52 protein-coding genes and 1 tRNA gene (1 of these 53 running past the window's edge) are annotated in these 56,636 nt (G+C 70.4%); 21 read left to right on the top strand and 32 right to left on the bottom strand.

The genetic code is table 11. The features are described from left to right. The 3 genes from HALOF300_RS00465 to HALOF300_RS00455 form a co-directional block, all read left to right on the top strand. Window positions 1-909, top strand: the 3' portion of a protein-coding gene (locus tag HALOF300_RS00465) for a carbohydrate ABC transporter permease (RefSeq protein ID WP_156738687.1). The gene continues 33 nt to the left of window position 1, outside the view; 909 of the gene's 942 nt are visible here — the last part of the coding sequence; its start codon lies off the left edge, out of view; the stop codon is at window positions 907-909. Between the two features lie 39 nt (window positions 910-948). Then, window positions 949-2,205 (top strand): Gfo/Idh/MocA family protein, encoded by a 1,257-nt coding sequence (locus tag HALOF300_RS00460; RefSeq protein WP_156738686.1) that lies wholly within the window; start codon window positions 949-951, stop codon window positions 2,203-2,205. A 148-nt stretch (window positions 2,206-2,353) separates the two neighbouring features. Further along, window positions 2,354-4,957, top strand: a complete 2,604-nt coding sequence (locus HALOF300_RS00455; RefSeq protein ID WP_156738685.1) for a hypothetical protein — start codon at window positions 2,354-2,356, stop codon at window positions 4,955-4,957. Between the two features lie 55 nt (window positions 4,958-5,012). Here the strand turns inward: HALOF300_RS00455 and HALOF300_RS00450 are convergent, their stop codons facing one another. Next, complete coding sequence (locus tag HALOF300_RS00450) at window positions 5,013-5,771, bottom strand: class I SAM-dependent methyltransferase (RefSeq protein ID WP_231954936.1); 759 nt, start codon at window positions 5,769-5,771, stop codon at window positions 5,013-5,015. A 20-nt stretch (window positions 5,772-5,791) separates the two neighbouring features. After that, on the bottom strand, window positions 5,792-6,631 hold the full coding sequence (locus HALOF300_RS00445) for a 2,3-bisphosphoglycerate-dependent phosphoglycerate mutase (protein WP_156738684.1): 840 nt from the start codon (window positions 6,629-6,631) through the stop codon (window positions 5,792-5,794). Between the two features lie 89 nt (window positions 6,632-6,720). On the opposite strand from HALOF300_RS00445, the gene HALOF300_RS00440 reads away from it, so the two are divergent. Further along, window positions 6,721-6,936, top strand: coding sequence for a hypothetical protein (locus tag HALOF300_RS00440; RefSeq protein WP_154792016.1), 216 nt, complete (start codon window positions 6,721-6,723; stop codon window positions 6,934-6,936). A 33-nt stretch (window positions 6,937-6,969) separates the two neighbouring features. Here HALOF300_RS00440 and HALOF300_RS00435 read toward each other — a convergent pair whose 3' ends face one another. The 11 genes from HALOF300_RS00435 to HALOF300_RS00385 all read right to left on the bottom strand — a co-directional run bounded on the left by HALOF300_RS00435 (window position 6,970) and on the right by HALOF300_RS00385 (window position 17,919). Continuing rightward, complete coding sequence (locus HALOF300_RS00435) at window positions 6,970-8,652, bottom strand: FAD-binding oxidoreductase (protein ID WP_156738683.1); 1,683 nt, start codon at window positions 8,650-8,652, stop codon at window positions 6,970-6,972. Then, the gene (locus HALOF300_RS00430) at window positions 8,649-9,401 is read right to left on the bottom strand and encodes a lysophospholipid acyltransferase family protein (protein WP_156738682.1); all 753 of its coding nucleotides are present in this window, start codon (window positions 9,399-9,401) and stop codon (window positions 8,649-8,651) included. The genes HALOF300_RS00435 and HALOF300_RS00430 overlap by 4 nt, the downstream gene beginning before the upstream one ends. Then, complete coding sequence (locus HALOF300_RS00425) at window positions 9,398-10,198, bottom strand: SDR family NAD(P)-dependent oxidoreductase (protein WP_231954935.1); 801 nt, start codon at window positions 10,196-10,198, stop codon at window positions 9,398-9,400. The genes HALOF300_RS00430 and HALOF300_RS00425 overlap by 4 nt, the downstream gene beginning before the upstream one ends. Next, window positions 10,195-12,462 carry an HAD-IB family hydrolase gene (locus HALOF300_RS00420; protein ID WP_231954934.1) on the bottom strand — a complete coding sequence of 756 codons (2,268 nt, stop codon included), beginning with the start codon at window positions 12,460-12,462 and terminating at the stop codon, window positions 10,195-10,197. Before HALOF300_RS00420 ends, HALOF300_RS00425 begins: the two co-directional genes overlap by 4 nt. Before the next feature lie 23 nt (window positions 12,463-12,485). Then, the gene (locus HALOF300_RS00415) at window positions 12,486-13,406 is read right to left on the bottom strand and encodes a hypothetical protein (RefSeq protein WP_156738680.1); all 921 of its coding nucleotides are present in this window, start codon (window positions 13,404-13,406) and stop codon (window positions 12,486-12,488) included. Continuing rightward, a complete protein-coding gene (locus HALOF300_RS00410) occupies window positions 13,403-14,197 on the bottom strand; it encodes a ferritin family protein (protein ID WP_156738679.1) in 795 nt (264 codons plus the stop codon). The genes HALOF300_RS00415 and HALOF300_RS00410 overlap by 4 nt, the downstream gene beginning before the upstream one ends. A gap of 128 nt (window positions 14,198-14,325) precedes the next feature. After that, the gene (locus HALOF300_RS00405) at window positions 14,326-14,895 is read right to left on the bottom strand and encodes a TetR/AcrR family transcriptional regulator (protein ID WP_156738678.1); all 570 of its coding nucleotides are present in this window, start codon (window positions 14,893-14,895) and stop codon (window positions 14,326-14,328) included. A 6-nt stretch (window positions 14,896-14,901) separates the two neighbouring features. Next, on the bottom strand, window positions 14,902-15,168 hold the full coding sequence (locus HALOF300_RS00400) for an HPr family phosphocarrier protein (protein WP_156738677.1): 267 nt from the start codon (window positions 15,166-15,168) through the stop codon (window positions 14,902-14,904). Between the two features lie 40 nt (window positions 15,169-15,208). Then, window positions 15,209-16,225, bottom strand: coding sequence for a PHP domain-containing protein (locus tag HALOF300_RS00395; protein ID WP_156738676.1), 1,017 nt, complete (start codon window positions 16,223-16,225; stop codon window positions 15,209-15,211). A 9-nt stretch (window positions 16,226-16,234) separates the two neighbouring features. Further along, window positions 16,235-16,921 carry an N-acetylmannosamine-6-phosphate 2-epimerase gene (locus HALOF300_RS00390; protein ID WP_156738841.1) on the bottom strand — a complete coding sequence of 229 codons (687 nt, stop codon included), beginning with the start codon at window positions 16,919-16,921 and terminating at the stop codon, window positions 16,235-16,237. 14 nt (window positions 16,922-16,935) lie between these two features. Further along, entirely contained in the window at window positions 16,936-17,919 is a 984-nt protein-coding gene (locus HALOF300_RS00385) for an ROK family protein (protein ID WP_156738675.1), read from the bottom strand. Between the two features lie 97 nt (window positions 17,920-18,016). Between HALOF300_RS00385 and HALOF300_RS00380 the strand changes: the two genes are divergently transcribed. Genes HALOF300_RS00380 through HALOF300_RS00370 form a run of 3 tightly spaced genes read left to right on the top strand, consistent with a single transcriptional unit; the run spans window position 18,017 to window position 19,963 of the window. Then, window positions 18,017-18,583, top strand: coding sequence for a phosphoribosyltransferase (locus HALOF300_RS00380; RefSeq protein WP_156738674.1), 567 nt, complete (start codon window positions 18,017-18,019; stop codon window positions 18,581-18,583). A gap of 9 nt (window positions 18,584-18,592) precedes the next feature. Next, window positions 18,593-19,498: an aminoglycoside phosphotransferase family protein gene (locus tag HALOF300_RS00375; protein WP_156738673.1), complete on the top strand. Its 906-nt coding sequence runs from the start codon at window positions 18,593-18,595 to the stop codon at window positions 19,496-19,498. Between the two features lie 36 nt (window positions 19,499-19,534). After that, window positions 19,535-19,963: an EF-Tu/IF-2/RF-3 family GTPase gene (locus HALOF300_RS00370; RefSeq protein WP_156738672.1), complete on the top strand. Its 429-nt coding sequence runs from the start codon at window positions 19,535-19,537 to the stop codon at window positions 19,961-19,963. A 10-nt stretch (window positions 19,964-19,973) separates the two neighbouring features. Here the strand turns inward: HALOF300_RS00370 and HALOF300_RS00365 are convergent, their stop codons facing one another. Both HALOF300_RS00365 and HALOF300_RS00360 read right to left on the bottom strand, forming a co-directional pair. Continuing rightward, window positions 19,974-20,729, bottom strand: coding sequence for an SDR family oxidoreductase (locus HALOF300_RS00365; RefSeq protein WP_156738671.1), 756 nt, complete (start codon window positions 20,727-20,729; stop codon window positions 19,974-19,976). 91 nt (window positions 20,730-20,820) lie between these two features. Continuing rightward, window positions 20,821-22,359 carry a threonine/serine exporter family protein gene (locus HALOF300_RS00360; RefSeq protein WP_197522191.1) on the bottom strand — a complete coding sequence of 513 codons (1,539 nt, stop codon included), beginning with the start codon at window positions 22,357-22,359 and terminating at the stop codon, window positions 20,821-20,823. Between the two features lie 168 nt (window positions 22,360-22,527). Between HALOF300_RS00360 and HALOF300_RS00355 the strand changes: the two genes are divergently transcribed. Together HALOF300_RS00355 and HALOF300_RS00350 are read left to right on the top strand one after the other, a co-directional pair. Next, window positions 22,528-22,968, top strand: coding sequence for a hypothetical protein (locus tag HALOF300_RS00355; protein WP_156738670.1), 441 nt, complete (start codon window positions 22,528-22,530; stop codon window positions 22,966-22,968). A gap of 51 nt (window positions 22,969-23,019) precedes the next feature. Then, window positions 23,020-23,436, top strand: a complete 417-nt coding sequence (locus tag HALOF300_RS00350) for a hypothetical protein (protein ID WP_156738669.1) — start codon at window positions 23,020-23,022, stop codon at window positions 23,434-23,436. Window positions 23,437-23,494: 58 nt separating this feature from the next. Here the strand turns inward: HALOF300_RS00350 and HALOF300_RS00345 are convergent, their stop codons facing one another. The 4 genes from HALOF300_RS00345 to HALOF300_RS00330 all read right to left on the bottom strand — a co-directional run bounded on the left by HALOF300_RS00345 (window position 23,495) and on the right by HALOF300_RS00330 (window position 30,492). Beyond that, window positions 23,495-24,460 (bottom strand): acetylxylan esterase, encoded by a 966-nt coding sequence (locus HALOF300_RS00345; protein ID WP_156738668.1) that lies wholly within the window; start codon window positions 24,458-24,460, stop codon window positions 23,495-23,497. Window positions 24,461-24,553: 93 nt separating this feature from the next. Beyond that, window positions 24,554-27,754, bottom strand: a complete 3,201-nt coding sequence (locus HALOF300_RS00340) for a sugar-binding protein (protein WP_197522190.1) — start codon at window positions 27,752-27,754, stop codon at window positions 24,554-24,556. A 305-nt stretch (window positions 27,755-28,059) separates the two neighbouring features. After that, entirely contained in the window at window positions 28,060-29,211 is a 1,152-nt protein-coding gene (locus tag HALOF300_RS00335) for a substrate-binding domain-containing protein (RefSeq protein WP_197522189.1), read from the bottom strand. A gap of 105 nt (window positions 29,212-29,316) precedes the next feature. Next, window positions 29,317-30,492, bottom strand: a complete 1,176-nt coding sequence (locus tag HALOF300_RS00330) for an FAD-dependent monooxygenase (protein ID WP_156738665.1) — start codon at window positions 30,490-30,492, stop codon at window positions 29,317-29,319. A gap of 61 nt (window positions 30,493-30,553) precedes the next feature. On the opposite strand from HALOF300_RS00330, the gene HALOF300_RS00325 reads away from it, so the two are divergent. From HALOF300_RS00325 to HALOF300_RS00315, 3 genes are all read left to right on the top strand, one after another. Continuing rightward, window positions 30,554-31,099 (top strand): TetR/AcrR family transcriptional regulator, encoded by a 546-nt coding sequence (locus HALOF300_RS00325; RefSeq protein ID WP_156738664.1) that lies wholly within the window; start codon window positions 30,554-30,556, stop codon window positions 31,097-31,099. Between the two features lie 221 nt (window positions 31,100-31,320). Then, on the top strand, window positions 31,321-33,690 hold the full coding sequence (locus HALOF300_RS00320; RefSeq protein ID WP_156738663.1) for an Ig-like domain-containing protein: 2,370 nt from the start codon (window positions 31,321-31,323) through the stop codon (window positions 33,688-33,690). Between the two features lie 145 nt (window positions 33,691-33,835). Then, on the top strand, window positions 33,836-34,396 hold the full coding sequence (locus HALOF300_RS00315; protein WP_156738662.1) for an AAA family ATPase: 561 nt from the start codon (window positions 33,836-33,838) through the stop codon (window positions 34,394-34,396). Between the two features lie 4 nt (window positions 34,397-34,400). Here the strand turns inward: HALOF300_RS00315 and HALOF300_RS00310 are convergent, their stop codons facing one another. The 8 genes from HALOF300_RS00310 to HALOF300_RS00275 form a co-directional block, all read right to left on the bottom strand. After that, complete coding sequence (locus HALOF300_RS00310; protein ID WP_156738661.1) at window positions 34,401-34,736, bottom strand: YciI family protein; 336 nt, start codon at window positions 34,734-34,736, stop codon at window positions 34,401-34,403. A gap of 101 nt (window positions 34,737-34,837) precedes the next feature. Then, a complete protein-coding gene (locus tag HALOF300_RS00305; RefSeq protein ID WP_197522188.1) occupies window positions 34,838-36,040 on the bottom strand; it encodes an ROK family protein in 1,203 nt (400 codons plus the stop codon). A 109-nt stretch (window positions 36,041-36,149) separates the two neighbouring features. Further along, window positions 36,150-37,160 (bottom strand): Gfo/Idh/MocA family protein, encoded by a 1,011-nt coding sequence (locus tag HALOF300_RS00300; RefSeq protein ID WP_156738659.1) that lies wholly within the window; start codon window positions 37,158-37,160, stop codon window positions 36,150-36,152. 70 nt (window positions 37,161-37,230) lie between these two features. Further along, complete coding sequence (locus HALOF300_RS00295; protein ID WP_156738658.1) at window positions 37,231-38,514, bottom strand: sulfatase family protein; 1,284 nt, start codon at window positions 38,512-38,514, stop codon at window positions 37,231-37,233. A 221-nt stretch (window positions 38,515-38,735) separates the two neighbouring features. Continuing rightward, a complete protein-coding gene (locus tag HALOF300_RS00290) occupies window positions 38,736-40,361 on the bottom strand; it encodes an extracellular solute-binding protein (protein ID WP_156738657.1) in 1,626 nt (541 codons plus the stop codon). Window positions 40,362-40,421: 60 nt separating this feature from the next. Further along, on the bottom strand, window positions 40,422-41,372 hold the full coding sequence (locus tag HALOF300_RS00285; RefSeq protein WP_156738656.1) for a carbohydrate ABC transporter permease: 951 nt from the start codon (window positions 41,370-41,372) through the stop codon (window positions 40,422-40,424). Then, window positions 41,369-42,352 carry an ABC transporter permease gene (locus HALOF300_RS00280; RefSeq protein WP_231954933.1) on the bottom strand — a complete coding sequence of 328 codons (984 nt, stop codon included), beginning with the start codon at window positions 42,350-42,352 and terminating at the stop codon, window positions 41,369-41,371. Before HALOF300_RS00280 ends, HALOF300_RS00285 begins: the two co-directional genes overlap by 4 nt. Before the next feature lie 320 nt (window positions 42,353-42,672). After that, window positions 42,673-43,635 carry a CPBP family intramembrane glutamic endopeptidase gene (locus HALOF300_RS00275; protein WP_156738655.1) on the bottom strand — a complete coding sequence of 321 codons (963 nt, stop codon included), beginning with the start codon at window positions 43,633-43,635 and terminating at the stop codon, window positions 42,673-42,675. Between the two features lie 124 nt (window positions 43,636-43,759). Between HALOF300_RS00275 and HALOF300_RS00270 the strand changes: the two genes are divergently transcribed. After that, window positions 43,760-44,392: a TetR/AcrR family transcriptional regulator gene (locus HALOF300_RS00270; RefSeq protein WP_156738654.1), complete on the top strand. Its 633-nt coding sequence runs from the start codon at window positions 43,760-43,762 to the stop codon at window positions 44,390-44,392. Window positions 44,393-44,552: 160 nt separating this feature from the next. Here the strand turns inward: HALOF300_RS00270 and HALOF300_RS00265 are convergent. Then, window positions 44,553-44,636, bottom strand: a tRNA-Leu gene (locus HALOF300_RS00265). 255 nt (window positions 44,637-44,891) lie between these two features. On the opposite strand from HALOF300_RS00265, the gene HALOF300_RS00260 reads away from it, so the two are divergent. The 7 genes from HALOF300_RS00260 to pknB are packed head-to-tail and all read left to right on the top strand — an operon-like array spanning window position 44,892 to window position 53,652. Next, complete coding sequence (locus HALOF300_RS00260; RefSeq protein ID WP_156738653.1) at window positions 44,892-45,596, top strand: FhaA domain-containing protein; 705 nt, start codon at window positions 44,892-44,894, stop codon at window positions 45,594-45,596. Between the two features lie 9 nt (window positions 45,597-45,605). Beyond that, window positions 45,606-46,094 carry an FHA domain-containing protein FhaB/FipA gene (locus HALOF300_RS00255; protein ID WP_156738652.1) on the top strand — a complete coding sequence of 163 codons (489 nt, stop codon included), beginning with the start codon at window positions 45,606-45,608 and terminating at the stop codon, window positions 46,092-46,094. A gap of 5 nt (window positions 46,095-46,099) precedes the next feature. After that, the gene (locus tag HALOF300_RS00250) at window positions 46,100-47,386 is read left to right on the top strand and encodes a PP2C family protein-serine/threonine phosphatase (protein ID WP_156738651.1); all 1,287 of its coding nucleotides are present in this window, start codon (window positions 46,100-46,102) and stop codon (window positions 47,384-47,386) included. Then, complete coding sequence (locus HALOF300_RS00245) at window positions 47,386-48,870, top strand: FtsW/RodA/SpoVE family cell cycle protein (protein WP_156738650.1); 1,485 nt, start codon at window positions 47,386-47,388, stop codon at window positions 48,868-48,870. The genes HALOF300_RS00250 and HALOF300_RS00245 overlap by 1 nt, the downstream gene beginning before the upstream one ends. Further along, window positions 48,867-50,327 (top strand): peptidoglycan D,D-transpeptidase FtsI family protein, encoded by a 1,461-nt coding sequence (locus HALOF300_RS00240; protein ID WP_156738649.1) that lies wholly within the window; start codon window positions 48,867-48,869, stop codon window positions 50,325-50,327. Before HALOF300_RS00245 ends, HALOF300_RS00240 begins: the two co-directional genes overlap by 4 nt. Then, on the top strand, window positions 50,324-51,817 hold the full coding sequence (locus HALOF300_RS00235) for a serine/threonine-protein kinase (protein WP_156738648.1): 1,494 nt from the start codon (window positions 50,324-50,326) through the stop codon (window positions 51,815-51,817). Before HALOF300_RS00240 ends, HALOF300_RS00235 begins: the two co-directional genes overlap by 4 nt. A gap of 11 nt (window positions 51,818-51,828) precedes the next feature. Next, complete coding sequence (pknB, locus tag HALOF300_RS00230) at window positions 51,829-53,652, top strand: Stk1 family PASTA domain-containing Ser/Thr kinase (protein WP_156738647.1); 1,824 nt, start codon at window positions 51,829-51,831, stop codon at window positions 53,650-53,652. Window positions 53,653-53,693: 41 nt separating this feature from the next. Here the strand turns inward: pknB and HALOF300_RS00225 are convergent, their stop codons facing one another. The 4 genes from HALOF300_RS00225 to HALOF300_RS00215 are packed head-to-tail and all read right to left on the bottom strand — an operon-like array spanning window position 53,694 to window position 56,045. Next, entirely contained in the window at window positions 53,694-54,329 is a 636-nt protein-coding gene (locus HALOF300_RS00225) for an aminodeoxychorismate/anthranilate synthase component II (protein ID WP_156738646.1), read from the bottom strand. Beyond that, window positions 54,326-54,490, bottom strand: coding sequence for a hypothetical protein (locus tag HALOF300_RS26820; protein WP_197522187.1), 165 nt, complete (start codon window positions 54,488-54,490; stop codon window positions 54,326-54,328). Before HALOF300_RS26820 ends, HALOF300_RS00225 begins: the two co-directional genes overlap by 4 nt. Beyond that, entirely contained in the window at window positions 54,490-55,263 is a 774-nt protein-coding gene (locus tag HALOF300_RS00220) for a class E sortase (protein ID WP_156738645.1), read from the bottom strand. Before HALOF300_RS00220 ends, HALOF300_RS26820 begins: the two co-directional genes overlap by 1 nt. After that, entirely contained in the window at window positions 55,260-56,045 is a 786-nt protein-coding gene (locus HALOF300_RS00215; protein ID WP_156738644.1) for a DUF881 domain-containing protein, read from the bottom strand. Before HALOF300_RS00215 ends, HALOF300_RS00220 begins: the two co-directional genes overlap by 4 nt. Window positions 56,046-56,109: 64 nt before the next feature. On the opposite strand from HALOF300_RS00215, the gene HALOF300_RS00210 reads away from it, so the two are divergent. Beyond that, window positions 56,110-56,355, top strand: coding sequence for a cell division protein CrgA (locus tag HALOF300_RS00210; RefSeq protein WP_154791983.1), 246 nt, complete (start codon window positions 56,110-56,112; stop codon window positions 56,353-56,355). Window positions 56,356-56,636 lie beyond the last annotated feature (281 nt).

Below are 56,636 nucleotides of genomic sequence, written 5' to 3'. Positions count from 1 at the left end.
GGTGCTGCCGGCGATGTGACAGGAGGCTCCGAACCGGTCCGGAGCAAACGCACGCCGGACTCGGCGCATGCCCGCCGGCGCCGGCTGTGGTCGAAGATCGTGCTGTACACGCTGCTGTGCGTGCTCTCGATCCCGTTCATCTATCCGACGATCTGGATGATCTTCGCCGCCTTCAAGCCGACGGACGAGTTCTTCCAGATCCCACCGACGCTGTTCCCGGAGAACTGGACCCTGGACGGCGTCTCGAAGATCTTCACCGTCACGCCGTTCGCGCAGCAGTACCTGAACTCGCTCTACCTGGCCGCGGTGATCACGATCGGCTCGATCATCGTCTGCTCGCTCGCCGGGTACGCGTTCGCCCGGGTCCGGTTCCCGTTCGCCGGCAAGCTCTTCCTGGTGCTGATGTCCGGGATGATGATCCCGGGCGAGGTGACGATCATCCCGATCTTCCGCTGGGTGGCCGACCTCGGCCTGATGAACACGCACATCCCACTGATCGTGCTGCCGATCTTCGGACCCGGTTGCATCGTCGGCGTCTTCATCTTCCGGCAGTTCTACCTCTCGCTACCCGTCGAGCTCGAGGAGGCCGGCCGCCTCGACGGGCTCGGCCGGCTCGGGCTGTTCTGGCGGATCGCGCTGCCGCTGTCCGGCCCGGCGATCGCCGCCGTCGCGATCATGAAGTTCCTGTCGTCGTTCAACATGTACTTCGAGCCGCTGATCTTCCTACGCAGCGAGGAGCTGTTCCCGGTCGGGCTCGGACTCACCCGCTACCAGGACGGGTACGGCGAGCCGCTCTACAACACCCAGATCGGGGCGACCGCGCTCACCGTCATCCCTGTCCTGATCGTCTTCCTGTTCGCCCAACGGCAGTTCGTGGAGGGCCTGTCCAGGACCGGCCTGAAGGGCTGACGGACCGCCGACAACACCTTCGCAGTCACGGAGAAACTCATGATCACCATCGGCATCAGCGGCGCGGGCCTGTTCGCGGAGTCGTTCATCCCGCTGTTCGCCAAGCACCCGCTCGTGGAGCGGGTGGTCCTGGCCGACCTCATCCCCGACCGACTCGCCGAGGTGGCGGCCCGGCACGGCATCACCGAGACGGCCGCCTCCCACGCGGACCTGTGCGCGAGCGACGTGGACGCCGTCGCCATCTTCGCGCAGCGGCACCTGCACGGACCACTCACCCTGGAAGCTCTCGAGGCCGGCAAGCACGTCTACTGCGCGGTGCCGATCGCGTCGAGCCCGTCCGACGTCGAGCAGATCGTCGGCACGGTGGAGCGCACGGGGCTCGTCTACGCCAGCGGGGAGACCTCCTACTACTACCCGCACACCATCTACTGCCGGGACCGGTACGCGGCCGGCGACTTCGGTGCGTTCGTCTACGGCGAGGGCAACTACCTCCACGACATGACGCACGGCTTCTACACGGCGTTCCAGCACAGCGGCGGCGAGCAGTGGCGCCGGGTGGCGGGCTTCCCGCCGATGTTCTACCCGACGCACTCGACCGGTGCCGTGCTCGGTGTGACCGGTGCCCGGGTGACCGAGGTCAGCTGCCTGGGCTACACCGACACCGAGGACGACGGCGTGTTCGGCGTTGGTCGCAACGAGTGGGACAACCCGTTCTCGAACCAGACCGCGCTGATGCGCACCGACGACGGGGGGATGATGCGCATCAACGAGTTCCGCCGGTCGGGCTGGCGCGGCCGGCACGGCAGCAACCCGCTCACCATCTACGGCACGCTCGCCTCGTACGAGGAGAACGCCGGCAGTCAGCTGTGGGTCGACCGTCAGGACGGGCCCACCGACGTGTCGGAGATCCTCGCGTGCGCCGCACACACCCGGGACACCGAGGCAGCCGACGCCGCCGATCGGGCCGGCCTGCACGAGGTGCTCCGCGAGGACTTCAACAGCCGGTATGCCTCGGTGCACCCCACCGACCGACTGCCGCAGGTCTACGCCGGGCTGCGCAACGGGCACCTCGGCTCCCACCATTTCCTCGCCGACGACTTCGTGCGCGCCGCTCAAACCCGGTCGGTGCCACCGGTCAACGTGTGGGAAGCGGCGAAGTTCGCCCTGCCGGGCCTGCTCGCACACGCCTCCAGCCTGGCCGGTGGGAAGCAGCTCGAGGTGCCCGACCTCGGCGATGCACCGCCGGACCTGCCGCGCCTGGACCTGAGCATCCCCGTGGAGGAGCTCATCGACTGATCCGGGCCATGTTCCTCGCTGAGGCGGGGCGGACCGGCACTGCCCAGAGAGAACTGCATGTTGGACCGGTCCTGCGCATCGCGGGATCGCGCCACCTGGGGCCCGCCGCGGGCGCCCGGGCGCACGGAACCCAATGGAGGGACTGCAGATGCACGCTCAGAACCAGGTCGACTCCGACCCCGAACCTCGGAGCCCACAACACACCGACCCGATCCGCGCCGGGGTCTCCCGGCGCGCGATCCTCCTCGGCACCGCCGGGTTGGCGGGTGCGCTGGCGCTCGGCGCCGCCCCTGCCTCCCGGGTCTGGGCGACCTCGGAGGGGACCGTGCTCCCGCTCGTCGACCCGCTCGACGCGCCGCCGGACCGAACCGCGTTCGAGGACTCCGAGCAGGTCCTCTCCGGCTACCTGACGGTGGTCGCCCCGATGGCGAACAGCGTCCGCGACGTGGAGCCGAACTACGGGTGGATGGAGGACGGCTGGTGGCGTTCACCCGAGCAGCCGTACAACGCCCGGGAGATGGAGCAGGTCGCCACCCTGACCTGGTTCCTCACGCACGAGCGCTCCTGGAACCCGTACTTCGGCGACGCCAGACTGCGCGACCGTCTTGAGGCCGCGCTCACCTACTACCTCGGCATCCAGCTGCCGAGCGGAGCGTGGTCGGAGTACGCCTACGACGTCCCACATCTGTCACCGACCGGTTTCGGTTCCGTCGCCCTGTCCCTGACCTACACCTACCTCTCCGAGGCCGGCGAACTCCCCGGGATGCTGCCACGCATCGAGGCGGCGCTACGGGCCGCCGCGGTCTGGCTGACCGACCGGTCGAAGCCGCACTGGACCCGACCGGTCCCCTACACGAACCAGGTCGTCGCCGGCCTCGTCGGCGTCGCCAACGCCGCCGAGGCACTCGGCGACCCCTCCATCGCCGCCTCCGCCGACGCGTGCTGGACCGAGTTGCTCGAGCACAGCATCACGCCCGCCGGCCACTCCATGGAGCCGGCCGGCTACGACAACGGCTACTCGTTCACAGTCGCCCTGCCGGACATCGCCGACGCGGCGCAGACCGGTGTGCCTCAGGCGGTCGAGATGGCGCGCTCGATGATGGGGTTCATCAGCCTGGCGGCAGTCTGGGAGCCGGACCGGGCCGGGTGGATCCACTGGGCGGCCATCTGCGTCCGGAACACGGCGTTCGCGAGCTCGGTGCAGCCGAGCGAGGTCAACGACCGATCGGCTCTGGGTCGGGCGCTGCTCGGCGAGCTGCCGGAGATCGGCGCGTTCCACGCGACCGACGTCGAGATCCTCGCAGCCCGCGAAGCGTGGGCGGCGGACCCCACCCCGGTTGCACCGCTGGAGAAGAAGGGCACCTCGCCGCGGACCTGGATGCATGGCAGCCGTGCACCCCTCGGCCTCACGGTCGCTCAGCGCGAGGCCGCGATCGAGGCGCTGCCGTACCACGCGAGCGAGCGGTTCACGCAGGTGCGCCAGGCGGGCAGCTTCGACCTGGACTACCTGTTCGTCCGCCGACCCTCCTACTACCTGACCGCGGCGCTCGGGCACCGGGACGGGCACGGCGGGCCGTACCGCCGGCTCCGGATGGGCCCCGGGCTGCTCTGGCACCCGACGATGGGCACGCTGGCGCTCGTCCTGAACAACTACACCGACGACGGTTGGGGCCACTTCCCCGATGCGTCGGAGATCGCGGTCGTGGAGGTGGACCCGACCTACTACAGCGCTCCCGAACGCGGCGGCACCGTGCTCCTCGCGACCGACGTCAATACGGTGACCGGCGACTTCAGTGTCGCCTACCTCGATGCCGCGCTCGGCACCGATACCGACATGAGCTTCCGGGACCATGCGTTCACCCAGCGGATCCGCACCCCCGAGCCTGGCCGGGCGCTCGTGCCCCTGCTCGTGCAGCCCGAGGACGTGCTGACGTTCTCCGACGGCACCGTCGCCCGGTCCGGCGACGCCGTCGCCCTGACCGGCGTCACCGGCCTGACCCTCGCCCGCAACGGGGCAACGTTCCAGATCAGCTTCGACGGCGTCCGGGACGTGAGCTTCGCCGGGACGGACCGCTCCGCGTTGGGTGGGACCCGTCGCCAGCACCTGCTCTGGATCCCGCACGACGGTGCGCTGGATATCACCTACACGTTCGCGACACCGGCGGAGCTGGCCACCCGGCCGCCGGCAAGCACGGCCGCGCTGTCCACCGACAGCGGGCACAGCGGCGTCACGGACGGTACCTTCGCGGTCACGCTGAACCTGTGGTGGGGCGTCAACGCGACCGTGTTCCGCCTGTACGAGAACGGCAACCTCGTGGCGACCCGCACGCTGGCGCCGGCCTCTCCGGGTGCCCAGCGCGTCCAGATCCCCCTGACCGGTCGGGTGAACGGCGACTACGTGTACACCGGCACGCTGAGCAACGCGGCCGGGACCGCTCCGACGGGCTCGGCGACCGTCCGGGTACGCGACGCGAAGCCGGCGGTCCCGGTGCTGTCCCACGACAACCACGTCGCCGAGCCGGACTACACGGTGACGGCCGACCTGTGGTGGGGCACGAACGCGACCCAGTACCGGCTCTACGAGGACGGTGTGCTCATCGACACCCAGGAGCTGATCGCGGCCACCCCGGCCGCTCAGCAGGCGTCGACGGCCGTTGCGGGCCGGCCCGCGGGTGCATACCGGTACCACGCGGAGTTCTCGAACGCGGCCGGGACGTCCGCCTCGGAGCCGATCACGGTCCGGGTCGGCTGACACCGGTGCCGGTCCTGCCCCGCGACGGCAGGACCGGCGTCGGCCGTCGGGTCCGTCAGATCGCGCGGAGCGCGATCAGCGGCGTGACGTAGTGCTCCCGGACGGTGCCGCCGAGATCCCGGGCAGCGGCACCGGCAGCGGCGACCTCGGCCTCGCTCCAGTCGCTGAACGTCGCGAACAACGCCCGCACGCCGGCCTCGTCGAGGTCCACGCTCCAGCGGGTGACGTCGATCTCCTCGACCGCGAACAGGCCACCCGCCGTCAGCGCCCGGGCGAGCTCCGCCGTCCCACCACGACGACGCACATCGACCACGGGCGCACGACGCGCCACGATCTCACCGACGCGTTCCCGGAACGGCGTGAGCGACGCCGTCGGGTCCCCGAACTCGGTGCGCCAGACGAGGAACCGGCCGTCGGAGGTCAGCGCCTCGCGCACGCGGGCCAGCACCACGTCGAGGTCCATCCAGTGGATCGACGTGGCGGCCACGGCGACGTCGTACCCGGCCCGGGACAACTCGACGTCCTCTGCACGGGCCACCAGGACGCGGGCGGCTGGGAACCGCTCGGCCAGGCGCCGCGCCAACCGTTCGCCCGGCTCGACCGCGGTCACGCTCAGCCCGGCCGTCAGGAGCGGCCCGGTCGCCTGGCCGGTGCCGGCGCCGAGGTCGAGCGCATGCAGCCCGGGTCGCAGCACGCCGAGGGCGCGCAGCCGCGCCCAGAGCGCGTCCGGATACGGCGGGCGGCCCGCCTCGTAGCCGGACGGGTCGGCATCGAAGTGCCCGGGGTGGGGCACTCGTGCCGCTGAGGGGTCCACCGCCGCACGGTAGCACCGGTCTAGGTGCCACCCTCGGCCGCGATCGCCGCTGCTTCCGCCCGGGCGGCGCCCGGGTCCAGGTACTCGCCGCCGCGGACCGCGGGCACCGGGGCGGTCGCGTTCTGCGCGCTCAGCCGGTAGGCGAGGGGTCGCGCGTTCGGGAGGTTGAGCGCCGCGAGCTCGTCGCCGTCGAGCCGGTCCAGGACGCCGCAGACGGCCCGCAGGGAGTTGCCGTGCGCGACCAACAGGACCCGCCGGCCGGCGGCGACATGCGCGCCGAGCACGTCCGCGACCCAGGGCCGGACCCGCGACACGACGTCAGCGAGGGACTCGGTCGCCGTCAGCGCCTCCGGTGGGAGGACGTCGAACGGGGGCAGCACCCGCCAGAGTGCGAGCACCTCCGGCGCGAGCGGTGGCGGGCGGCCCTCCAGGGAGCGCCGCCAGTACAGGAACCGGTCCCGGCCGAACCGCTCGGCGATCTCGGACTTCAGGTACCCGGACAGAGCGCCGTAGTTGCGTTCGTTGAGCCGCCAGTCCCGCTCCACGGGGACGAGCTCCGGCCACGCCGTGCGCATCAGCTCCGCCGTGCGCCAGCCGCGCACGAGCTCGGAGGTGCAGATCACGTCCGGCACCCAGCCCGCGCCGGCCAAGCGTTGACCGGCGAGCACGCACTCGGCCTCGCCGGCCGGGGTGAGTCCGACGTCGATCACGCCGGTGAACAGGTGCCGGGCGTTCGCGACGGACTCGCCGTGGCGCACGAGCACCACATTCGCCGGCGACCACGTGGCCCGCTCGGCCTCGACCGTCGCCGTCCGCCCGTGCGGATCTGGCTGCTCACCTGGGCTCGGGACGTGGCTCATCGCCCCCAGCCTAGGATCTGCGGACCGGTCGGGTCGGGCGCGTTCGAAGCCGAACGTGACATTCGGCCAGAAGAGAGGATGCTTGAGGGATGGCCACCCCCCGTTCGCTCGCGTCCAGCCCGTTCAACAACCTCCGCCTACCGCCCCCGCCGCCGGTGCTTTTCGAGGTGGGACAGCGGGTCACCCACGACCGTCACGGGCTCGGCCGGGTGGTCGGCGTGGAAGGTGAGATCGCCACCTTGGTGGACTTCGGCGACCGGGTGGTCCGGGTGGCCGTGGGTTCGGGCCGGCTGCACCCGCTCTGAGCCGCGGCCCTCACCCGGCGCGCGCCGGCGTACTCACCACTCCCGGTGGTCGGGGATCAGCGTGCCCGGGTTCAGGTTGCGTCCCGGGTCTGCCGCCCGCAGCAGGCCCACCATCAGGTCCGTCCCCGCCTCGGAGATGTCCTGCTCCAGCCACGGTGCATGATCCGTGCCCACTCCGTGGTGGTGCGACAGCGTGGCGCCGGAGTCGATGAACGACTGCTGGATCACGGTCTTCACCGCGTCGTACTGACCGAGGAAGTCATCGTCGGCGTTCGGCGGGAACGCGAACGTGAAGTACAGGCACGCACCCGAGTGATACGAGTGCGACAGGTGGCACATGATGAACCCTGTGACACCCAGTTCGGCGAACTTCGCTCGCGCCGCCCGCACCGTGGTGGTGTAGACCTGACCCAACTTCGACCACGGTGCGGCGGTCTCGGAGACGTCGCCGATCGCGCCCCGGTCGAGGAGGAAGTCACGGATGTAGGGGGTGTCGAACTTCTTCTGGTCGTACAGCGCCCCGGGGCCGCGGCCGAGCCGGATGCCGCCGTGCTTGCCGATGATCTTGCCGACGATGGACTTCTCGGCACGGATCTTCGCGGTGCCGCCCTCATACCCGATGTAGGACAAGCAGACCTTCTCGAGGTCCCAGCCCCGCCGGCGCAGCACCTCGAAGAGGCCCTCGCCGACCTTGCCGGAGATGCCCTTCGAGGCCTTGCGGGTGGCAAGCGAGAACGAGGTCTCGTTGGCGTCGGAGACCCTGGTGATCGTGGGTGAGGCATCGGAGGTGGAGATCTCCGCCATGGCCGCGAGCCCGGCCGCCCAGTTCGGGAACAGGTAGGCGATGACATCGCGATTCTCGGGGACCCGGTGAACGTTGACCCAGGCCTCGGTGACCACGCCGAGGCGTCCCTCGCTGCCGATGATCATCTCGCGCACGCTCGGCCCGGTGGAGGTCGACGGCAGCGGCCGTAGTTCCACGACCTTGCCCGGCAGCACTACCCGAAAACCACGGGTGATGTCCGCGATGTCGCCGTACTTGTCCGACTGCATCCCCGAGGAGCGGGTCGCGATCCAGCCGCCGAGGGTGGAGTGCTTGAACGAGTCGGGCTGGTGGCCCATCGTCCAGCCCCGCGTGGTGAGCTGCTCCTCGATGTCCGGCCCGAGGCCGCCGGCCTGGATCCGGGCGAGCCCGGAGCTCTCGTCGATCTCGAGCACCCGGTTCATCCGGCCGAGGTCTAGGGAGATGACCGTGCGCTCCTCGTGCGGCTGCGGGGTCAGGCTGCCCGAGATGTTCGAACCGCCTCCGAACGGGATCAGGACGGCGTCCGCGGCCACTACCGCGTCGACGACGGCGCGCACCTCGTCCTCGTTCGCGGGATAGACCACCGCGTCCGGGACCCGGGGCAGATCACCGGCCCGTACCCGGACCAGGTCGCGCATGCCCTTGCCGTAGGTGTGCACGACGCGCAGCATGTCGTCGGTGCTGACCTGGTGGTCGCCGACGGCGGCCCGCAATTGGGCGCCGAGGTCATCGCCCAGCCGGCTGGCCGGCACCTCGATCTCGTCGAATGTCGGCGGTTCGCCGCCGGGCTGGGTCAGGTCGATTCCGACCTTGTCCAGGACGAAGCCCGCGAACGCCGGCTTGTCCTCGTGGTGGAAGGCGATGCCCTCCACGCCCCAACCCCACCATTTCTGGTGTTCGACGTCGGTCATGAAACATCCTCCTGTGCCTGGCCGAGGTCGGCCTCCGGCGCTCTGGTGGCTCGGTCGTCATCGGTGACGAGGACGTACGAGGTCTGCATGGTGTGCATGGCGCGCACCCGCGCCGTCAGGCGTGCGTTCAGGTCCGGCAGGCTCTCGCCGGCGCGGGCCCGGACGGGCTTTCCGACGATCACCTTGACGGGCATCCGGCCCGGCTTTGGCCACGCGGCGCCCACCGGCATCGCGTCGTACGCGCCGACCAGCGCCACCGGGATCAGTGGCACCCGAAGGGACCGGGCGAGCGCGGCGGCGCCGGGCTTGAACGCGGCCATCTCACCGGTCCGGGACCGGGTGCCTTCCGGAAATATCATCAGCGGCACGCCCTGGCGCAGCAGGGACACGGACATCCCGGCGCCCTTGCCGCGGTTGCCGCCCCGTTCGACCGGGTAGGAGTTGAAGAAGAAGGACGTCAGAGTGCTGCGCCACTTCTGCTTGTAGAAATAGTCCGCCGCAGTCGCCGTGGCGAGGTTCTTCGTGACCCGGTACGGCAGCGCGGTGATGCACAGCGGTGCGTCCAGGTGGCTGGAGTGGTTGGCGACCAGGATGAACGGTCCGTCGATGCCGGCGAGGTGCCGCTCCCCCTCGACGGTCACCCGGGTGTTGGCGAAGATCACGGGCCGCAGGATCAGCCGCTGCGCGACGTAGCGCAGCCAGCGGTGCCACGCGCGGTGATACCGGGCGGTCCTACGCTGTGCGCTCATCTGCGTCCCTTCTTGATCAGGGCGGTGGCCCTGTTCACCAACGGCCGCGGCGCGTGCCGGGCTCCCCAGGCGAGAGCCTTGAACCGCCGCGACGGCACCGACCTGGTCCGCCCCCGGTCCACATCGGCGAGGCAGTCGGAGACCAGTCGATCCGCATCAAGCCACAGTACCGAGGGGATCGAGTTCGTGCGGATCGCGGCGCGCTCATGGAACTCGGTGCGAACCCATCCGGGCAGCAGGGTCATCACCCGGACACCGGTGCCGGAGAGCTCGATGCCGAGGCCCTCGGAGTAGGCGTTCACCCAGGCCTTGATCGCCGAGTAGGAGCCCATCGGGATCAGGCCGGCCACGGAGGCCACGTTGATGATGAGGCCGCTACCACGCTCGGACATCGCACGTCCGGCGGCTCCGCCGAGGACGAGCACCCCGCTGACCATGAGGTCGATCGCCTGCAGGTGCGGGCTGGGGTCCTCGCTGATCAGCGGCGTGTGCACGCCGTGCCCGGCGTTGTTGACCAGCACGGTCACCGGAGTCTGGGGGCGCGTCAGCCGGGCCACCGCCACCGCGACGCCGTCGGGCTCGGCGAGGTCCGCCGTCAGGGTCTCGACCGCGACGCCGAACTCGTGCCGCAGGTCGGCCGCGGTGGACTCGAGCCGAGCCGCATCACGGGCGACGAGGACCAGGTCCAGTCCCCTGCCCGCGAGAGCGCGGGCGAACGCGAGGCCGATACCGGACGTGCCGCCGGTGACCATGGCGATCCCGGTCAGCGGCGACCGCTCGGCGGCCGCGGACGTCACCGACGCCCCGATCCGTTGAGGCTGCGAAGGACCGGGGAGAACCGCCCCTCGGCGGTGGTGGTCCAGCTGTGCACCGGCCAGCGCTTCTCCTTGGCGTACCGGTACAGCGAGGAGTCGGGGTTGACGACGTTCGGGTGGCCGACCACCTCGAGCCAGGGCCGGTCCGAGTAGGTGTCGCCGTAGGCGTAGGAGCCGGCGAGGTCGACGCCGGAGTCCCGGGCGTACCGGGTCAGCCACGTGGCGCGGGCCTCGTCCACGAGCGGGGACGTGGCCAGGTGGCCGGTCCAGCGTCCGTCCGCGTCCTTCTCCATCCGACCGGCCACGATCACGTCGAACATGTCCGCCAGCGGTTCCACGAAGACGTCGATCTGCCCGGTGACCAGGACGGTGCGGTGGCCGGCGGCGCGGTGCTCCGCGATCCGTTCGGTGGCCTCCGCGAGGACCCGGGCGCGCAGGGACGGGGTCACCTTGCGCGCGATGACATCCCGCAACGCGTCCTCGTTGACCCCCTCGTACCGGCGCATGAAACTGCGGATGAAGTCGCCACGGTCGCGCCACTCGGCCTGCAGGTAGGTGCCGGAGTTGGCCACCATGCCACCGAGTTCACGCAACGCCCGGCCGGACCCCTTGGCGGCGAGCTCCACCCACACGTAGTGCTCGATCAGGCTGGCCGCGGCGACCGTGCCGTGCAGGTCGAATACGGCGAGCACGTCGGTGCGCTGCGGCAGGGCGCGCTTGGTGGAGGTCCCGGAGGCGCCGCGCCGGCCGCGGGCCCGCATCAGGCCGGGGACCTTGGGGACGTGCACCTCCATCATGTAGTAGTCCCAGTCGATCGCCGTGACGTCGAAGCCGTGGGAGTCCCACCGCTGTGCGGGCAGGGACTCGTGCAGCGCGCGGGTGTTCGCGTCGTCGAAGACCACCTCGGTCTGCGTGTACGGCTTGTACAGGTCCGTGAACTTCCGCAGGGTCCCGAGGTCACGCTTCGCCTTGAAGACCGCGGAGATCCAGCCGCGGGTGCGGTCGTTCGCGGGCAGCCGGCCGACGGCGCGGTCAGCGAGGTCGACGGCGAGCTCGCGGCGGCGCAGGCTTCGCTCGACGGCGGGTCCGTTCGGGAACGTCCAGTTCGGCACCTGCACCGTGGTGCCCTCGTCGTCCAGCAGCGGGTGGGCGCTGAAGTACTCGCGGATCATCGCGACCATCCGCCCGAACCGCAGCGGGTTCCGGATGCCGGAGGCCACCTGGTAGTACCGCGGCTCACCCACCGGCGACGGCGCGGCGGCCGCGGCCAGGATCGCATTGACGACGTGGTCGACCGGGATCACATCGAGGATCGTGTCCGCGAGCGCGGGGAACTCGGGCAGCATGCCGCGCCCGTACGCCGCGATGAGCGGGTCGGCCACCTTGAAACCGTCGATCCAACCCGGGTAGGGGTGGCTCAGCGAGCTCTCGATGATCGTGGGCCGCACCACGGACAGCCGGTGCTCGCGCCCCCACAGCTCCTCCGCGACGCGCTCCCCGAGCGCCTTGGTGAAGGTGTACACGTCGGGCCAGCCGAGGGACTGGGCGCGGGTCCGTCCGGCGTCCTGCAGCCGTTCGGTCACCCAGGCGGCGCGGGCCTCCTCGGCGGCCTGGGACACGGCCTGGGCGCCCGCGCGGCGGTGCACGGACCGGGCCCGCTCGAGCAGCTTGCCGAGCACCTCGGGGCGCCTGGAGGCGGCCTCGGCCTCGGCCCGTGCCGCCAGCGCGCGGGTCGTCTCCTCCGTGCGGTCGACGGCGTGGTCCAGGGATCGCTCCTCGGCGACGCCCTTGCGCAGCCCGGCGACGTAGCAGGTGGAGACGTGCACCACGTGCGGGTCCGAGCCGGACTCCAGCAGCGCGGTGTAGAGGGAGACCGGGCCGCCCACGTTGTCGCGGAAGGCGTCGTCGATCGGCATGTCGAAGGAGACGCTCGATGCGGAGTGGATGACGACGTCGATGCCGTCCGAGAGCGGCGGTACGTCCCCGAGGTCACCGGCCAGAACGGTGACGCGACCCGCGGCGGCGGCTACGCCGTCGTCCCCTACCCGCTCGCGCCACGCGGAGAACACGGGCTTCTTCAGCAGCTTGTCCACGCGCATCTGCGCGGTCAGCGCGCCGCGCGGCCGGACCAGCAGGCTGATCCGGGTGGTGGGGTAGGTCGAGAGCAACTTCTCCAGGACGGCCTGGCCGACGAAGCCGGTGGCGCCCGTGATGAGGACGTGGGCGTTGTTCAAAGGGTCGGACACCCCGGATACTGTACGCGGCGTCGTCACTGCCGTGCTCCTCGGGACGCGAACCGTCCGAGGGCCCGCCGGATCGGGTGCTGATCGGCCATCCCGGGCAGGGCGGCGACCCGGGCGTCGGCGGCATCGATGTCCACGCGAACGGACGGATCCGCGAAGAGGTAGCGCAGCACCGGCTGGACGTAGCCGGGGTCGCCGTAGCGTGATCCGGGCCAGCGCCAGGACCGCACCGCCTGTTGCCCGAGGCGGCGGGCGCCCACGGAGGCGGCGAGCCGGTCCGCCGCCTCGTCGGTGTAGAACTCCACGTGCCGGTCCTTGATCGTCACGATCGGGTCGATCAGGCTCGCCAGGCGGGGCTCCAGCACCCCGACGCGGGCGTAGCTCGCGCGGGCCACGAGGCTGTCCAGGAGGCCGACGGCCATGTGTCCGGCGACGATGTCGCTGCCGAGCAGGTTCGTCCGGATCGCGTCCACGGTGGGGATGATCCGGTCGTCCCAGCCTCGGCGCATCCGCCCGAGCCTGGTGCTGTGCGCGACCTCGGTGTGGTTGTTGTCCTCCAGCACCGCCTCGAGGGCGTCGGCGATCCAGTACTCCTCGTACGCCCAGGTGGTCAGGAACGCCGTGACCCGTGACTCGGCGTGCGTCGGTGTGACCAGCAGGTCCCGCATCAGGCGCAGGGTGCCGCGTTCGACCTGCTGCAGGTGCCGCAGGGTGAGCAGGGTGTTCGTGGGCAGTCCCTGCATGGCACCAAGGTCGAGGTCGCCCCGGCGCAGCGACCGTGGATCACGTGTGTAGGCGCGCACGTCGAAGCCGTCCGAGTCGGACATGAACGGCAGCTGCGCGCCGTCGTCGGTCGCGCCCGGTTCCTCGCGGGCCCCCGGTCGAGCCTGGTCGTCCGGACCCGCCTGGCGTCCCGGGCCTACGGTCCTACGGGTCTCGCCGCTCACGCCGCGACGCCGCGCGCGTCGAGGGCGTCCGCGAAGATGGTCAGGCCCTCCATGCCGGGCAGTCGGCCGATGTGGCGGTCGATCGCGTTGATCTCCTTGCGACCCTCCGTGCCGCCGAACAGATGACCCATCACATGGGTCACCTCGTCGTCGGTCATGATTCCCGAGCCCACCGGCGCCCAGGCGTTCTTCAGGGCGAACCGGGCCAGCTTCTGCGCCTTGGGGTTGCCGGCGAGCCGGGCCTTCGCCTGGGTGGCGTAGAAGGCCACGTGCTTGGACTCCTGAGCGGCGATCCGCCGGAGCAGCTCGGCCAGGGACGGGTGCCCCTCGAGCACGCCGAGGCGCTTGTACGCGGCTGCGGCGGACCATTCGTTGGCGGCGCCCCAGAGCATGTGCACGGCCACGAAGTCCTTGCCGACGATGTTGCTGAGCAGGGATTGCTTCACCGGGGCGAGCCGGTCCCGCCAGCCCAGCTTCTTGCGGCGGTCCTTGAGCTGATCGTAGTTGACCGTCACGCCATGCAGCGAGAGAACGTGCGCGAGCGCCTCCCCGTGCCAGAACTCCTCACGGTTCCACATCGTCATGAAGGCGTTCACCTCGCCCTCCCCGTGGGAGCGGGTGACCAGCATGTCCCGCAGGTAGCACACCGTGTGGTACTCGACGTCGCACATGTACCGCAGCGTCCGCACCGATTCCGGCGGCAGCGGGTTCTCGCGGAAGTTGTCGAGGTCGAGGTCCTCCCAGTTGACCCGCACCGAGTCCTGGGTGAACCGTTCGATATCGAATGCCATGAGGTGTGCCCTTCACTCCCGGTGCTGCGCTGGCGGCCAGGCGCCGTCGGCCCGGAGCGGGTGAGCGCTACACACCGTGTAGCGCCTAACGGTCCGAGCCTACGGCCTTACCCGGAGTTCGTGCCACATCATCCTTCGGATGGGTCGCAGTCCGCCTGCAGTGCGACCCGCAGGGTCGACACGACCGAGCCGGCCCAGCCCGGCGGAAATGTTCCCGAGTGGGCGAACCGGGCCGCCACGGCGCCGAGGAGCAGGTCGACGGCGACCTCGATGTCCGCGTCGGGGCGCACCTGCCCGGTCGCGACGCCGTCCCGCAGCCGCTCCACCGCGAGCGCGATCCGCGGCCGCAGCAGCTTGTCCCGGATGAGTTCCACCTGGTCCCGGTCCCCGCTCTGCACCAGTCCGAGGAACACGCCGGACCCGGGGCCGCCCTCCAGGGTGGCGATCAGGGACTCGACCGCGGCGCGCATGTCCCGCCAGACGTCATCGCCCGGTTCGACGACCCGGCTCGCCATGTGGTCGCCGAGCGCCGCCGCGAGGACCGCGTCCCGGTCCTTGTGGCGCCGGTAGATCGTGGTCCGGGCGACCCCGGACTCGGCGGCGACCGCCTCGACCGTCACGGCCAGCGGGCCATGGGTGCGGAGCAGGTTCATCGCCGCCGCGTAGATACGGCGGTCGACATCCTCGCGGCGCGACATCCGCGGTCAGGCGTCGAGGTCGCGGGAGAGGAGTTCGGCCAGTTCCTCGAGGACCCGCGCGGCCCGCGCGCCCTCGGCGTGCAGGGTGACGGTGTCCCCGTACTTCGCGCCGATCGTCATCACGCCGAGGATGCTCGCCGCGTCCTGGGGCACCGATCCGTTCTTGGAGATCCGCACCTGGATGCCGGAGTCCTCGGCGGCGCGGGTGAAGATCGCCGCCGGGCGGGCGTGCAACCCCACCGGCGAGCCAATCGTCGCCGTGCGCTCAGCCATCGTCGGATCCTTCGTGGTGGTCGGTCTTCAGGTCCCCAATCTACCCGTTCACGCGGGTCCATTCGAGCAGCGTCGGGGCGGCCCAGGAGTTCACGATCCGGTCCGGTGTGAGGCCGGCGGCAGCGGCGCGTGCGCACCCGTGGTCGAGCAGGTCGAGCTGGCCGGGGGCGTGCGCGTCGGAGTCGATCGCGAACACGCAGTCCATCTCGACGGCGAGGCGGAGCAACCGGGTGGGCGGGTCCCGTCGCTCGGGGCGTGAGTTGATCTCCACGGCGACGCCGAACCGGCGGCACGCCTCGAACACGATCTCCGCGTCGAACTCGGACTCCGGCCGGGTGCCACGTCCGCCCATGACCCGGCGACCGGTGCAGTGTCCGAGCACGTCCACGCGCGGGTTCGCGATCGCGGTGACCATCCGCAGCGTCATCTGCTCGGCCGGCATCCGTAGCGCCGAGTGCACGCTCGCGACCACGATGTCGACCTCGTCGAGGAGGTCGGGCTCGCCGTCGAGCATGCCGTTCTCGAGAATGTCCGCCTCCACGCCGGTGAGGATCCGGAACGGCGCGAGCTCGGCGTTCAGCGCGGCGACCTGTGCGATCTGGGCGCGCAGCCGCTCCGGGGACAACCCGCGCGCCACGGTCAGGCGCGGCGAGTGGTCGGTCAGCGCGACGTACTCATGCCCTAGGTCGATCGCGGTCGCGGCCATCTCGCCGACCGGGCTGCCGCCGTCGGAGGCGTCCGAGTGGGTGTGCAGGTCGCCGCGCAGCCAGCCGCGCACCTCGGCGGCCCCGTCGACGAGCGGACCGGCGGCTGACTCCAGGTCCGCCAGGTAGTCCGGCAGTTCCCCGCGTGCGACCGCCATGGCAACGCCCGCGGTGCGCGGTCCGACGTCGGGGAGTTCCGTGAGCGTGCCGGCGGCGAGCCGCGACGCGAGTTCGTCCGGCCCGAGCCCGCGCAGCCGGCGTGCGGCCCGGCGGAACGCCTGGATCCGGTGGGTGTCGGCGAGGTCGCGCTCGAGCAGGAACGCCACCCGCTCCAGCGCGTCGATCGGATCCACGACTCGACGCTACCCGTCGGCGGCGATGGCGTCGACGAACCAGCCGGTGATGGTGCTCGGGTGCGTGATCGCGGTGCCGACGCAGACGGCGAACGCCCCGGCCCGGCGCGCCTGCGCGGCAGCGGCGGGAGTGTGGATGCGGCCCTCGGCGATCACCGGCACCTCGCATGTGACCGCGATCAGGGCGATCAGGTCGAGGTCCGGGCCGTCCGTCCGCGGACGTTCGCCGGTGTACCCGGCCAAGGTGGTGCCGAGCAGGTCCGCGCCCGCCTCCTGCGCGGCCACGGCGTCCTCGAGGGAGCCGCAGTCAGCCATGACGAGCACGTCGTGGGTGTCGCGGAGGCCGGCAACGGTCTGCGCGAGCGTGAGGCCGTCCGGTCGGGGGCGGCGGGTGCCGTCCACGGCGACGATCTGCGCGCCGGCGTCCGCCACGGCACGCGCGTGCTCGAGGGTCGGGGTGATGAACACGCCGTCCGGCCCGTCCTTCCACAGGCCGACCACCGGCACGTCGACGGCAGCGACGGTCGCGCGGATGTCCGCGAGTCCTTGCACCCGCACCGCGGCCGCGCCACCGATCACGGCGGCCCGGGCGACCCTGGACATGACGTCCGGGTCCCGCATCGGCTCCCCGGGATAGGCCTGGCAGGACACGATGAGGGTGTCGCGCAGGGTCTCGAGCAGGCCGGCGAGGTCCATCCCGGATCCGCTCGTCACGCGTCCGCGTCCACGGCCGCACCGATCCAGGGACGGCCCAGGCGCAGCCACCGGGCCGCGCCGGCGATCGCCGCACCGGGACCGAGCCGGGCCGGCCGCAGCTCGATGCCGGCCAACGGCGGGATGAGTTCGCGGCGCAGTTCGTCCTCCATGGGCCGCCACCAGAGTTCGCCGGCACCGGCGGCGCCACCGCCGACGACCACGACGTCCGGGTCCAGCATCGTCACGATCCCGGCGATGCCCCGGCCGAGCGCGCGGCCGGTGTCCGTCAGCGCCCGGACGGCCAGCTCCTCCCCGGCGGCTGCGCGGCGGGCCACGTCGCGCGTGTCCGCGCTGGCGGGATCGCCCCCGAGGGCGAGGTACCGGCGGTGGATCGCCGGCCCGGCGGCAATGGCCTCCAGATGGCCGTCCCGCCCGCAGGTGCAGGTGAGTCCGACGGCGTCCGGCGACGGCAGGTGGCCGAGCTCGCCGGCGCTGTGGTGGGCTCCGCGCCACGGCAGGCCACCGGCGACCAGACCGGCGCCGATCCCGGTGCCCGCGGCCACCATGAGGACGACCTCACGCCCTGCGCCGGCCCCGATCCACGCCTCTCCCACGGCATGGGCGTCCACGTCGTTGAGCACCCCGACTACCGCGTCCGGGGCGAACACGTCGGTGAGTCGGGCCCGCAGGCCACCGGCGACGTCCGTCCCGGCCCACGCCGTGATCGCGTCGGTCGCGGAGATGATCCGGCCGCTCTGCGCCTCGACCACCCCGGCACTGGCGACGCCGAGGCCGACGGGCGATCCGCCGTCGCCGGCTTGCGTACCCAGGTCGGCGGCGACCTGCCGCACCACGCCGGCCACGGCGTCGAGCACCGCGTCCGGGCCTGCCGTCGCGGGCGTGGGCACCTCACGCAACCCGCGCAGGTTGCCGTCGGCGGCGACGAGTGCGGCGGCCGTCTTGGTGCCGCCGAGGTCGACGCCGATGACAGTGTCCATCCCGGTTCTGCTCCGTTCAGGGTCGGAAGATCCGGCCCAATTCCACCACGGCCGGACGTGCCGACGGCACGCGCGCCACCTCCATTACATTTGGCCCATGTCCGAGTCCCCGCGCACCCCTGCCCTGGAAGTCCTGCCCTGGAACAGGTTCGGTGAGGCGGCCCGTGAACTGGCGCGCGAGGTGGTCGCGAGTGGGTGGATGCCAGACCTGGTGATCGCAGTGGCCCGCGGCGGGCTGGTGCCGGCGGGTGCGATCGCGTACGCGCTCGGGGTGAAGGCGATGGGCACGATGAACGTCGAGTTCTACACGGACGTCGCCGAGACGCTGCCCGAACCGGTGGTGCTGCCCCCGTTGCTCGACACCACCGTGCTTGCCGACGCCAAGGTCCTCGTCGTCGACGACGTCGCGGACTCCGGGCACACGCTCCGGGTGGTCATGGACCTGCTACAGCGCGGCCTGCCGATCGACCTCGACGGCGACGGCCGGATCGAGGCCGGCGAGCACCTGCCCGTGGAAGCCCGCAGCGCCGTGCTCTACACGAAGCCGCGGTCGGTGATCGAGCCGGACTACACGTGGCGCCGGACCGACCGGTGGATCTCGTTCCCGTGGTCCGCCCAGCCGCCGGTCACCGGCTCCTCCGATGCGCCCGGCGAGAACGGCTGAGCTCGGCCGATGCCCGACATGCCCCCGGCCGAGGTGGAGATCACCACCGACCTCGCCCGCCGCCTCCTCACCGACCAGTTCCCCGAGCTCGCGACGGCGTTCCTGCACACGGTCGCGAACGGCTGGGACAACGTCATGATCCGCGCGGGCGAACACTTCGTGCTGCGCCTGCCCCGGCGTGCGGCCGCCGTTGACCTGGTGCGCCACGAGCAGCTGAGCCTGCCGGCGATCCGCCGGCTGGTCCGGGTGCCCGTCCCGAGCCCGCGCCTGGCCGGCGAACCGACCGACTACTACCCCTGGCCCTGGTCCGTGCTGCGCTGGCTGCCGGGGCACCCGGCCATCGGCCAGGCGGTCGCGGCCCGCTGGTTCTGGGCCGCCGGCCTCGCCGACTTCCTCGCGGACCTGCACGTACCCGCGCCCGACTGGGCGCCGCCCAATCCCGTGCGGGGCGTGCCGCTGGCGGCCAGGGACGCCGCGGTCACCCGACGGCTCGCGTCCGGTCACGTGCCGCGCAGCGACGAGCTCTCCGCGCTGTGGCGCACGCTGCTGGCGGCCCCCGTGCACGCGGGGCCGCCGGTGTGGCTGCACGGTGACCTCCATCCGCTGAACCTGCTTGTGGAGCGCGGCCGGCTGAGCGCCGTCGTCGACTTCGGCGACGTCACCTCCGGCGACCCGGCCACGGACCTGGCGACGGCGTGGCTCACCTTCGACGGTGCCGGCCGGGCCGAGTTCGTGGTGCGGTACTCGCTGCGCACCGGCGTCGACGACGCCGTCTGGGCCCGGGCCCGCGGGTGGGCGCTGGTGCTGGCCACCGCCCTCGCGGAACACTCCGACGACAACGCCGAGCTCGCGGCGATCGGAACGCACGCGATCACCGAACTGCTCGACGCCCCGGACGCCAACCTCGCCCGGTGAGGGGCGGATGCGGCGTCGCTTGTCAGCCTCGAGCGGGTGTTCTGGAAGAAGAAGGACCGCGACAGCGCCTCGACCGTCGACACCTACCTGCGCGAGGTGAACGGACCCCCGGCGCCGGCGACGGGCCCACCCGCCGTTGCTCCGCCGTCGGACTTCGGTCCGCCGGTGGCGGCGACGCCGCCCCGGGCGGTCCCGGGCGCCTTCAGCCTGGTCGTGGAGGATGCCTTCACCATCACCGGCCGCGGCACGGTCGTGACCGGGACGCTGGCCGACGGTGTGGCGCGGACCGGACAGCAGGTCGCGATCATCCGCGACGGCGTCCACGTCGTCTCCAGCGAAGTCACCGGCGTCGAGTCCGCACGGCGCCTGCGCCGAGAGGCCGGCCCGGGCGACCGGGTCGGTCTGCTCATGGAAGGGCTCGGCAAGGATCAGGTGCAGCGGGGAGACATCGTCGCCGGCCGGTGACCCGCCCGGATCAGCGCCTGATCGGCAGCGGCTGCTGCCCGAGCCAGTCACGGAACGAGGCCCCGCCGAGCAGGGCGCCGGGACCCGGCAGGTCCGCGACCGTGGCGAAGGCCCGGGCCGGGCCCCCGAGCCCGGGTAGCCGCAGGAACCGGTGTGGCCGGCCGTCGTGGGCGAGCACCGCGTCGGCCAGCTGGTCGGTCGTCAGCATCTCCGGCCCGGCGAGGTCCGGCGCGTGCATGCAGCCGTCCGGGCGCCCGCCGAGGACGTACTCCACGAGTTCGGCGGCGACCCAGGCCGGGTCGACCGGACGTGCCGGCGCCGGCGACACGTCACGGTGCGCGCGGGCCGTGGCCCGAGCCAGGAACGCGGCCGAGGGGTGGAACCGGGTGGACCGGACGATGGTCGCCGACAGGCCGCTGTCCTCGATGAGGGTCTCGACGGCGCGCTTCGTGCGGGCGTAGGGCGCGGTGGAGGTCGAGCAGCCCACGAGGGAGGCGTAGACCAGGTGCGGCGGGCTGGCCATGGTCGCGATCGCGGCGAGCAGCTGAACGGTGCCGTCGACGTCGACCAGCCGGGCGCGGCGCGGGTTGCAGGCGGTGTGGACCACGGCGTCGGCTCCGGCCAGCACCGCCGCGAGCCCTTCTCCCGTGGACAGGTCGACGCCCCAGCGCCGGCTCGCAGGAACCACGTGATGACCGAGTTCGCGGGCGCGGTGGACCACCTGCGTGCCGAGCACCCCCGAGGCCCCCGTGACGACGATCCGCATTGCTGCCCTCCCTGGTCGCCTCCAACCATGATGGGCGCCTCCCGCGCTACTCGCCACCGCACACGCGGTCGGCGAAGGTCACGTTCCGATGTCAGATCCGGGTGCCGCGGGCCCTGGCCTGCACCTTGCGCTGCCAGCGGTCGGCGTTGCGACCGAGTGGGGTGCCGATGAACTCCCCGAGCGTGACCCCGGCCGCGAGCGCGAGCCCGATCGAGAGCGCCGCGATCAGCCGCACCGCGCCGGTGATGACATCCCCGGAATCGACGAACTCGAACATCGCGGCATAGATCGCCAGGCCGGGCAGCAGCGGGGTGATGCCACAGACGGCGATCACCATCGACGGCGTCCGCATGCTGCGCTGGACCAGGGCGGAGAGCAACCCGACCACCAGGGCGGCGCCGAAGGAACTGCCGGCCGGCCCCATGCCGAGGGCGAGGAACACCGCGTAGGAGGCCGAGGCCAGCGCGCCGACGCCCATCACCACCGGCACGGTGCGCATCCGCGTGTACGAGGCGACCGACCACGCTCCGGCGATCACCGCGCCGCACGCGATCTGCAGTGGTAGCGCGGTGGCGACGCCGGTCACGTCGCTGATGCTCAGGGGCACCCCGAACCGCCGTCCCACATCGAGGACGAACCCGATGCCGATGACGATCCCGACCGTGTACAGCACCACCTCGTAGGACCGGGCCGCGGCGGTGAGCGGGAACCCGGAGATCGCGTCCTGCGCCGCACCCACGAGCGACAGGCCCGCCAGCAGCACCACGATCCCGGACGCCACGACCAGGGACGGCGGCAGCATCTGGTCGGAAATGTCGAGATAGGGCTTGCCCCACAGCATCAGCAGCGCGACCAGTGTCGCGATGCCTGCCCCGAGCGCCTGCTGGAACAGGTACGGCAGGCCGCGGTTGCGCAGGAACCGCAGGGACCGGTCGATGACCATCGTGGTGGCCGCGGCGACCGCCGCCACCGGGAGGCCGCCGCCGAGGAGCACGGCGACACCGGCCGCCATCATGCCGAGGGCGACCGTGACCACCGAGCGCCGGTAGGGGTGCGGCGAGGTCAGGATGACGTTCATCCGCTCGTGCGCGGCCTCGAGGGACAAATTACCGGCGCCGGCCTCGTCGACGAGCTGGGTCACATCGGTGAGCCGGCTGTAGTCCGAGGTGCGCACGTTGATGACGCGGACCTTCGTGACCGGGTCGTCGTCCCGGTCGATCGAGGCCGTGATCGAGATGAACGTGATGTCCACCTGGCAGTTCGTGACGCCGTACGCCGCGGCCAGCCGCAGCATCACCGCAGTCGTGTCCGCGACCGGCGCGCCGGTGGCGATCATGACCTCCCCGGTGCGCAGCACCAGGTCGAGGACGGACCGCTCCACCTCCGCCGTCAGGCCTGACTCCTTGCGGACCATCGCGAACGTCACGGTCGGCGGCCCGTCCCCGGCCATCGCCCGGCGAGCCCGCGCCCGCAGGGTGCGCTGCGGCACGCTCCACACCGTGGGGGTGCGGGCCGACTTGCGCACCGGACCGGTCGCGGGACCAGCGGCTGGGATCTGTCCCGTCAGCGGCTCGCCGAGCGCACCGGTCGGCGTCGGCGACGCGTCGTCTCCTGGGGTCTGATCGGCCACGACTCGACGGTACGCGATCGCGGCTGACCAGGGCGGCTCTGGACGGCGCCGGGCCACCGGCGGGCCGGCGCTCCCCGCGATGGGCACTCCTGCCCACCGAGGTCCTCGACAGATCGACGCCGGGTTGGTTCCCTGTCGGGGAAACGGGCCGACGACGAAGGAGTCCATGTGAGTGACCCGACAGGTTCTGCACAGCCCCTGGGCTGGCGCCCCGGCGACCCACCACCCGATCCCACGTCCCCGTACGCGCAGGCCGCGTCCCCGTACGCACCGGTGTCCCTCGGCGGCTCGGCGGCCACGTCGAACCCCGCCGGGCGGACCGCCCTCGTGCTCGGGTTCGTCGCGCTGGTCGGTTGGATCGCCTACGAGGTCGCGGAGAACGTCGCCTTCAGCACCGGCTCCTACAGCCGGGCCGTCTTCCAGGTACTCCGCGTCGGCGGCTGGTTCCAGCTGATCCTCGCGTTCGGTGCCCTGGGCACCGGGATCTACGCACTGCGTCGGGGTGGCCCCCGCGGCGCGGCCGGCATCGGGACCGGGATCGGGCTGACTCTTGTGGTGCTCTGGCTGGTCCCGCGCGTGACCACCTCGCTGGCGCTTTCCCTGTGGTGAGCGGCCGGCGGCCCTGCTGGACACCCATCCACGACGACGAAGGAACCCCACATGAGCACGAACGCCCCCGGGCCCACCCCACCCGGGAACTGGCGCCCCGGTGACTATCCGGCCGCGGGATCGCCGTACGCTCCGGACTCGATCCTGAACCCTGGCTCGACGAACAACCCCCAGGGCCGGATCTCGCTGATCCTCGGGGTCGTGGCCGTTGTCCTGTCGCTCGTCGGGACGATCATCCAGTCGATCCTGATCCGTCAGGGCTGGAGCCCCGGCACCGTCGGCCTCGGAGGTGGAATCCCCAACCTCGCGGGCACGGCTGCCGCCATCGGGGCCGTCATCCTCGGCATCATCGGGCTCCGCAACCCCGGCCCCAAGGCGGCGGCCGGTGCCGGCACGGGCATCGGTGCGAGCCACCTCGTCGGGAGTCTGGCAACGACGCTCGTCTGGGGTCTCGGCAGCTACTTCTGAAGCGACGGCCCGGGCCGCTGGGTGCCGCCCCTCGACACGACCCGAGTTCGCGCTCGGCTCAGCGCTCCCGGGCGAACCGGTACATCTCGGCCCGTTGCTGGGCCTGCCCGCCCTCGTGTCCGCTGTAGGCCCAGACGACCATCTCCTTGTCCTGCGCCCCGTAGTGGTTGTAGGCGGCGAACACGGTCGACGGCGGAGAGGTCGCGTCCATGAGCCCGACCGAGAACAGCGCGGGTGCACTCGCTCGCGCCGCCAGGTTGACGCCGTCGAAGTAGCTCAGCGTGTGGAAGACCTGCTCGACGTCGGCGCGGTGCGTCTGGAGGTAGGACGTGATCTCCGAGTAGGGCGAGGCGTCGGTGATCTCGGTGGCGCGGCGGATGTGGCACAGGAACGGCACGTTGATCATGACCCCGGCCAGCCCGGGCTCGAGGCCCGCGACGGCGAGCGCAACGCCGCCGCCCTGACTGCCGCCGGCCACGAAGACCCGTTGCGGATCGATGCCTGGATGGGCGCGCGTGACGTCCACGGCGCGCACCGCGTCGGTGTAGAGCCGCCGGTAGTAGTAGGTGGCCGGGTCGGTGATGCCACGGGTCAGGAACCCGCCCACCTGCGGTGCGCCGACCGGGTCGGGATCCGCCGTGGCGCCGACGAGCCCGGACTTGCTGCCCTGGCCGCGCACGTCCATGACCAGGTTGGCGTAGCCGGCGGCGCTCCAGGCCAGCCAGTCATGGGGCAGGCTCCGGCCGCCGTTGTAGCCGATGTGGTCGATGACGCACGGCAGTGGGCCGTCGAGGTGGCGCGGGATGAGCAGCCAGCCCTTGACCGGTTGGCCGGCGTATCCGCTGAAGGTGACGTCGAAGACGTCCACGGTGACCAGTTCGGAGTCGAGTCGGGCGAAGGCGGGCTCGGTCGCAGCGGCCCGTGCCTGTGTCAGCGTCGCGTCCCAGAACGCGTCGAAGTCGCTGGGCTCGTCGCGATCGGGCCGGTAGGCACGCAGGCGGTCCAGTGGCATGTCGACGAGCATGGGTTCTCCTTCGAAGGGGGTCGGAGCGAGGATGCCAGGGCCGGCATGCGATGGGTGGGGCAACCCTCCGGATGCCCCACCCGTCGCGTGGTGTTACGGGTCGAGCCGGGTGCTCGGGAACAGCGCGGGGTTCTTGCCCATCCCGATCCCGGAGCCCCATTCCAACCATCCTCGGCGGATGGCACCGTCGTTCTCGTTGACGAGGAACGACAGCGCCAGCAGCCGGTCGGCGGGGTCGAACGGCGCGAGTTCGCTCCACGGCATCGCCATCTCGTAGACCGTGGTCTGCGTGGCCTCGTCGCGGCTGACCGCGAGGTCGACGGCGTCCACCGGCCCGTTGGGCAGGATGCCGCCGCCGCCGTTCCACCGGAACACCTGCGGACCCTGAGTGGTCAGCGCGAGGCCGTACTCGTAGTAGCCGGTCAGGTCCTCCCCGGGCGCACCGGCGACGGCACCGAACTGGATGCTGTCACCGGTCCAGATCGTGTCGTTGAGGCCCGGCTGGGCGTGCACGTTGTCGGTGATGGCCGCCGTCAGGTAGAGATTGTCCTGGTCCCAGGTCCACCAGACGTCGCCGCCCAGATCTGCGGCGCCACCCCAGTCGGGGATCTGGCGCACCTCGCCGTCGGCGTCCAGATCGATCGGTGTGATCCCGCTCAGATCGTCGGGGACGCCGTCCACGGTGATCGTCTGCTGGTGCAGTGCGGTCACCGCCGCCGGGTCGACCAGGACCAGTGAACCGTTCTCGGTGATCGCGTCGGCGTCCGGCATGGCCAGGTTCAGCGACCACGGGTGGGTGCCCGGCGAGGTGAGCCCGGTGGTCGGGATGTCGAGCGTGACGGTCTGTCCGGCGGCCAGCGTCCCGATCGTCTCCGTTCCGCTGCCTGCACCGAGCTGCCACGCCAGGTCGCCGACCGGTTGGTCGGTCGCGACCTGGTTGGTCACCGAGACCGACAGCACGTCCGCGTCCTCCCGCAGCGCATGCCCGGCGGACACGGTGATCGGTGTGGAGAGCACCTCGATCTCGGCGGTCAGCCGGGCGACCGGCGTCCCGTTGTTCGTGACGAGAGCGACCAGGCCACGGGTGCCGAGCAGACCGGTGTCCCGGATGCTGATCGGGATCTGCACCGACGCCTGCCCGGAGGTGACCTGCACCGGGACGGTGCGCTCGTTGACGGTGACGGCCAGTTCCATTCGCGGTCCGCCGATCTTGTCCACGTCCAGAGTGAGCTGGATGGCGTCGCCGGCGAGCGTGGGGCCGGCCGCGGTCAGGGTGAACTGGCCGCCGTCGGTCACGTCGGAGGCGTCCGCGGAGCCGATCACGTACACGGGATCCTCGGTGAGCGTCAGTTCCACTCCGTGCAGATACGGGGTGAGGGTGCGCGACTGGCCGGACATCTCGACGACGGTCTCCGGCACCCGGGTCTCGATGGTGACGGTCCGCGGTCCGGACGTGGACCACAGCGCGAGGAGGTTGTCGTCACCGGCGGTGGCGAACTCGTACGCGGTGACCCCGTCGGCGACCTCCTGCGCACCCTCGAACGTCGCACCGGTGAGCAACCGGCTCATCGTGGCGTGTGCGGCGTAGGACGGCTTGGGCGTCAGCGCTCCCAGCGGGTCGGCGGCGTTGCGCAGCAGACCGAAGTTGCTCTCGTGGTCGGCCGGGTCGAGACCGTCGTTGTTGAAGTCGTACCAGAAGTTCCGTTCGACCCCCTGGGACAGCCCGATGACGCCCGCACGCGCGGCGTAGGACGCCTGGGTGTGCTCGTCGACGCTGCCGGTCCGGCTGGACCAGCCCCACTCCGAGACCCAGATGGGCTTGCTCTCGCCGTTGTTGTACTCGCGGACGAGCGCGTCGACGGCCTCGAGGTTCGCGACGGCCGCCTCGGGTGGGTCGCCCGGGTAGTGGACGGAGACGACATCCATGTAGTCGAGGGCGCCGAGCGCGAACAGGGTCTCCAGCCAGCCCAGGTCCGGCCAGCTCGTGGCGGGGCCGACCACGAGCGTGTCCGGGTGCTCCGCCTTCACGGCCTCGTAGGTCGCCTGCAGCAGCGGGAAGTAGTACTCCGGCAGGGAGTTCGCAGGGCCGTCGCCGCGGTCGCCGAAGCCGGCGTTGAACTCGTTGTAGACCTCGACGGCGGGGGCCGGGTTGCCGAGGTCGACGTACCCGTCGAGCGCCGCGACGCAGTAGTCGGCGAACGCCGCCCGTCCGGCGTCGGTGTGCGGGGTGGCGTCGTTGTCGTACAACGGGTTGGTGTAGGCGCAGATCGGCATCGGCGCCAGGCCCGCGTCGCGGGCCTCGATGGTCTGCTGCTGCCACGCCGTCGGGTAGGTGTAGACGCCGGCGGTGCGCTCCATGCCGGCCCAGGTCAGCGTGGGCCTGTAGTAGGAGTCACCGGCCAATGCGGCCAGTGGGGCACTGCCGGGCGGCAGCTGGCGGTGCGACACGGCGGCGGCGAACGGGGAGTTCGCGGCGTCCGGCTGCGGAGCGACGACGGCGAGCGTCGTCTCCGCCGGCAGGGACGCCTGGCCGTTGATGGTCGCGGTCGCCTGGAGCCGGTAGTAGCCCTCGGGCAGCGTGCCGATCTGGATCGTCCCGGCGCCGTCGGTGTTGGTGGCGACGCCCTGGGTCACGTGGTTGTTGTTTACGTCGTAGACGCGGTAGTCGACCCGGGCGTCGGGTGCGGCGGTGAAGTCGATCTTCGGTGGGGTGCCGGTGACGAAGATGTTGCCGGGCGTCCGCAGACTCAGGGCCGGGGCGTCGACGAGCCGCTCGACGGTCACGCTGCGGAAGGCGATCGCCGACGTGCCGGTCCCGATCCGCAGGTCCGCACCGTTCTCACGGTTCGAGAGTCGCGCGTCGGTGACCGTGAACTCCTCGGTCCGCCAGGTGTTGCTCCCAGTGAGCGGGACCGCGGGCAGCGCCCGCCACGGGTTGGTCGCCGAGTCGTAGGTCACGTCCCAGGATCCGCCGGAGATGGCCGCGTCGTAGTACTCCACCGTGATCCGGACGGTGTTGGTGCCACCGTTGATGAGGGTGTCGTCGATGTCGTTGTAGATGTAGGTGTTGCCGATCGCGGGGTTGGTCTGCAGTGCGGGTAGGCCACCGACCTCGAGCCAGGTCCCTCGGCCGGCGTCGCCGGTCCGGACGGTGATCCCTTCGTTGACCGGCGGGTCGTCGAAGGTGACCGAGGCGGTGACGACGGCGTCATCGGCCGCAGCGGGTACAGCGGGGGCGACCAGGACGGCCGCGCCCACCGCGGCGGCGGCCGCGATGGCCAGTGGGCGTCTCACCCCTCGGGTGATCCCGGGTGGTCTGGACGGTCTCATTGCGGACGCTCCTTCGCGAACCTTCGGCGGTCAGGCAGCTTCGGCAGGTGCCGGGCTGTGGCCGTGCCGCGACGGTGTCCAACTTGCCGGCGGTGACGCGTGCAACCGAAGGACAACGCTGATCGGACGGCGTCACCAATCCTGCCCATGACCTATTAACGTGTCAATAGCCAACCCGGTCCTCTCCGGCAACCTCAGGCACGCGAGTGCGCAGATTCCCGCTCATATCTCGAGATATGACCGCGATCGCGCGCACTCGCTTCGGTTCGTCAGCCCGGCCCGGGCGCCTGCGTGCGAACCACCCGGAGATGGCCGGTCGAGGAGTCCCGGACCCGGATGCCGATCGGGAGAACGACGTGCTCCACGTCTCCGCCGTCCGGCTCGGCCATGCGGCGCGCGAGGATCGTCATCGCCCGGCGGCCGATCTCCTCCGACGGCAGGATCGCCGAGACGAGCGTCAGGGGCGGCAGCTCCAGCGGTCCGCCGTCGTCCATGCCGGCCAACTCGATCTCGTCGGGGATCTGCACCCCGAGCGAGGTCAGATCGTGCACCGCGCCCGCGAGCACGTATCCGTTCGCGCACATGATCGCCGTGGGCGGTTCGGCCAGCGCCAGCAAGTCACGGACCGTCTCGATCCGGGAGTCGGCGGGCGGGCCGAGGTAGGGGCGCAGGACCGAGAACTCGCGGCGCTGCCGGATGCCGTGCCGCTGCAAGGCCTGCAGGTGCCCGGCCAGCCGGTCCCGGACGCTCGTCGAGTCCGTCTCCTCCCACAGGACCGCGATGCGCGTGTGGCCGGCGGCGACGAGGTGCTCGGTGAGCTGGAAGCCGACGGCGAAGTTGTCTGCCACGACCGCGTCGGCGACGACGTCCTGCCGGTATCGGTCGACCATCACCATCGGGACGCCCCGTCGGCGCATCCCCTCCAGGGCCGGCAGCGGCGCCCGGCCCTCCACGGGATACAGCACCACCCCGGCGGCGCCGCCGCGGGCGGCCCGCAGCAGCGCCCGCTCCTCGAGGTCGGGATCGCCCTTGGTGTCCGAGAGGAACATCCGGTAGCCGAGTTCCGCGCACACGGCCTCGACACCGCGGATCAGTCGGGCGGCGTGCGGGCTCCGGTCGTGCAGCAGCGACAGCACACACATGATCGAGGCGTCGGCGCCGTCCTCGTCGGACCGGGTCGTCCTCGGGCCCTCGGCGACGAACGTCCCCTTGCCGCGCCGGCGCACCAGCAGTCCGTCGACGACGAGATCGTTCAACGCCTTGACGGCGGTCGTGTTGCTGACGCCGAACCGCTCGCGAATCTCGCGCTGCGTGATGAACGGCTCCCCTGGTGTGTACTCGCCCGCAGCGATGGCGCGGAGCAGCTCCGACTTCACGTTCTGATAGAGCGGGACCCGCGGGTCCCCGTCCCGTGCACTCACCTGCCACCTCCCGCTGGACGGCCACGAACGACCTGACATCCGAACCCAATTGACACGTCAAAAAGGCTAAAGCCAGAGTAGACGAGGCCGGCGACCCCGGCCGCGCTACCGCGCAACCTCAGATGCGTAGTCCCTCAACTCGATCGCGTTCGCGGCACGGTGGATCGGACGGATCGCGAGCGCCGCCAGCCGGTCCCGGCCCGGCAGCCTGCCGAGCACGGACAGCATGGTCAGCGCCGTCCGGACCTGCCGGACGCTGCCCAGCACCATGCGGCTGAGGTTGGGCGAGGCGAGTGCCTGGTTGCGGCGCGCGAACTCGCGCATGGCGCGTTCGTAACCGGCGAGACCACCGCCGGTGGCCAGCTCCCCGGCAAGCACGTAGCCGCCGACGATGGCCATGCTGGTCCCCTGGCCGGACGCGGTCGACGCGCAGTAGGCCGCGTCACCGACAAGCCCGACCCGGCCCACGGACCACCGCGCCAGGTGTACCTGGGCGAGCGCGTCGAGGTAGACCTCGTCGGCGCGTTCGACGTGGCCGAGCAGGCGAGGCAACTCCCACCCCTGGTCCGCGTAGACCTCCCGCACCAGTCTCTTGGGATCCGCCGGGATCGGACGGTCGTCGGCGAACAGGAACATCGCGGTTGCCTTGGTCGACTGCGCGGTGCTGTAGACGAGGGCGGTGCGCCCGGGCGCGACGTACGTGACCTCCTCACGGTCCAGGCCCAGGTCGTTCGGGACGGCGACGACGGCGACGCGATAGCCGAGGTCGTGGAAGGCGTCGGGTTCGTCGAAGACGAGCGTGCGCGTGGCGGAATGCACGCCGTCGGCGCCGATAACGTAGTCGAAGCGCCTGGTGTCACCGCGCGCGAACACGACCTCGACGCCGTCGCCGGCCTCGGCGAGGGCGACGACCGAGTCGCCCCAGCGGCACTCGACCCCCGCGGCCGCGCCACGGAGCAGTTGCGTCAGATCACCCCGGCGAAGCTCGACGTCGTCGTGATCACGTCCCCCGAACGTGTCACCGTCCATGCTCGCGACGCTGCGGCCAGCGGCGTCGACGATCGTTCCGCGGCCGATATCGGTGCTGTGGGCGCGGACGTCGTCGAGCAGGCCCATGCGCTCGACGACGTCCAGCGCGGCGCCCCGGATGTCGACCTTGTAGCCGCCATCGCGTGGTGACGGGGAGCGCTCGACGAGTGTCGGCGCCATGCCGTGCCGGCGCAACCAGTGAGCGAGCGTGAGGCCGGCGATGCCGGCGCCGGAGATCAGGATCGTGGTCATGACATGATGGTACGTATGTCTTAGACGCACGTGCAAGACGCTTGTGTCATAGGATGTCGCCATGGGCAACCGCGAGGACCTCCTGGCCGCAGCGAAGGGCTCGCTCTTCGAGAAGGGCTACGCCCGCACGACCGCCCGCGATGTCGCCTCGGCAGCAGGCGTGAGCCTCGCGGCGATCGGCTACCACTTCGGGTCGAAGGATCAGTTGCTCACCGTTGCCCTACGTCAGGCCGTCGAGGAGTGGAGCGACGACCTGGCTGCCGCGCTGGCCGCAGCCGACGAGACGGCCCCGGCCGAGCGCTTCGAGCAGACCTGGCAGCACATCATGGCGTCGTTCGCGTCGAACGGCAGACTCTGGGCGGTCCAGTTCGAACTCCTCGGCTCACTGGAGCACCAGCCCGACCTCCGGGCTGCTTTCGCCGACGCGAACGAGCAGGCACGCGAGGCCCTGGCCACGCTCGTCGGCGTCGATGCCCACGGCGTCGGTGGTCTGTTCCACGCGCTCATCGGCGGATTGGCCGCGCAGTGGCTCGTCGACCCCGCCGGCGTCCCGACGGCTGCCGAGCTCCGCACCGCGATCACTGCGGTGGCGGCACGTATCGCCTGACTCCGGGCCTCCCGGCGTGGCGGCCGTCTCCATCACGGACGTCGCGGCCCTTCGTGGGCGCCGTCCCACACTCTGGGAGGATCGGGGCGACCCGTTGCTTTCATAACCATGCGGCCTTAACTTTTTATGCACCGAAGACCGAAAGGCGATGGGTGCCCGACCGGTGCGCCGTCGTCGGCCAGAGCAAAGTCACCCGCGCGATGCCGCGCACAGGAGGACGAATGTCCGCACGATCCGATCAAGCCCAGGACGGTCTGAACCGCCGTCACTTCGTTCTCGGAGGCGCCGCACTCACGGGCAGCGCACTCATCGGTCTGCGCGCGCTACGCGCCGCTGCCGCCACCCCACCGCCCGGACCGCGGCCGGCGATGCCGCCGCAACCCGACGCCGTCGTGGGCAACACGGTGCCCGCGTTCCCTGGCTGCGAGGGAGCCGGCAAGTTCACCACCGGCGGTCGTGGCCATGAGGTCGTCGCCGTGACCTCTCTCGAGGACTCGGGCGAGGGCAGCCTGCGCGAGGCGCTCTCGGCAGGCAACCGCACGATCGTGTTCCGCGTCGGCGGCACGATCTCGCTGGAGTCCGGGCTGACCGTGACCGGTGACAACACCACGATCGCCGGGCAGTCGGCACCGGGCGGTGGGATCGCGATCATCGGCAACGAGTTCCAGATCGATGCCGACAACGTCATCGTGCGACACCTGCGCGTGCGCGCCGGCGACGGCGCCAACCCCGGCGGCATCGACACCTTCAACGGGCGCGGGCACCGCAACATCGTGGTGGATCACTGCTCGATCGGGTGGGGCATCGACGAGTGCCTGTCGTTGTACGGCAACTACGACGTCACCGTCAGCAACTGCATCATCCACGAGGGACTGGCGATGTCCGCGCACCTCAAGGGGTTGCACGGGTACGGCGGGCTCTGGGGCGGCCAGAACGTCACCTACCACCACAACCTCCTCGTCCATCAGGGCGGCCGTAATCCCCGCTTCAGCTTCACCGAGGACATGGAGATGCGGGTCGACCACCGCAACAACGTGGTCTACAACCACGGCTTCACCTCGCTCTACGGAGCCGAGTGGTGTGAGGGGATCAACGTCGTCGGGAACTACTACAAGCCGGGTCCCGACACCCTGGGCGGGGTCGAGCGGCACATCATCGAGCCGTACCGGGGCGGCAACTGGTACGTGACGGGCAACGCGGTCGAGGGTCACCCCGACGTCACCGATGACAACACCCTCGGCATCTCCTACCAGATCGTGGGACAGGCGGCCGACCCGTCGCTGACCCCGCAGACGACCGGCGTCGTCAACGTGCCGGGCGGTGGGATCAACCTGCTGGACTCCCCCGCGACGATCTCCTACCCGCTCTCGGAGACGCTCTCGGCCGAGGACGCCTACGAGGCCGTGCTCGCCGGCGTCGGAGCGAACCTGCCCTACTACGACGCCGTCGACGCCCGTCTCCTGAACGAGGTCCGCACGGGTACCGGCCGGCTGATCAACTCACAGAACGAGGTCGGCGGCTATCCGGTGCTGGACGGCGGCGACCCACCGGTCGACAGCGACCGGGACGGCATCCCCGACGACTGGGAGACCGCGGACGGGCTCGACCCCGACGACCCGGCAGACGGTCCCGCGATCGGCCGCGACGGCTACAGCAACCTCGAGCGGTACCTGAACTCGATCACCAGCGCGGTCGATGACTACCCGTCGGTGGCTGTCACCAATCCCGTGTACGACTTCGTCGCGTCGGCCGGTCGCGCCACCCAGTCGGTCACGGTGACCGCCGAGGCGACCGGCGTGCAGGGCGCGACGATCAGCGCCGTGGAGTTCTACTCCAACGAGGTCAAGATCGGCGAAGCGCTGAGGTCTCCCTTTCGGGTGACCTGGGACGCCCCGGTCGGCACCTGGTACCTGTCGGCGCGGGTGGTCGACAGCCGGGGCGTCAAGGTCCACTCGACCGCGGTGCCGATCCACGTCAATCTCACGTCCGGGACGAACCCATGGATCTCCAAGGACATCGGAGCCGTGCCGCTGGCCGGCTCGGCGTGCCAGGACCCCACCTCCGGCGACCTCACGATCACGGGATCGGGCAAGGTGCGCGGCCGCACCGACGCCTTCCAGTTCCTGTACCAGGAGATCGCGGCGGGCAGCGACGACACTGTCGAGATCATGGGACGGATCGACTCGGTCAGCCGTCCCTGGGACGGCGTCTTCGCAGGCTTCATCTTCCGCGAGTCGCTCGATGAGAACTCGCGCTACTTCGCCGGCGGCCTTCAGGTCGCTCGCGACGGACTCAAGGGACACGTCACCCGGATCCAGTCCCACGGTCCCGGGCCCAGCCTCGGCTCCCACCCCTACGAGGAGGACGAAGTGCTGGACGTCGAGCCCCAGTGGATCCGTCTGGTCAAGCGCGGCACGGAGTTCGAAGCCCATCTGAGCCCGGACTCGCTGCAGTGGACCCGGATCGGCTACGAACGGATCCCGATGCGGGGCCGGATCTACGTGGGCATGGTGATCGATGCCAATCAGCAGGACAACGCGATCGCCAACTACGCCACGGCCACGTTCCACAACGTCAGGTTGAGCAACTGAGCCGCCAGGACCTCGACTCAGGTGATGCCTCGACATCAACGAGGCCGGAGCAATCCCCGCGGAACCCCTGGCCAGGGACCAGCGGCAAGCCAGGTCCACGCGGCGTTCACGAAAAGGAGGCTGTCCTGCCTGCGATGCTGGACATGTGACTTCTACGACGGGCGTCGTGATCCTCAGTGGCCCACCGGGAGCGGGAAAGTCGACGATCGCGCGAGCGCTGGCGCGGCACCACGGCAAGGCGGTGCACCTGCATACAGACGACTTCTGGCACTACATCGTCTCGGGTGCGATCGCGCCCTATGAGCCTGCAGCAGACGGGCAGAACCGTGTCGTGGTCCGCGTCGTGGCTGGCGCCGCATACACCTACGCACTCGGCGGCTTCACCACGATCGTCGACGGAGTCGTCGGACCGTGGATGCTCAACCACTACTACGACCAAGCTCGGTGTCATCCCGGCCAGCCCTTGCACTACGTGGTGCTGCGACCAGGCCGCGAGGTCACGCTCAGACGTGCGCAGGGGCGAACAGCACCCACCGCCCTGACCCAGCGGGGCCCCGTCCTGGAGATGTGGGACCAATTCGCAGACCTCGGCGAGCTGGAAACCCATGTGCTGGACACAAGCCATGAAGACCTGGAGGCCAGCGTGCGGTCCGTCGCCAGCGCTATCGACAGTCAACGCTTCATCCTTCGGCCACCGCCTGCCTGAATCGCTACTCGGTGGGTGGCTCGGGGCACTCGATGACCTCGATCGAGTTGCCCGGCGCGAGGCCGAGGTGCGGATGGCTGGCGAACATCTCGACGGCTTGGTCGTGTGACGCCGCGTCGATGATCGCGTAGGCCGTCCTCGAGTCCTCGAACGGCTCGGCTGCGTCCACCGTGAGACGGACCTTTCGGTACAGCGGCGCGCCTGGGTCGAGCAGGGCCGCGCCGAGTCCACTCGCCCAGGCGCCCCAGCGCGCCAGGAAGGCGTCGCTCTCCTCGGGGGTGATCTTCTCGCGTGCTTCGCGCGTTGCCGCACCGTTGAATATCGCCAAGTACTTGCCCATACCCGGCACGCTAGCCCTCCGCGCACGGACGGATCCACAGATCGGCTGGTTGCGGGAGCGGTGCGAGTCGGGAGTCTAGGTAGGTGGACAGACTCCGGGTCTCAGGCGATCGAGACGGGCGACTGCCGTAGCGCTCTGTCGCCCTCGTGCCACAGCGGCGATGCGAGGTACTGATCCAAGGCGAGCGCCGCTGATGCGTGCGGCCAATAATCCGGACGCCGATGGTCGTAGTAGCGAACCTTGGCGTCGCGCCCGACCAGTTCGCGGTATCGCTCTCGAATCATGTCGATGCATGTGGAGATCTCGTCAGGTGTACCCACCTGGCCGCGCACAGTCGTCTCCCCTGGCGCAACAAGGCTCATGATGAGCGGAATCACCCGGCCAAGTTCCTCGGCCCGATGCTGGCGAAGCTCGCGCAAGCCCTCGATGTCATCGTCCGGATAGAGGTCGCGCTGCAACGAGCCCGGGGGCAGCAGTCCTGCCTCGACGGCACGCCGAAGAAGGGCGTCATCCGTGCAGGTTGCTTTGACACACCCGACCTGGCCGCAGTCGCACGGGTACGTGGAGCCTGGGACCACGATGTGCGAGACGAGGCCTCCGGCACCTGGGCCGTCCCACACGAGGTCGCCGCCCCGCATCTGGGCCACTCCGACGGACCGTCCGACCAGAACCGTGAGGACATCGTCGCCGCCGCCACCCCACCAGTAGTGCTCCAGCGCCTGCGCCCGGACGTTCGGCTCGACCCGCACCGGGTGAGGAAGACGCTCACGCAGACCCGCGCGGAGCGCATCGGAGTCGACGTCGGCCACGAGCGGTGGCGGTTGGCGGTGATGGAGCTCGGCCCACGGCGTCGTCATCCCGATGCCGATGACGGCGGCCGTGCCAACCTCCGTCACGATGGCGTCGACAAGTTCGGCGGCCTCCTCGATACGCTCGCGCTGAGTCCCGCCGCTGGCACCGGCCGATCGCCATGTGACGAGGTCGCCGCGCAGCGTGTAGGCACCGCAGGAGGTGCTCTCCGGGTGCAGATGTCCACCCAGGACCAGTCGTTGTGCGGACGGAACGTCGAGTGGGGTGACCGGACGGCCGGCTCCGCGGGGTGCCGGCGGCGCCGACTCCGTGAGCGCACCGAGCGCGAGCAGCTCCGTCACGGTCTTCGTGATCGTTGTGAAACTGACGCCGATGGCGGACGACAGGTCCTTGCGCCCCAGCGGTCCGTCGCGCACGAGCGTGCGCATGATCGCGGACGCAGTCACGTTGCGCTGACGCACCATGAGTCCGGTGCGCTCTATGCCAGGAGCCACCGTTCCAGAATAGGCCAGGCCCTGTCGCTGACGAGGGCAGGTCGCGACGATGTACTCGGTGAACTGCGTCCCTTCGGCCAGGGCGGTCCCGCTGACGGGTGCTGTGCCCTCATCGCGCAGCGACCGCCCTGGCCGTTGCCTCGAGCGCGAGCCGTGTCGCCGCGAGTCCGTCCCGCCCGGTCGGGAGCGCATGCTCCTCACCGTGGAGCGCCGCGGCCAGGTCGGCGTACATCCCCTCGAACGACTTCTCGTGCGCCCAGCCGAGGTCGTGCAAGCCGTCGCTGTCGATGAGCACGAAGTCACGCTCCTCGCGTCGGTAACGGATGACGCCGTCGGTCCCGATGACCTCGTAGGTGAAGGTCGGGAGCCTCGAAGGTGAACGGTGACCGTAGGCGAAGCTGACGTCGACCAGGACACGGGCACCGCCACCCGACAGGTGCGTCGTCACGTGCTCGGGCGCGTCCACTCCGTCGATCTCGTCGAACCAGACGCCGGTCGCGTGGTCGACCTGCAGGTCGCTGCCGAGCCACCAGCGCGCGAGGTCGATCTGGTGCACGCCGCAGTCCACGAGCGGGCCGCCCTCGAGCATCCGTCCGACCCGCCGCTGGTTCACGCCCTTCTGGGCCACTCGGTCCTGGAACGCACCATGGAGGTCCCACAGGAAGACCATCCGCAGGGCGCGCACCTCGCCCACCGCGCCGGTCGCCACGAGGTCGTGGATCCGCTGCGCCACTGGCGAGAATCGATAGTTGAAGGCGACCCACAGCGGGATGCTTGCTGCTTCCATCTGCTCCACCATCGCAACCGATGTCGCCTCGTCCACAGCGATCGGCTTTTCGCACAGCACCGGGACACCGCGCCGGGCCGCCCACCGCACGTTCTGCGCGTGTGCCCCGGCGGGTGAGGTGATGACCAGCGCGTCGAGGTCGGGCATCTCGTCCAGGGAGGTGCAGCGCGCCACCCCCGCCGGTGCCGGCGCCGCCGCGAGTCGATCGGTCGATAGGTCGCACACGCCGACCAGCTCGAGCCGCTCCGCCCTCAGGAGGGCCGGGAGATGTCCGTAGCCGGCGACCTCGCCACACCCCACGAGCCCAACCCGCCTGCGCCGCTCCGTCGTCATGGCCCCACCTCATCACGACGACGACGAGGAGTCGTCGCGCCGCCTGCGCCGAGACGCGGGGAGTTCGTGTTCATCGGTCGGCTACGAGTGCGGGGGTCGCGCTGACTGGCACCGGCACGGGACCGTGGAGCAGGGCGTCGTCCGTCGCGATCATGAACGCGTCCAGCCGCTCGCGCAGGTCGCCAGCCATCTCGGCCGAGCAGGGGTCGTTGACGAGATTGGTCGTTTCCCCTGGGTCGACCACGAGGTCGTACAACTCCTCCTGCGGGCGTGGAGTCAGGTGCGCGTCGCCCATACCCCGGCGTGTGGTCGAGGCCTCGAGGTCGGGAGGCAGGTCGAGGAGTGGGCGCGGCTCGTAGTTGTGGATGTACTTGTGGGAGTCGGTCCGGATGGCCCGGATCGGGTCGTAGCCGGCGTGGTAGGTCTTCTCGAGGAACACCTCGCGACGCGTCGGTGGAGCACCCTCGCGCAGGGTCGCCGCGAAACTGACGCCCTGCACGTCGTCCGGTACCACGACACCCAGCAGATCGAGCAGGGTCGGCACCAGGTCGACGTGGCTCACCAGTCCCGGCTCTCGTCGCGGCCCCGCGTGGCCGAGCCGCGGCGGCATCCGCACCATGAGCGCCACGTGTACGCCCGGGTCGTACAGCGTGCTCTTCGCGCGGGGGAACGGTGCGCCGTGATCGGTGGTGAAGACGACGATCGTGTCCTCGTCGAGCCCGTTGCGCCGAAGGGCGTCCAGGATGATCCCGAGCCCTCGGTCCGCGACGGCGATCGCACCGCCGAATGCGGCGATGTCCTCGCGGGTGTGCTCGTTGTCGGGCAGGTACTCGGGGACGTCGACGGCGTGGGGCGGGTCGGGGGGATACCGCTCGGCCGGCCAGTCCCGGTGCACCTCGAGCATGCCGCAGACCAGCAGGAACGGATCACCTTCGTCCTCTCGTTCGTCGAGCCACCGGCCGGCGGCCTCGGCGACGTCGCCAGCATGGTTGCTCGCGCAGATCGGGTGCTCGTCGAAGCCCAGACGGCCGCGGTCGCGCGACTCGTGCTGGAGGCCGACGAGCACCGTCCGGTACCCGGCGTCGCCGAGGTGCATCGGCAGCGTCCGCTCGTCCTCGCCGTACTCCCAGCCGCGGTGCGTCAGCCCTTGCAGTCCGTTGCTGTGCGGGTAGCGGCCGGTCCACAGCGCCCCGCGTGCCGGGCTGCACAGAGGGCTGGTGCTGAAGCACCGCTCGAACACGGTCGATTGCTCCGCGAGCGTGTCGGCGTGCGGCACGTTCACGTCGTATCCGTAGGCCCGCAGGTGCGTCCCCAGGTCATGCCAGTGCACGACGACGACGTTCGGTCGGCGCATCCGGGCGGTCACCGCACCCGCGCGGTCAGAACTGGAGGGTGCTGACAGGTATGCGGCATGGTCAGGTGTCTCGTCATGTCGAACTCCTTGTCGGGCTCCGTCGGTGACGGCCCGGGTTGCGGTCGTTGGTCAGATCGGGGACAGGTGGCATCAACGGGTCGGCTCTGGACCGTCGGCTTCGCGTTCGTTGCCACGGCCTGCTCACGTGCGGAGAGTCGTGCTCAGCCTTCGCTCTGTTCGTAGGCTTCGGTGAGTTCGTCGCGGATCTGGTCGCCGCCGTCGCGCTTCCATCGCTCGACCGCTTCGGTCCACGCGGAGACCGGCTCACGGCCCTGCAGGATGTCGGTCTCCATGCTGCCGATGGCGCTGCCGATCTGGGACCCCTTGCGGGACTGGGTCTCGCTGAACAACGTCGACGCGGGGTTGGGGATTGCCGTCGGGACCACGGCCGACTGTGCGTCGAACTGAGCCTGCGCTACGTCGGGCTTGCCCGGCACGTAGTTCACCCACGGCCCCTCACCGACGTACTTGAGGCCGAGTTGCGTTTCGCTCTGGCCCTTGTCGTTCAGTACAGGGTCGCCGTCGATGAGCGTGTGGTGCACGCCCTCGAGGCCGTAGTTCTTGAAGATGTGCTCCGCACTGCCGAATGGTGCTGCCAGGTAGTTGAGGACGTCGAGCAGCGCGGCCGCTCGATCTGCCGAGTCAACGCTGACGCCGGTCAGGTTGTGCGTCGCCGGTCCGAGCCAGATGGGCGCGGCACCGCCACCCTCGATCGCCGGTGGCACCACAACACCCAGCCGCATGTCGCCCGCGGTCGGCAGGTTGGCCAGGTTCGGCCAGGCGGCGAACGTGCCCTCGAAGAACCGAGTCGTGCCACCGACGACCCAGGCCTGACGTTGCTGGTTGTCGGACGTGGTGGTGTCCGGGTGCACCAGACCGTCGGCCACCAGCCGACGGCCCTCCGCCAGCGCATCCAGCTGCCGCTCGTCCTCGTTTGCGCTCACGAGCGTGCCGTCATCACCGAGCTCCCAGGTGTTCGCGATTCCGTGAGCCTGGCGGATGAGCTGCATGGGGACGTTCGACAGTGCCCAGGCGTTGCCGCCGGTCAGTTCCTGGAAGATCGCCAGCAGGTCATCCCAGCTGTCCACGTCGCCCTCGATGCCTAGCTCGCTGAGCACATCGTCGCGCCGGTAGAGCGCCGGGCTGCTCTGGGCACCACGTGCGATCGGGACACCGTAGATGCGGCCCTCGTATACGGCAGAGCGCCAGCTCTCGGTGGGGATGTTGGCGAGGAAGGGGTAGTTCTCGATGGCATCGCCGCTGAGCAGATCGGTGAGATCGGCTGCCCGCTCACGCAGCAACGAAGGCAGCCCAGGGACCCCGGAGGGGAAGTAAGTGAACAGGTCGGGTAGCTGGTCGCCTGCGACCGTCGTCTGAAACCGTTCGGTGAAGTCGCCGCTCGGCACCAGCGCGACCGACAGGCCGAACCCGAGACGGTCGTTCAGTTCCTGCCAGAACGCGTTCTGGCCCAGTGGCGGCGATGCCGGCGCGTTGGTCAGGGCGAAGATTGCGACATCCGCTCCGTCGCCGGGTGGTCCGGTCGTCACCGCGGTGGGATTCTCCGGGTACCGCAGCACGGTGTCGCTGACACCGTTCTCGCCCTGGAGGTCGGGCACGAACCCCGTGTACGGGATGTAGGTAGGCAGTTCGACGGCGTCGTTCTCCACCTGCGAGCCGGTGTCGCCCCGGCCTTCGTTACTGCAGCCGGCCAGCCCGAGTGCGGCTAGGGCGCCGATGCCAAGTGAGCCTTGCAGCAGACGCCGTCGGGCGATCTGGGGGTGAGACATACGATTGCTCCTCGTCGAGTCGTGGCCGCCGAGCGGCCGGTGGGGTATTCGGGTGCCCGGTCAGCCCTTGACGGCGCCGGTGAGCATTCCCTTGGCGAAATGTCGCTGGAGGAAGGGGTAGACGATCAGGATCGGGATGATCGAGATGACGAGGATCGCCATCTGCAGCGACGTCTGCGGCGGCAGCGCCGCCTCCGTGCCGAGGTCCTGTGCACCGATCTGGTAGCCGTCCACCACGTAGGTGCGCAGTACCAGCTGCAGCGGCCACTTCGAAGCGTCGGAGATGTAGAGCAGGGCATTGAAGAACGCGTTCCAATAGCCCACGCCATAGAAGAGCCCGACGACCGCCAGCACGGGCCTGGCCAGCGGCAGCCCCATGTAGCGGAAGGTCTGCCACTCGCCAGCACCGTCGATGCGCGCGCTGTCCATGACCTCCTGCGGCAGCCCCACGAAGAAGGCCCGTACCACGATGACATTGAAGGCCGAGACCGCCGTCGGGATGATCAGTGCCCACAGGCTGTCGAGCAGACCGAACTGTTGGACGACCAGGTAACTGGGAATGATGCCGGGGCTGAACAGCAGGCTCACCAGGACCAGAACCAGCAGCTGCCGGTTGCCGATGCTGCCGCGTCGACTGAGCGCCCACCCGAGCATTGCGGTCAGCGTGAGGCTGATGAGCGTGCCCACCCCTGTCACGAACACGCTGACGAGCAGGGCCCGTGTGACCGCGCCGCCGGCAAAGACCGAGCGGTAGGCGGTGAGGTCGATGCCCTCGGGGATCAGCACGAAACCGCCGGCCTGAATGACCTGCGCGGGGGTCGCCAGCGATGTCGAGATGATGCCAAGGAACGGCAGCAGCACCAGCAGGCAGGCGACGCCGAGCACGATCGCCTTGATGACGTTCTCGACAGGCCCGGGACGCGGGACCCCGTCGATGAGAGCACCTCGGCGACGTCGACGGGGCGCCCGGTCGCGCCGGGCATCGGCCGAGCCGGTCTGAGTCGCGGTCATGCCCGATACACCCCTTCCTCGCCGAAGATGTGGGCGACCTTGTTCGCCACCAGCACGAGCACGAGACCCACCAGGCCCTTCACGAGTCCGACGGCGGCGGAGACGCCCCAGGCGCCGCCGAGGATGCCGTTGTTGTACACGTAGGTGTCGAGCACCTGCGCGACACCCAGTCCGACCGCCTGTTGCTGCAGGACGAGTTGCTCGAAGCCGACCGACAGCGAGTCGCCAAGCTTGAGAATGAACAGCAGGATGATGATCGGCCGCATCCCCGGCAGCGTCACATGCCAGATCTGGCGCATGCGAGTGGCGCCGTCCATCGCAGACGCCTCATAGAGCGAACGGTCGATCTGCGAGAGCACCGCGAGGAACAGGATCGTCGCCCAGCCCGTGTCTTTCCAGATGACCTGGGAGGTGATGAGTGCGTAGAAGGTGTCGGGGTTCCCGATGATGTCGATGGTCTCCAGGCCACGCGACCGGATCCAGTTGTTGAGCAGGCCGGCGCCGCCGAGCATCTGCTGGAAGATCGCCACCACGATGACCCAGGAGAGGAAGTGCGGCAGGTACAGCACGGACTGCACGGCCTGCTTCACCCTGTTCGAGACCAGGCTGTTGAGCAGCAGCGCGAGAACGATCGGTGCGGGAAACACGAAGACCGTCTGCAGGGCGGTGATCAAGAGCGTGTTCCGCAGTGCCTGCAGGAACTCGGGATCCCCGTTGAAGAGGACTGAGAAGTTCTCGAAGCCCACCCACAGCGAGCGGCCGATGCCGAGGTAGGGCTGGAAGTCCTGGAACGCGATGACGTTGCCGCCGAGGGCGACGTACTGGAAGACGACGATGACCGCGATCCCAGGCAACGCCAGCAGCAGCACCGTGCGGTCCCGCACGACCCGACGCCACCACGGCGTGCGACGGCGCTGCTGCGAGTTCCCACGGGTCGACTTCGGCGTGGTCTTTCCAGGGCGTTCGATGGTCGCCGTCACGAGGGCACGATCTCGTTGGAATCCCCGGCCGACCTGCCACCTCGGCCGCGGGCCGCACCTGCGATGGAGATCGACCCACTCGACACGAGCAACTGCCGACCGTAGAACGTCCCTGTCCTTCTTTCGGTCACCCTCAGCTCCTTCGGTTGTGACTGACCGGCCGAGAGTCGCAGTGAGAGGAGAGGTTTGTCAAGGGCGTACGATTAATACCAATGAGGACGACGAAGCGCTCCAAGTCGGTTTGGATCAGTGGGTGGGCCCGGCACTCGGAGGGACTCGCGAGCATTCCTGCGGGTTGACCTTGTGGACCCCACGCAGGGTCACGGGTGCTGCGACACGCGGCTCCCCGACGCCGGGGTCAGGACCGGCCCCGTCCTTCGCGTCCACCAGCAGATGATGACGGTGATGATGAGGACTGCGAGGGCCGGCAGCAGTTGGGAGGGCGAGCCGACCCCGGCGGACCGGTCCCCGAGCGCGGCACCGAAGTCGATGCGCAGCAGGATGGCCGCGAGGAAACTGCTGGTGTTGAGGATCGCGTGCAGCACGACCGCTATCTCCAGGCCACCGGTGCGCCACGTGATGATGGCCAGGCAGGTGAACAACGTCAGGTACCACGTGATGATGTAGGGGTCCGTTGAGCCGTGCATGAGGGTGAACAGAACGCTGGTGACGACGATGCCGGCGACGAGCCCGGCGCGGGCGTTCCGGGTCCAGCTCCCGATGACGCGGAAGGCCAGCCCGCGGACCCCGTATTCCTCCCCGGTGGTCTGTAGCGGCGTGAGCAGGATGGTGAGCAGAAACATCGCCACGAGCTCGGCCTGCGACCAGGGCACCTCCTCGGCGGGGAGGAAGAAGGCGACGGTGTTCACGACGAGCCAGGCGGGTCCGAAGACAAGCAGCGCCTTGCCGAAGAGATCGAAGCGGAACCGCGAGGACACGGAGTGCAGGGACGCCCCGGGCACTCCGTAGAGCCATCGCTGCAGAAGCATGCTCCAGGGCAGGAGGAGGCCGAGGCCGATCATGCTGGCCGCGTGGCGCGCCGGGGTGTAGGCCTGCGGATCGTTGCCCAAACGGGTGTCGACGAGTGTCGCGAGCGCGCCGGTGCCGAGGGAGAAGACGACCAGGCCCACGGCGACGAGGAAGATCGCAAGGAGACCTCGGAGGATGCGTCGGTCCTCGCCGGCCAAGACCCGGTGATACTCCACCCCAGCCGAGACCGAGGGCGAGTTCCTGTCGTCCTGTGGGGTGGTGACCAGCCAGGGCGAGGAGGGCGTTGTCGACATGTCGTTCCCTTCCGTTCGGTGCATAGGTGCGTCAGTTGCCGGAGTGCCGGACTGCTCGACCAATACGGTGTATTGCTCTCGCTGACCGTAGCATGGTGACCAATACGGCGTAACGGAGGTCGACGTGGAGTTGCAGCCACCAGAAGGCATCGGCAGCCGGGACAAGATCCTGTGGGCCGCAGCGACGATGCTCGGCGAGGCTCCCGGTGCGATGCTGAGCGTGCGGGCGGTCGCGGCGCGCGCTGGGGTGAGCGCCGGCTCGCTGCAGCATCACTTCCCCACCAAGCGTGCCCTGATGGAGGAGGTGATGGTACTGATCTATGACCTGGTGCTCCCCGAGGACAGCATCCACGACGAGTCGATACCGGCCAGGGACCGGCTCGTCGGGTGCTTGCAACGCATCCTCAACCCGGTCGGCGTCGACCTCGAGCCCCGCGAAGCCTGGCGCCGAACAATGGACCGTTACGCGGCCGACGACTCGTCTGCGGCGGCCGGTGCCGAGTACATCGCCATCGAGCGGGAACTCCGTCGCCGGATCGAGTACTGCCTGGGAATCCTCCGGCGCGAGGGAGCGCTGGCGCCAGGAGACGATGCCCGGCGGGCGAGGGTGTTGCTCACCCTCGTCAATGGGCTCGCGGTCGCACGCGCGCTGCCATCCGAGGACTCGACGCTCGCAACCGAGCTGGAAGTGCTGTACGCAGCGGCGGACGACGTCCTCAGCGGCGCGCCGGCTCGCTCAGCAGACCCACAGCGCTAGTGGTCGCACGGTGCTGGTGCCCGGCTCCGCTGCTGCGCTGGCGCACCTGTGCAGATTGCCGTCAGTCCGTGCCTGAGAGGGTGGCAGGACGACGGATGGACCGAGAAAAATGACCGGCGGGACCCCTACTTCCCGTTGGAGTCCCGCCGGTCTCTGCTTGTGCGCGAGGGGGGAGTTGAACCCCCACGCCCTTTCGGGCACACGGACCTGAACCGTGCGCGTCTGCCTATTCCGCCACTCGCGCGCGCCGCATCACTCAGTGGCACGCCACCTCGATCAGCGTTCCGTAGATTATCACGGCGCACGCACCCTTTCGGCCATGCGTGGGCGCCGTCCGGGCCTGCCTCACCCCGCCATGGCCCTGCGACGTTTACGATCTGGTGTAACGAGTGGGCGTTCGCCTGCATTCGCCGCGTGCCCGCCGGAGGTGCGCAGCGGGTGCCAGTGAGCAACCACACAGTGGGCCGCCGGCCCACCGACACTAGGGAGGAGGTGCGCCATGGGAGTGCTGGACCGTTTCGAGAAGGGTGTCGAACGAGTCGTCAACAACGCGTTCGCGAAGGCGTTCCGGTCCGAGCTGAAGCCGGTGGAGATCGCCAGCGCCATCCGCCGGGACATGGACGATCGCACCGCCGCGCTGTCCCGCGGCCGCACCGTGGTCCCCAACACATTCGTGGTGGAACTCTCGCCGAAGGACTACGACCAGGTCCTGGACTGGGGCGAGGAGGCGATGGCGGACGAGATGATCGCCGCCGCCACGGATCACGCAACGAGCCAGAACTACGTGTTCGTGGGACCGGTGGAGGTCGAGTTCGACCAGTCCGAGGACCTCGAGCCGGGCCGCTTCAAGGTCCGCTCCAGCTCCCGGCGGGGCGCCGTCGCGCCGGCCACCTCGACCGCCACCACACGCCACCCGATCGTGGACATCGATGGCCAACGCTACCTCCTCACCGGCCCAGTGACAGTGATCGGCCGTGGCTCCGAGGCAGACATCATCGTCGACGACTCCGGCGTCTCGCGGCGGCACCTGGAGATCCGGATCACCTCGGACGGCGTGATCGCGACCGACCTCGGCTCCACCAACGGCACGTTCGTCGAGGGGCACCAGGTCGCGGCGGCCACGCTCGTCGACGGCAACACCCTCACCATCGGACGGACCCGCATCCTCTTCTGGACCGGCGCCGACGACGGCGACGGCCGCTGAGGGCCCCTCGTGAGCGAACTGATCGTCACCCTGTTGCGGGTGGGCTACCTGGTGGTGCTCTGGCTGCTCGTGCTCTCCGCGGTGTCCGTGCTGCGTCGAGACATCTTCGGGACCCGCGTGATCGCGCGTGGCTCGGTGCTGACCGGCTCACGCCGGCCGGTGCCCGACGGCGGAGCGAACCAACGCTCCTCGCGCGCCTCTCGTGGGGCTCCGTCGACCATCCGCGTGACCGCGGGGCCGCTGCGCGGCACGACCCTCAAGCTCGGCCAGTCGTCGGTCCTGATCGGCCGCGCGCCGTCGTCCACCCTCGTCCTCGACGACGACTACGCCTCGAACCGGCACGCCCGGATCTTCCCCGAGGACGGTCAGTGGTTCGTCGAGGACCTCGAGTCCCGAAACGGCACGTACCTCGGCGCGCACCGCGTCCACGGTCCGACACCGGTGACGATCGGAACCCCGATCCGGATCGGCCAGACCGTCATCGAACTGCACCGGTAGGCCACGTGACCCTCACCCTCAGATACGTCGCCCGCTCCGATGTGGGTCTGGTCCGCTCCGTGAACCAGGACTCGGGATACGCCGGCCCGCACCTGCTGGTGCTCGCCGACGGCATGGGCGGACCGGCGGGCGGTGACATCGCCTCCTCCGTGGCCGTGGCACACCTGGCGCCGCTGGACGGGGAGGCCCACGGCGGGGACGACCTGGTGGACCAGTTGCGGCGGGCGGTCAGCGCCGCGCACACCGACCTCGTCGAGTACTCCGACGCCAAGCCGGAGCTCGCGGGTCTTGGCACCACCGTGATCGCCCTGCTGCGCTCCGGGCGCAAGCTCGGCATGGTGCACGTCGGCGACTCGCGCGCCTACCTGCTGCGCGACGACGAACTCGTCCAGGTCACCGCCGACCACACGTTCGTGCAGCACCTGGTGGACCTCGGACAGCTCACCCCGGAGGAGGCGGAGCAGCACCCGCACCGGTCGGTGCTGCTGCGCGTCCTGGGTGACGACGCCGCCGAGCCGGAGCTGGACGAGTCCGTGCGGGAGGCCCGCGCCGGGGACCGCTGGCTACTCTGCTCCGACGGCCTCTCCTCCTACGTCTCGGCCGAGACGATCGCCGAGACCGTGCGGTCCATCACGAACCTCGGCGAGTGCGCCGACGCCCTGATCGACCTGGCCCTGCGTGCCGGCGGCCAGGACAACATCACGATCGTGTTGGCCGACGTCGTCGAGACGGACGAACTGCCCGAGAACGCCCCGATGATCGTGGGGGCGGCCGCCGTCGACCGGTCCAAGCCGACCCGCGGCGGCGACAGCGCGGCAGCCCGGGCCGCCGCGCTCACCCGCTCCACCGGGCGGCCCGCCCGGGTGAGCAACGGCCCCGACTCCCCGGCGGACGGCGAGCGCTACCTCGACGAGGACGCCGACGACGACGAACGTGCGGCCGAAGAGGCCGTACTCGCCCTCGAGCCGCCGCGGCGGCGCGCCCTTCGGGTTGGCATCTGGGTCCTGGTCGCGCTCGCCCTGGTCGCAGGTGCGCTCACCCTCGGCTACCGCTGGGCGCAGACCCAGTACTTCGTGGCGCCGAACGCCGATCGGGTCGCGATCTACCAGGGCATCCCGCAGTCCCTCGGCCCGCTCGAACTGTCCCACGTGCACGAGACCACGACGATCGCTCTGGACGACCTGCCCGCGTTCGCCCGGACCCGGGTCGAGGATGTGATCGCGGCGACCTCCCTGGCCGACGCCGAGACGATCGTCGAGGACCTCCGGGCACAGACGACCGAGGAACCCTGATGGCGACCGTCGCCCCGAGCAGGGTCCGCACCGGGCGCGGCGTGGAGATCGCGCTGCTGCTCCTCGCCCTGACGCTCGGCATCGGCGGCTACGCACTGGTCGGCCTGGCCACCGGCGGCGCCCTGCCAGCCGGCTTCGGGGGCTACGCGGCAACGCTCGCCGCCATCGCCGTCGGGCTCCACCTGATCCTGCGCTGGCGCGCCCCCTACGCGGATCCCCTCATCCTGCCGATCGTGATGGCCCTGAACGGCATCGGGCTTGCGATGATCCACCGGATCGACCTGCGCCTGGACGCCCGCGGCCTGACCGCCGGCTTCGGCGACCGCCAGGAACTCTGGACGATCATCGGCGCGGTCTGTGCGGCCGCCGTCCTGATCCTGCTGCGCGATCACCGCACCCTGCGCCGCTACACCTACACCGCGATGGTCGTCGGTCTGGTCCTGCTGGTGCTGCCGATGCTCCCGGGCCTCGGGGTGAACATCAACGGTGCCCAGGTCTGGGTCCGGGTCGGGCCGTTCTCGGTGCAGCCGGCCGAGTTCGCGAAGATCGCGCTCGCGGTGTTCTTCGCCGGCTACCTGGTCACCCACCGGGACGTGCTCACCCTGGCCGGGCCGAAGGTCCTCGGGCTGCAGCTGCCGCGGCTGCGTGACTTCGGGCCGATCGTGCTCGCGTGGGCGGTCAGCATCCTGGTGCTGGTCCGCCAGACGGACCTCGGCAGTTCGCTGCTGTTCTTCGGGCTGTTCGTCGCGATGCTGTACGTGGCCACCGAGCGGTGGAGCTGGATCCTGATCGGGTTGCTCATGTTCGCGGCCGGCGCCGTGCTCGCGGCCAACATCTTCGGGCACGTCGGGGCACGCGTGGACGTGTGGCTGAACGCCCTCGACCCGGAGATCTACAACCGGGACCCCGGCGGCTCGGGGCAAGTCGTCCGCGGCCTGTTCGGGATGGCCAGCGGCGGGTTGTTCGGGACCGGCTGGGGCGAGGGTTATCCGGACCTGGTGCCGTACGCGAACTCCGACTTCATCATGGCCTCGCTCGGCGAGGAACTCGGCCTGACCGGCGTGATGGCGATCCTGATGCTGTACCTGATCCTGATCGAGCGCGGCATCCGGACGGGCATCGGCCTGCGCGACGGGTTCGGCAAGCTGCTCGCCTCCGGTCTGTCCTTCGTGGTGGCCCTGCAGTGCTTCGTCGTGGTGGGCGGCGTGACCCGGCTGATCCCGCTGACCGGGCTGACCATGCCGTTCCTGGCCAGCGGTGGCTCGTCACTGGTGGCGAACTGGATCGTCGTGGCTCTGCTGCTGCGGATGTCCGACGGCGCCCGTCGTCCCGCCGGCGAGGGCGGCGGCGGTCTGGTCTCGACCGAGACCTCCCTCGAGGTCGTGCCCGCAGGCTCCGAACCCCCGGGGGCGGAACAGGACCCGGGCGAGACCGGCGAGTTCGCCTCCGACGATCAGCACACCGAGGTGGTGGAACGACCATGAACTCACCCCTGCGCAAGCTCAGCATCGTGATCGTGGTCATGTTCTTCGCGCTCATGGGCGGCGCGACCTGGGTCCAGTTCTTCCAGGCGAACTCGCTGAACAACGACGCCCGCAACGTACGCACCCTCTATCGCGACTACGGGCACGACCGCGGCCCGATCGTGGTCGACGGCACGTCCGTCGCATACTCGGTGCCGGTCGACGACGCCTTCGGGTTCCAGCGAACCTACGCGAACGGACCGCTGTACGCGCCGGTGACCGGCTACTACGGCATGTACAGCCTGAGCGGCATCGAACAGGCCGCGAACACTGTCCTGAACGGCACCGACGACTCGCTGCTGCTGGCCCGGATCCGGGCCCTGTTCACCGGTGCCGAGCAGCAGGGCGGCACGGTGGAGCTGACGATCGACCCGGTGGTGCAGCAGGCGGCGTGGGACGCCCTGGGTGACAACAACGGTGCGATCGTGGCGCTCGACCCGAACACGGGTGCGATCCTGGCCATGGTGTCCAAGCCGACCTTCGACCCGAACGTCCTCGCCGGGCACACCTCGGCCGAGGTGACCGCGGCGTACCAGGCGCTCCTCGCAGATCCGTCGGACCCACTCTTCAACCGGACCATCGGGGGAAACCTGTATCCCCCCGGGTCCACCTTCAAGCTCATCGACGTGGCGATGGCCCTCGAGTCCGGCGAGTACACGCCCGACTCGCAGGTGCCGGCACCGGCGGAGTTCCTGCTGCCCGGCACGCAGGACACCTACATCCGCAACCCCGGCGGCGGACCGTGCACGGCCGAGGACACGGTCACGCTCACCTACGCGCTTCAGGTCTCCTGCAACACCCCGTTCGCGTCCCTCGGGGTGGAGTTCGGCGCGGACGCACTCACCGCCCAGGCGGAGGCGTTCGGGTTCCGACGTGACCTCGAGGTCCCGCTGAACGTCACGCCGTCGACCGTCGGTGAGGACCTGGACCCGGCGCAGACCGCGATGACGGCGATCGGCCAGTTCGACACCCGGGTCACCCCGCTGCAGATGGCCATGGTCTCCGCCGCTGTCGCGAACGGCGGCGTGATCATGGAGCCGTACCTGGTGGCCGCCGAGCGCGGGCCCAACCTGCAGCTGACCTACAGCGCCTCGCCGCGGGAGTGGGCCACTCCGATGTCCGCCACGACCGCCGCGCAGATGACGGACATGATGGTCAACGTCGTCGAGAACGGCACCGGGCACCCGGCGCAGATCTCCGGCGTGCAGGTGGCCGGCAAGACCGGAACCGCCGAGACCGGATTGGCCGACGACGTCGCCCCGGACGCGTGGTTCACGTCGTTCGCGCCGGCGGACGCACCCGAGGTCGCCGTGGCCGTCGTGGTCGAGGACGGCGGCCAGCTCGGTGACGAGGCCACCGGGGCGCAGGTGGCGGCGCCGATCGCGCGCGCCGTCATCCAGGCGGTGCTGGCGGAATGATCCCCACGGCCGGCCTGGTGCTCGGCGACCGGTACGAACTGGAGTCCCGGATCGCCATCGGCGGCATGGGCGAGGTGTGGGTCGCGCTCGACCGGCACCTGCGCCGCCGCGTGGCCGCGAAGGTCCTGCGGGCCGAGTTCGCCGGGGAGAAGACGTTCCTGGACCGCCTGCGTGCCGAGGCCCGGAACTCGGCGGCCTTGTCGCACCAGAACATCGCCGCCATGTACGACTACGGGGAGCAGAACGGCTCCGGCTACCTGATCATGGAACTCGTGCAGGGCGAGCCGCTCGCGGACCTGTTGGAGCGCGAGCGCACCCTTGAGCCGGCCCAGCTGCTACCGGTCCTGGCCCAGACCGCGCGGGCGCTGCACACCGCCCACATGGCCGGCGTGGTGCACCGGGACGTGAAGCCGTCCAACATACTGATCACACCCGACGGGTACGTGAAGATCACGGACTTCGGGATCTCGCTCGGGTCGAACCAGGCCCCGATGACCGCGGCCGGGATGGTGATGGGCACCGCCCAGTACCTGCCCCCGGAGCAGGCGATGGGCCGTGCCGCCACCGGTGCCGGCGACATCTATGCGCTCGGCGTGGTCGCCTACGAGGCGCTCGTCGGAAAGCGCCCGTTCACCGGTGGCTCGCAGGTGGACATCGCGTTCGCGCACGTGAACCAGCCGGTACCGGCGCTGCCGGACACCGTCGACGCCCGCGTGCGCGACGTCGTCATGGCGATGCTCGAGAAGGACCCCGAGCGACGGCCCCGCAGCGCAGCCTCGCTGGCCCGCTCGCTCGAAGAGCTCGCCGGCCACCTGGACGTCATCATCGAACCGGTCGCCGAGCGGCCGGCCGCGTTGATCACCGAGCCCGACGGCGACTCCTCGCCCCGGTCCGGTGCGCTCACCCAGGTCTGGTTCGCCGAGGAGCCCCGGTCCGACGCCGCACCCGCCGAGGCGGGCGGAGCCGCCGACGCTGACGGCGACGATCACGCCGACCACGACAACACCGCCCGGACGGACCACAACGACGAGACCCACGAGGATCGGGACGACGACGACACCGAGGAGAACTGGGACGGCGACGACACCGACGAGCCGCCGACGCGGCCGCGGTGGCGGCCCCTGTCCCAGGTCGACCCGGCCGCACCCACCACGCCCCCCTCCCCGCTGCCGGCGATCTCCGCAACCGGACCGGCCGCCGTCGCCGGCTCGGTGCCGACCCGGCGCACGCTCCGCACCCGGCAGACCGCCGCGAACCGCCTCGCAATCGGCGTCCACCGCGAGCGCCTGGGCGCGGCACACGCCGCGGGTGGCTTCATCGCCTGGGTCCGCTCCGGATGGTGGTGGGCCGCCGGAATCGTGGCCATGGCTGCGGTGCTGACCGTGGTGGCGCTGTGGCTCGGTAGGCTATGGGAGGCTGACGCGTCCATGGCGATCGCGTCGCCCCTGCTCGCGGCCGCATTGCATCGACCATCCCAGACCAGAGAGTGAAGGAACGCTAAGTGGTAGACGACGTTCCCCGAGTGCTGGCCGGTCGCTACGAGGTCGGCGAGCTGATCGGTCGCGGCGGCATGGCCGAGGTGCACATCGGGCGGGACAACCGCCTCGGGCGCTCGGTCGCGATCAAGATGCTCCGACCGGACCTCGCCCGCGACCCCAGTTTCCACGCCCGGTTCCGCCGTGAGGCCCAGGCCGCCGCCTCGCTCAACCACCCGGCGATCGTCTCCGTCTACGACACGGGTGAGGACCTCAGCACCGGGATCGACGGCGCGGAGGTGCGGATCCCGTTCATCGTGATGGAGTACGTCGAGGGCCACACGGTCCGCGACCTCCTGCGCGACGGTGCCGCGCTGCCCATCGACGAGGCGATCGAGATCACCCAGGGCGTGCTCGCCGCGCTCGAGTACTCCCACCATGCCGGCATCGTGCACCGCGACATCAAGCCCGCGAACGTGATGCTGACGCCGACCGGCGCCGTGAAGGTGATGGACTTCGGCATCGCCCGCGCCATGGCCGACTCGGCTGCCACGATGACCCAGACCCACGCCGTCGTGGGCACCGCGCAGTACCTGTCCCCGGAGCAGGCCCGCGGCGAGGTCGTGGACGCCCGCTCGGACCTGTACTCGACCGGGTGCCTCCTGTTCGAGCTCCTCACCGGCAGGCCGCCGTTCATCGGTGACTCCGCCGTGGCGGTCGCCTACCAGCACGTCAGCGAGGAGCCCCCGACGCCGAGCACGTTCGCGCCGGACGTGCCCGAGTCGCTCGACCGGATCACCATGCTGGCGCTCACCAAGGACCGGGAGCAGCGCTACTCGACCGCCGCACAGTTCCGGGCCGACCTCGAGGCCGCCGCCCGTCAGGAGGCCATCAGCGCGCCGCCGCTCGGCGCGGTGCCGATCGCGGCGGCGGGTGCCACGCAGGTCCTCGGTGCCGCGGCGATCGCCGATCCCGTGCCGGTGGCCGAGCCGGAGGAGGAGCCGGACGACAAGCCCAAGAACAACAAGACGCTGATCTGGATCCTCTCGATCGTGGGTGTCGCCGCCATCATCGGCATCATCCTGCTCGCCCTGAACCGTCCCGAGGAACCGACCGTGCCGACCACGGTGCAGGTCCCGGACCTGACCTCGATGACGCAGGACCAGGCGCGTACCGAGCTCGCGGAGACCGTTGCCTCCGAGGACGGTCCGGGCCTGCAGCTCGTGATCGGCGACCCGGTCACGGACCCGGAGATCCCCGAGGGTGAGGCAGTCTCCTGGACGCCGACCACGGGGACCGCGGTCGACGAGGGCAGCGACGTCACCGTCGTGTTCTCATCCGGCCCCGGGGAGATCGAGATCCCGGATGTGTCCGGGCTCAGCCAGGACCGGGCCCGCCAGGAACTCATCGACGCCGGCTTCAGCGGCGCGAACATCCGAACCACCACCGAGAACAGTCCCGACTTCGGCGCCGACGAGGCGATCCGCACCGATCCCGAGGCCGCCACCATGGCGAATCCGGAGGATGCGATCACGATCGTCCTCGCCACCGGCAACGTGGACCTGCCCTCGCTCGTGGGCCAGGAGCTCGAGGCGGCGCAGAACACCATCACCGAACTCGGCCTGAGCTCGCGGGTCACCAACCAGGAGGATCCGGGCCCGGTCGGCGTGGTCCTCAACCAGGACCGGGAGGGTTCGGTGCCGCAGGGCACCGTCGTGGAGCTCATCGTCTCGATCCCGGAGCCGACCCAGGAGCCGACGACGGACCCGCCCACGACGGACCCGACGACGGAGCCGACCACTCCGGCTGATGGCGAAGAGCCGACCGAGGAGCCGCCCGCCAACCCGTAGTACGGCGGGCTCCGCGGCGCGGGCTCGGGGCGGGCGCGGGCTCAGTGCTGCGTGACCAGCGGGGCCAGGCCCGCGCTGAGGGCGACCGCCTCGCCGTCGCCCGCGAGCGCGAGCCAGTTCGCCAGGAGCCGGTGCCCACCCTCGGTCAGCACGGACTCCGGGTGGAACTGCACCCCGTGCAGGGGCAGGGTGCGGTGCACCAGCCCCATCACGATGCCATTGGCGGTGTGCCCGGTGACCCGGAGGTCGGCGGGCACGGTGTCCGCCTGGACCGCGAGGGAGTGGTAGCGGGTCGCGGTGAACGGGGACGGCAGGGAATCGAAGACACCCGTCCCGTCGTGCTCCACCTCGGAGGTCTTGCCGTGCATGAGTTCCGGTGAGTGGTTGACCACCCCGCCGAACACCTCGCCGAGTGCTTGATGGCCGAGGCACACGCCGAGCATCGGAACCTCCTCGGCCGCGCACCGCTCGATGACCGCCATGCTCTCGCCGGCTTCCTTCGGGGTGCCAGGTCCGGGCGAGACGAGCACGCCGTCGTAGCCGGCGAGCGGGTCAGCCCCGCTGAGGGACTCGTCGTCGTTGCGCACGACGGTGGTCTGCGCACCGAGCTGCTGCAGATAGCCGACGATCGTGTAGACGAAGCTGTCGTAGTTGTCGATGACGAGGATGCGGCTCATCGGCCCTCTCCCACGGTCTGGTCGTTGAACGGCATGTACGGGGCCACGGCGGGGAAGACCCACAGGAACAGCGCGGCCACGACGGCCACGACGAGAACCGTGGACTGGACGACGCGCGCCCACGCTGGGCCGGGCAGGTGGGTGAAGATCCAGCCGTACATCAGGACCCTTCCGGTAGCAGGGCGGCGGGCATGCCGTCGGTGAGCGGGATCCAGTGATCCAGTTGCGCGTGGACGATGTACCGCTCCCGGGTCGACCACAACGGGTGGCAGGTGGTCAGGGTGAGCATCGCGTCGGTGGCGACCGCCGCCGGATCCCCGGGGACCGGTGCGATCACCTCGACCTGCTCGGGCCGGACGATGTCGCTGGTCGTGACGGCGTAGACGTACCAGGCCTGCGCGGTCCGCACGATGATCTGATCGCCGGCCTCAAGGGTGTCGATCGAATAGAACGGCTTGCCGTAGGTCTGTCGGTGCCCGGCAACGGAGAAGTTGCCGATCTGACCGGCCTGCGCGGTCTCCGAGTAGTGACCCACCCGGCCGGCGTCCAGCACGGTGGGGCGATCGACACCCTCGGCAACCGGCTGGGCGTAGTCGAGACCCCAGTCCGGCACGAACAACGTCGCGAACACCTCACCTTCGGCGGCGGCCGCTTCGAGCGGAGGAGAGTCCGTGCGCGGCGTGCCTGCGACCTGGGGCACCGGCGGGAGCGTCTCCTCGAGCTCGGCGACGGCGCTGGCCGCCTGCTGCTCGCCCTCGACGTCGGTCCACCACAGCTGCCACACGACGAACAGCCCGAGCAGGACCCCGGCCGTGATCAGGAGCTCCCCGACACCGCCGAGGATGCGGGAACCGATCGAGGGGCGCCGGCGACGCGCGGCCGGCTGCTCGACCTTGTCCACCGCCGCGGTCGACGGCGGCGCTGCGTTGGTCACTGTGGTCCGTTCGGATCGGAGGTGGGCCCCTCGAGCGTGATCGGGTCCCCACCGGGGATCCTGGCATACCTGGTGCTCAGATTGCCGTCGTCCCCGGGTGCCTCGATCTCATCCTCGGTGGTCACGGAGAACCCCAGCCCGACGGCGTCCACGTACTGGCGGTAGATCCGGACCGCGGAGGAGTCGTCGAGGGCGTCCTCGAGGGCGTCAGCGTCCCCGATCGCGGCGATCCGGTACGGCGGGGAGTAGGTGTCGCCGTCCAGCAGCAGGACGTTCCCCACGCACCGGATCAAAGTGGTGGCGGTGACCCGGTGCCCCTGCACCGTCATCGCCTCGGCGCCGCCCGCCCAGAGCGCGTTGATCACGGCCTCCAGGTCCTGCTGGTGCACCACGAGGTCATCGGGGCTGAACCCCTCCGGGACGTCCTGGACGAGCGGTGAGTCCCAGAGGGAGACCTCCACCCCCGGCCCGGTGACGGCCAACCGCCCCGCCGCGAGCGCCAAGGCGTCGCTCGCGGCTGCCTCCGGCACCTCCGCCGACTGCTCGCCCAGCAGCGCGTCGACCTCCGCCCGCAACTGCGACACCTCGGCGTTCGTCTCCTGCAGTCGGGCCTCCTCGGCCTCGACCAGTTCCGGGAGGTTCTGTGGCTGGCGCTCTGTGTCCTCGGCGAACACCGAGGCGCTGGTGGCGAACATCAGGCCGGCGAGGACCCCTACCAGCGCGACGCCGATCGACCGCCCACGCACGCGCGGCGGCCGCGACGGCAGCGCGGGAGTCCTCATGTGTCCCAGTGTAGGTTGCCCTCCCCATTAGGATTGGGGGCAGTTCACCACCTGAGGAGTCACCATGCCCGAGTCCAGGTCCCGCAAGAAGCCGGCCTACACCCCGCCGCCGGCGTCGAGCGCGGTCAAGCCGAACCCGCGCTGGTGGGCACCCACGATGGTGACCCTGCTGATCGTCGGCCTCGTGTACGTCGTCGTCACCTACCTGATGGAGTCGGCCGGCCCGGTTCCTGGCATCGGAGCCTGGAACCTCGGCATCGGCTTCGCGGTCATGATGGTCGGCTTCGTCATGACGATGCGCTGGCGCTGAGCCGGCACTCCGCACAGCTCCCCCGAGGGGCCGCTTCATCCACCCGGATGACGCGGCCCTTCGCCGTTCTCGCGGCCTGTGGACTCCGCGGTCCGTCCCCAGGTCTGTGCACACCTGTGGAGAACTACACCCGTGTGATTTCCACACCTGTGGAGTCGGCTGTGGAGAACTACAGGCATGTAGTTCCACAGGTGTGAACAACCCTGTGGACAGGCGTTCGACGGTCGTCGAAGGTCGGCTGGCCGGCCCCAACGCACCGTAGCCCCAGAGCCCTGCCCCCG

Source organism: Occultella aeris, from assembly GCF_902703175.1.
Taxonomy (GTDB): domain Bacteria; phylum Actinomycetota; class Actinomycetes; order Actinomycetales; family Beutenbergiaceae; genus Occultella; species Occultella aeris.
Note: the sequence above shows the minus strand (reverse complement) of the source record. Positions and strands in the feature narration are given on the sequence as shown.

Coding starts and splice junctions, on each gene's coding strand:
- HALOF300_RS00460 (WP_156738686.1), top strand. CDS start 949: ATGATCACCATCGGCATCAGCGGCGCGGGCCTGTTCGCGGAGTCGTTC.
- HALOF300_RS00455 (WP_156738685.1), top strand. CDS start 2,354: ATGCACGCTCAGAACCAGGTCGACTCCGACCCCGAACCTCGGAGCCCA.
- HALOF300_RS00445 (WP_156738684.1), bottom strand. CDS start 6,631: ATGAGCCACGTCCCGAGCCCAGGTGAGCAGCCAGATCCGCACGGGCGG.
- HALOF300_RS00440 (WP_154792016.1), top strand. CDS start 6,721: ATGGCCACCCCCCGTTCGCTCGCGTCCAGCCCGTTCAACAACCTCCGC.
- HALOF300_RS00435 (WP_156738683.1), bottom strand. CDS start 8,652: ATGACCGACGTCGAACACCAGAAATGGTGGGGTTGGGGCGTGGAGGGC.
- HALOF300_RS00430 (WP_156738682.1), bottom strand. CDS start 9,401: ATGAGCGCACAGCGTAGGACCGCCCGGTATCACCGCGCGTGGCACCGC.
- HALOF300_RS00410 (WP_156738679.1), bottom strand. CDS start 14,197: ATGGCATTCGATATCGAACGGTTCACCCAGGACTCGGTGCGGGTCAAC.
- HALOF300_RS00405 (WP_156738678.1), bottom strand. CDS start 14,895: ATGTCGCGCCGCGAGGATGTCGACCGCCGTATCTACGCGGCGGCGATG.
- HALOF300_RS00400 (WP_156738677.1), bottom strand. CDS start 15,168: ATGGCTGAGCGCACGGCGACGATTGGCTCGCCGGTGGGGTTGCACGCC.
- HALOF300_RS00390 (WP_156738841.1), bottom strand. CDS start 16,921: ATGGACCTCGCCGGCCTGCTCGAGACCCTGCGCGACACCCTCATCGTG.
- HALOF300_RS00385 (WP_156738675.1), bottom strand. CDS start 17,919: ATGGACACTGTCATCGGCGTCGACCTCGGCGGCACCAAGACGGCCGCC.
- HALOF300_RS00380 (WP_156738674.1), top strand. CDS start 18,017: ATGTCCGAGTCCCCGCGCACCCCTGCCCTGGAAGTCCTGCCCTGGAAC.
- HALOF300_RS00375 (WP_156738673.1), top strand. CDS start 18,593: ATGCCCGACATGCCCCCGGCCGAGGTGGAGATCACCACCGACCTCGCC.
- HALOF300_RS00365 (WP_156738671.1), bottom strand. CDS start 20,729: ATGCGGATCGTCGTCACGGGGGCCTCGGGGGTGCTCGGCACGCAGGTG.
- HALOF300_RS00350 (WP_156738669.1), top strand. CDS start 23,020: ATGAGCACGAACGCCCCCGGGCCCACCCCACCCGGGAACTGGCGCCCC.
- HALOF300_RS00345 (WP_156738668.1), bottom strand. CDS start 24,460: ATGCTCGTCGACATGCCACTGGACCGCCTGCGTGCCTACCGGCCCGAT.
- HALOF300_RS00330 (WP_156738665.1), bottom strand. CDS start 30,492: ATGACCACGATCCTGATCTCCGGCGCCGGCATCGCCGGCCTCACGCTC.
- HALOF300_RS00325 (WP_156738664.1), top strand. CDS start 30,554: ATGGGCAACCGCGAGGACCTCCTGGCCGCAGCGAAGGGCTCGCTCTTC.
- HALOF300_RS00320 (WP_156738663.1), top strand. CDS start 31,321: ATGTCCGCACGATCCGATCAAGCCCAGGACGGTCTGAACCGCCGTCAC.
- HALOF300_RS00310 (WP_156738661.1), bottom strand. CDS start 34,736: ATGGGCAAGTACTTGGCGATATTCAACGGTGCGGCAACGCGCGAAGCA.
- HALOF300_RS00300 (WP_156738659.1), bottom strand. CDS start 37,160: ATGACGACGGAGCGGCGCAGGCGGGTTGGGCTCGTGGGGTGTGGCGAG.
- HALOF300_RS00295 (WP_156738658.1), bottom strand. CDS start 38,514: ATGCGCCGACCGAACGTCGTCGTCGTGCACTGGCATGACCTGGGGACG.
- HALOF300_RS00290 (WP_156738657.1), bottom strand. CDS start 40,361: ATGTCTCACCCCCAGATCGCCCGACGGCGTCTGCTGCAAGGCTCACTT.
- HALOF300_RS00285 (WP_156738656.1), bottom strand. CDS start 41,372: ATGACCGCGACTCAGACCGGCTCGGCCGATGCCCGGCGCGACCGGGCG.
- HALOF300_RS00275 (WP_156738655.1), bottom strand. CDS start 43,635: ATGTCGACAACGCCCTCCTCGCCCTGGCTGGTCACCACCCCACAGGAC.
- HALOF300_RS00260 (WP_156738653.1), top strand. CDS start 44,892: ATGGGAGTGCTGGACCGTTTCGAGAAGGGTGTCGAACGAGTCGTCAAC.
- HALOF300_RS00245 (WP_156738650.1), top strand. CDS start 47,386: ATGGCGACCGTCGCCCCGAGCAGGGTCCGCACCGGGCGCGGCGTGGAG.
- HALOF300_RS00240 (WP_156738649.1), top strand. CDS start 48,867: ATGAACTCACCCCTGCGCAAGCTCAGCATCGTGATCGTGGTCATGTTC.
- HALOF300_RS00235 (WP_156738648.1), top strand. CDS start 50,324: ATGATCCCCACGGCCGGCCTGGTGCTCGGCGACCGGTACGAACTGGAG.
- HALOF300_RS00225 (WP_156738646.1), bottom strand. CDS start 54,329: ATGAGCCGCATCCTCGTCATCGACAACTACGACAGCTTCGTCTACACG.
- HALOF300_RS26820 (WP_197522187.1), bottom strand. CDS start 54,490: ATGTACGGCTGGATCTTCACCCACCTGCCCGGCCCAGCGTGGGCGCGC.
- HALOF300_RS00215 (WP_156738644.1), bottom strand. CDS start 56,045: ATGAGGACTCCCGCGCTGCCGTCGCGGCCGCCGCGCGTGCGTGGGCGG.
- HALOF300_RS00210 (WP_154791983.1), top strand. CDS start 56,110: ATGCCCGAGTCCAGGTCCCGCAAGAAGCCGGCCTACACCCCGCCGCCG.